This is a genomic window from Polaromonas sp. OV174 (genome assembly GCF_900112285.1).
In the GTDB taxonomy this organism is placed as follows: Bacteria; Pseudomonadota; Gammaproteobacteria; order Burkholderiales; family Burkholderiaceae_C; genus Polaromonas.
Genome location: NZ_FOKZ01000012.1, coordinates 1 through 56644 on the forward strand (window position 1 = coordinate 1; position 56644 = coordinate 56644).

The 56644-nt window shown below is 60.4% G+C and carries 55 protein-coding genes (1 of these 55 cut by a window edge); 22 read left to right on the top strand and 33 right to left on the bottom strand.

Annotation, left to right across the window (positions count from 1 at the left end; all coding sequences use genetic code 11):
* Positions 1-213, top strand: a 213-nt coding sequence (locus tag BM160_RS11940; protein ID WP_177218997.1) for a transposase, incomplete at its 5' end; no start/stop codon positions are given.
* A gap of 162 nt (positions 214-375) precedes the next feature.
* Here the strand turns inward: BM160_RS11940 and BM160_RS11945 are convergent.
* From BM160_RS11945 to BM160_RS11955, 3 genes are all read right to left on the bottom strand, one after another.
* On the bottom strand, positions 376-1062 hold the full coding sequence (locus tag BM160_RS11945) for a glutathione S-transferase (RefSeq protein WP_092005432.1): 687 nt from the start codon (positions 1060-1062) through the stop codon (positions 376-378).
* 8 nt (positions 1063-1070) lie between these two features.
* The gene (locus tag BM160_RS11950; protein ID WP_092005435.1) at positions 1071-2018 is read right to left on the bottom strand and encodes an oxygen-dependent tRNA uridine(34) hydroxylase TrhO; all 948 of its coding nucleotides are present in this window, start codon (positions 2016-2018) and stop codon (positions 1071-1073) included.
* Positions 2019-2282: 264 nt separating this feature from the next.
* Positions 2283-2792 carry a hypothetical protein gene (locus BM160_RS11955; protein ID WP_092005437.1) on the bottom strand — a complete coding sequence of 170 codons (510 nt, stop codon included), beginning with the start codon at positions 2790-2792 and terminating at the stop codon, positions 2283-2285.
* 184 nt (positions 2793-2976) lie between these two features.
* On the opposite strand from BM160_RS11955, the gene BM160_RS11960 reads away from it, so the two are divergent.
* From BM160_RS11960 to BM160_RS11970, 3 genes are all read left to right on the top strand, one after another.
* The gene (locus tag BM160_RS11960) at positions 2977-5334 is read left to right on the top strand and encodes a Tex family protein (protein WP_092005440.1); all 2358 of its coding nucleotides are present in this window, start codon (positions 2977-2979) and stop codon (positions 5332-5334) included.
* 143 nt (positions 5335-5477) lie between these two features.
* Positions 5478-6401 (top strand): alpha/beta hydrolase family protein, encoded by a 924-nt coding sequence (locus BM160_RS11965; protein ID WP_092005443.1) that lies wholly within the window; start codon positions 5478-5480, stop codon positions 6399-6401.
* Positions 6398-7525 carry a patatin-like phospholipase family protein gene (locus BM160_RS11970; protein WP_092005446.1) on the top strand — a complete coding sequence of 376 codons (1128 nt, stop codon included), beginning with the start codon at positions 6398-6400 and terminating at the stop codon, positions 7523-7525. The genes BM160_RS11965 and BM160_RS11970 overlap by 4 nt, the downstream gene beginning before the upstream one ends.
* Here BM160_RS11970 and BM160_RS11975 read toward each other — a convergent pair.
* Entirely contained in the window at positions 7512-8075 is a 564-nt protein-coding gene (locus BM160_RS11975) for a hypothetical protein (protein WP_092005449.1), read from the bottom strand. The two genes, BM160_RS11970 and BM160_RS11975, sit on opposite strands and share 14 nt — an antisense overlap.
* Positions 8072-9208 carry an iron-containing alcohol dehydrogenase gene (locus tag BM160_RS11980; protein ID WP_092005452.1) on the bottom strand — a complete coding sequence of 379 codons (1137 nt, stop codon included), beginning with the start codon at positions 9206-9208 and terminating at the stop codon, positions 8072-8074. The genes BM160_RS11975 and BM160_RS11980 overlap by 4 nt, the downstream gene beginning before the upstream one ends.
* A 168-nt stretch (positions 9209-9376) precedes the next feature.
* Here BM160_RS11980 and BM160_RS11985 point away from each other — a divergent pair, with 168 nt between their 5' ends.
* Positions 9377-10336, top strand: a complete 960-nt coding sequence (locus BM160_RS11985) for an alpha/beta hydrolase (protein ID WP_092005454.1) — start codon at positions 9377-9379, stop codon at positions 10334-10336.
* Position 10337: 1 nt separating this feature from the next.
* Positions 10338-11195: a YbgC/FadM family acyl-CoA thioesterase gene (locus tag BM160_RS11990; RefSeq protein ID WP_092005457.1), complete on the top strand. Its 858-nt coding sequence runs from the start codon at positions 10338-10340 to the stop codon at positions 11193-11195.
* Here BM160_RS11990 and BM160_RS11995 read toward each other — a convergent pair.
* A complete protein-coding gene (locus BM160_RS11995; protein ID WP_092005460.1) occupies positions 11182-12093 on the bottom strand; it encodes an NRDE family protein in 912 nt (303 codons plus the stop codon). The genes BM160_RS11990 and BM160_RS11995 overlap by 14 nt on opposite strands.
* A 24-nt stretch (positions 12094-12117) precedes the next feature.
* A complete protein-coding gene (locus BM160_RS12000; protein ID WP_092005463.1) occupies positions 12118-13050 on the bottom strand; it encodes a CAF17-like 4Fe-4S cluster assembly/insertion protein YgfZ in 933 nt (310 codons plus the stop codon).
* Between the two features lie 86 nt (positions 13051-13136).
* On the opposite strand from BM160_RS12000, the gene mltG reads away from it, so the two are divergent.
* The 6 genes from mltG (at position 13137) to BM160_RS12030 (ending at position 18068) form a co-directional block, all read left to right on the top strand.
* The gene (mltG, locus tag BM160_RS12005) at positions 13137-14144 is read left to right on the top strand and encodes an endolytic transglycosylase MltG (RefSeq protein WP_092005466.1); all 1008 of its coding nucleotides are present in this window, start codon (positions 13137-13139) and stop codon (positions 14142-14144) included.
* 112 nt (positions 14145-14256) lie between these two features.
* Positions 14257-14946 (top strand): dTMP kinase, encoded by a 690-nt coding sequence (tmk, locus tag BM160_RS12010; protein ID WP_092005469.1) that lies wholly within the window; start codon positions 14257-14259, stop codon positions 14944-14946.
* Positions 14943-16028 carry a DNA polymerase III subunit delta' gene (locus BM160_RS12015; protein WP_092005472.1) on the top strand — a complete coding sequence of 362 codons (1086 nt, stop codon included), beginning with the start codon at positions 14943-14945 and terminating at the stop codon, positions 16026-16028. Before tmk ends, BM160_RS12015 begins: the two co-directional genes overlap by 4 nt.
* 67 nt (positions 16029-16095) lie before the next feature.
* Complete coding sequence (locus BM160_RS12020) at positions 16096-16479, top strand: PilZ domain-containing protein (protein WP_092005475.1); 384 nt, start codon at positions 16096-16098, stop codon at positions 16477-16479.
* 111 nt (positions 16480-16590) lie between these two features.
* Complete coding sequence (locus BM160_RS12025; RefSeq protein WP_092005479.1) at positions 16591-17400, top strand: TatD family hydrolase; 810 nt, start codon at positions 16591-16593, stop codon at positions 17398-17400.
* Positions 17397-18068, top strand: coding sequence for an ankyrin repeat domain-containing protein (locus tag BM160_RS12030; RefSeq protein WP_092005482.1), 672 nt, complete (start codon positions 17397-17399; stop codon positions 18066-18068). Before BM160_RS12025 ends, BM160_RS12030 begins: the two co-directional genes overlap by 4 nt.
* Positions 18069-18105: 37 nt before the next feature.
* Here the strand turns inward: BM160_RS12030 and BM160_RS12035 are convergent, their stop codons facing one another.
* A complete protein-coding gene (locus BM160_RS12035) occupies positions 18106-20598 on the bottom strand; it encodes a sensor domain-containing protein (protein ID WP_092005485.1) in 2493 nt (830 codons plus the stop codon).
* 303 nt (positions 20599-20901) lie between these two features.
* On the opposite strand from BM160_RS12035, the gene BM160_RS12040 reads away from it, so the two are divergent.
* Entirely contained in the window at positions 20902-21201 is a 300-nt protein-coding gene (locus BM160_RS12040) for a hypothetical protein (RefSeq protein ID WP_092005488.1), read from the top strand.
* 18 nt (positions 21202-21219) lie between these two features.
* The gene (locus BM160_RS12045; protein WP_255368846.1) at positions 21220-22053 is read left to right on the top strand and encodes a S1 family peptidase; all 834 of its coding nucleotides are present in this window, start codon (positions 21220-21222) and stop codon (positions 22051-22053) included.
* Between the two features lie 71 nt (positions 22054-22124).
* On the opposite strand, the gene BM160_RS12050 is transcribed toward BM160_RS12045, so the two are convergent.
* The 9 genes from BM160_RS12050 to BM160_RS22610 form a co-directional block, all read right to left on the bottom strand.
* A complete protein-coding gene (locus tag BM160_RS12050) occupies positions 22125-23648 on the bottom strand; it encodes a mannose-1-phosphate guanylyltransferase/mannose-6-phosphate isomerase (RefSeq protein WP_369821782.1) in 1524 nt (507 codons plus the stop codon).
* Positions 23649-23892: 244 nt separating this feature from the next.
* Positions 23893-24912 carry a UDP-glucose 4-epimerase GalE gene (gene galE, locus BM160_RS12055; RefSeq protein WP_218156612.1) on the bottom strand — a complete coding sequence of 340 codons (1020 nt, stop codon included), beginning with the start codon at positions 24910-24912 and terminating at the stop codon, positions 23893-23895.
* Positions 24913-25326: 414 nt separating this feature from the next.
* Positions 25327-26664: a GNAT family N-acetyltransferase gene (locus BM160_RS12060; RefSeq protein ID WP_092005494.1), complete on the bottom strand. Its 1338-nt coding sequence runs from the start codon at positions 26662-26664 to the stop codon at positions 25327-25329.
* A 354-nt stretch (positions 26665-27018) separates the two neighbouring features.
* Positions 27019-27507, bottom strand: a complete 489-nt coding sequence (locus BM160_RS12065) for a low molecular weight protein-tyrosine-phosphatase (RefSeq protein ID WP_092005498.1) — start codon at positions 27505-27507, stop codon at positions 27019-27021.
* Positions 27508-27563: 56 nt separating this feature from the next.
* The gene (locus BM160_RS12070; protein ID WP_092005501.1) at positions 27564-28529 is read right to left on the bottom strand and encodes a transglycosylase SLT domain-containing protein; all 966 of its coding nucleotides are present in this window, start codon (positions 28527-28529) and stop codon (positions 27564-27566) included.
* Between the two features lie 242 nt (positions 28530-28771).
* Positions 28772-29323 (bottom strand): hypothetical protein, encoded by a 552-nt coding sequence (locus BM160_RS12075; protein WP_143093240.1) that lies wholly within the window; start codon positions 29321-29323, stop codon positions 28772-28774.
* Positions 29323-30006, bottom strand: a complete 684-nt coding sequence (locus BM160_RS12080; protein WP_092005507.1) for a C39 family peptidase — start codon at positions 30004-30006, stop codon at positions 29323-29325. The genes BM160_RS12075 and BM160_RS12080 overlap by 1 nt, the downstream gene beginning before the upstream one ends.
* A gap of 12 nt (positions 30007-30018) precedes the next feature.
* A complete protein-coding gene (locus tag BM160_RS12085) occupies positions 30019-30396 on the bottom strand; it encodes a hypothetical protein (protein WP_143093241.1) in 378 nt (125 codons plus the stop codon).
* 88 nt (positions 30397-30484) lie between these two features.
* Positions 30485-31672: a hypothetical protein gene (locus tag BM160_RS22610; RefSeq protein ID WP_369821778.1), complete on the bottom strand. Its 1188-nt coding sequence runs from the start codon at positions 31670-31672 to the stop codon at positions 30485-30487.
* 946 nt (positions 31673-32618) lie between these two features.
* Here BM160_RS22610 and BM160_RS12095 point away from each other — a divergent pair.
* Positions 32619-33938 carry an acetate kinase gene (locus BM160_RS12095; protein WP_092005516.1) on the top strand — a complete coding sequence of 440 codons (1320 nt, stop codon included), beginning with the start codon at positions 32619-32621 and terminating at the stop codon, positions 33936-33938.
* A 10-nt stretch (positions 33939-33948) separates the two neighbouring features.
* Positions 33949-35295, top strand: a complete 1347-nt coding sequence (locus BM160_RS12100) for a sigma-54 dependent transcriptional regulator (RefSeq protein ID WP_255368847.1) — start codon at positions 33949-33951, stop codon at positions 35293-35295.
* Positions 35296-35956: 661 nt separating this feature from the next.
* Here the strand turns inward: BM160_RS12100 and BM160_RS12105 are convergent.
* The 3 genes from BM160_RS12105 to BM160_RS12115 all read right to left on the bottom strand — a co-directional run bounded on the left by BM160_RS12105 (position 35957) and on the right by BM160_RS12115 (position 39192).
* Positions 35957-37216, bottom strand: coding sequence for an acyl-CoA dehydrogenase family protein (locus BM160_RS12105; protein ID WP_092005518.1), 1260 nt, complete (start codon positions 37214-37216; stop codon positions 35957-35959).
* Between the two features lie 127 nt (positions 37217-37343).
* A complete protein-coding gene (locus BM160_RS12110; RefSeq protein WP_092005521.1) occupies positions 37344-38441 on the bottom strand; it encodes a phosphotransferase family protein in 1098 nt (365 codons plus the stop codon).
* A 25-nt stretch (positions 38442-38466) separates the two neighbouring features.
* Positions 38467-39192 carry a Crp/Fnr family transcriptional regulator gene (locus BM160_RS12115; RefSeq protein ID WP_092005524.1) on the bottom strand — a complete coding sequence of 242 codons (726 nt, stop codon included), beginning with the start codon at positions 39190-39192 and terminating at the stop codon, positions 38467-38469.
* Between the two features lie 124 nt (positions 39193-39316).
* Between BM160_RS12115 and BM160_RS12120 the strand changes: the two genes are divergently transcribed.
* From BM160_RS12120 to BM160_RS12135, 4 genes are all read left to right on the top strand, one after another.
* Positions 39317-39946, top strand: coding sequence for an FMN-binding negative transcriptional regulator (locus BM160_RS12120; RefSeq protein WP_092005810.1), 630 nt, complete (start codon positions 39317-39319; stop codon positions 39944-39946).
* Positions 39947-39956: 10 nt separating this feature from the next.
* The gene (locus BM160_RS12125) at positions 39957-40169 is read left to right on the top strand and encodes a hypothetical protein (protein WP_092005527.1); all 213 of its coding nucleotides are present in this window, start codon (positions 39957-39959) and stop codon (positions 40167-40169) included.
* Between the two features lie 64 nt (positions 40170-40233).
* The gene (tadA, locus tag BM160_RS12130) at positions 40234-41622 is read left to right on the top strand and encodes a tRNA adenosine(34) deaminase TadA (protein ID WP_092005530.1); all 1389 of its coding nucleotides are present in this window, start codon (positions 40234-40236) and stop codon (positions 41620-41622) included.
* Positions 41623-41677: 55 nt separating this feature from the next.
* Positions 41678-42628 carry an LD-carboxypeptidase gene (locus BM160_RS12135; protein WP_255368848.1) on the top strand — a complete coding sequence of 317 codons (951 nt, stop codon included), beginning with the start codon at positions 41678-41680 and terminating at the stop codon, positions 42626-42628.
* Between the two features lie 70 nt (positions 42629-42698).
* Here the strand turns inward: BM160_RS12135 and BM160_RS12140 are convergent, their stop codons facing one another.
* Entirely contained in the window at positions 42699-43031 is a 333-nt protein-coding gene (locus BM160_RS12140) for a hypothetical protein (RefSeq protein WP_092005813.1), read from the bottom strand.
* 401 nt (positions 43032-43432) lie between these two features.
* Here BM160_RS12140 and BM160_RS12145 point away from each other — a divergent pair, with 401 nt between their 5' ends.
* Positions 43433-44368, top strand: coding sequence for an FHA domain-containing protein (locus tag BM160_RS12145; RefSeq protein ID WP_092005536.1), 936 nt, complete (start codon positions 43433-43435; stop codon positions 44366-44368).
* A 143-nt stretch (positions 44369-44511) separates the two neighbouring features.
* Here BM160_RS12145 and BM160_RS12150 read toward each other — a convergent pair whose 3' ends face one another.
* Complete coding sequence (locus BM160_RS12150; RefSeq protein ID WP_092005539.1) at positions 44512-45600, bottom strand: tyrosine-type recombinase/integrase; 1089 nt, start codon at positions 45598-45600, stop codon at positions 44512-44514.
* A gap of 107 nt (positions 45601-45707) precedes the next feature.
* Here BM160_RS12150 and BM160_RS12155 point away from each other — a divergent pair, with 107 nt between their 5' ends.
* Positions 45708-46673, top strand: a complete 966-nt coding sequence (locus BM160_RS12155; RefSeq protein WP_092005542.1) for a DNA-binding protein — start codon at positions 45708-45710, stop codon at positions 46671-46673.
* 199 nt (positions 46674-46872) lie between these two features.
* Here the strand turns inward: BM160_RS12155 and BM160_RS12160 are convergent, their stop codons facing one another.
* The 11 genes from BM160_RS12160 to BM160_RS12205 form a co-directional block, all read right to left on the bottom strand.
* A complete protein-coding gene (locus tag BM160_RS12160) occupies positions 46873-47730 on the bottom strand; it encodes a PEP-CTERM sorting domain-containing protein (protein ID WP_092005545.1) in 858 nt (285 codons plus the stop codon).
* A gap of 83 nt (positions 47731-47813) precedes the next feature.
* On the bottom strand, positions 47814-48086 hold the full coding sequence (locus BM160_RS22240) for a hypothetical protein (protein ID WP_143093242.1): 273 nt from the start codon (positions 48084-48086) through the stop codon (positions 47814-47816).
* A gap of 10 nt (positions 48087-48096) precedes the next feature.
* On the bottom strand, positions 48097-49716 hold the full coding sequence (locus tag BM160_RS12165; protein WP_255368850.1) for an FAD-binding oxidoreductase: 1620 nt from the start codon (positions 49714-49716) through the stop codon (positions 48097-48099).
* Positions 49717-49932: 216 nt separating this feature from the next.
* Positions 49933-50373, bottom strand: a complete 441-nt coding sequence (locus BM160_RS12170) for a GNAT family N-acetyltransferase (protein ID WP_177218998.1) — start codon at positions 50371-50373, stop codon at positions 49933-49935.
* Positions 50374-50635: 262 nt separating this feature from the next.
* A complete protein-coding gene (locus BM160_RS12175) occupies positions 50636-51898 on the bottom strand; it encodes a PP2C family protein-serine/threonine phosphatase (RefSeq protein ID WP_092005554.1) in 1263 nt (420 codons plus the stop codon).
* Entirely contained in the window at positions 51861-52748 is an 888-nt protein-coding gene (locus tag BM160_RS12180) for a patatin-like phospholipase family protein (RefSeq protein ID WP_092005557.1), read from the bottom strand. Before BM160_RS12180 ends, BM160_RS12175 begins: the two co-directional genes overlap by 38 nt.
* Positions 52745-53089 carry an STAS domain-containing protein gene (locus BM160_RS12185; RefSeq protein WP_092005559.1) on the bottom strand — a complete coding sequence of 115 codons (345 nt, stop codon included), beginning with the start codon at positions 53087-53089 and terminating at the stop codon, positions 52745-52747. Before BM160_RS12185 ends, BM160_RS12180 begins: the two co-directional genes overlap by 4 nt.
* Positions 53090-53105: 16 nt before the next feature.
* Entirely contained in the window at positions 53106-53582 is a 477-nt protein-coding gene (locus tag BM160_RS12190) for an ATP-binding protein (protein ID WP_177218999.1), read from the bottom strand.
* Positions 53579-55000 (bottom strand): ATP-binding protein, encoded by a 1422-nt coding sequence (locus BM160_RS12195; protein ID WP_092005565.1) that lies wholly within the window; start codon positions 54998-55000, stop codon positions 53579-53581. The genes BM160_RS12190 and BM160_RS12195 overlap by 4 nt, the downstream gene beginning before the upstream one ends.
* A complete protein-coding gene (locus tag BM160_RS12200) occupies positions 54997-55356 on the bottom strand; it encodes a response regulator (protein ID WP_092005568.1) in 360 nt (119 codons plus the stop codon). Before BM160_RS12200 ends, BM160_RS12195 begins: the two co-directional genes overlap by 4 nt.
* A 1-nt stretch (position 55357) precedes the next feature.
* On the bottom strand, positions 55358-56644 hold the 3' portion of the coding sequence (locus BM160_RS12205; protein ID WP_092005571.1) for an ATP-binding protein. Its footprint extends 102 nt past the window's final position; only the last 1287 of its 1389 coding nucleotides appear in the window; the start codon falls outside the window, past its right edge — the gene reads right to left on this strand; its stop codon occupies positions 55358-55360.

The following is a 56644-nucleotide window of genomic DNA, read 5'->3' on the forward strand; positions in this document are numbered from 1 at the left end:
GATGCAATCGCCCAAAGTGAGGGCTACGCCGTTTCGCAGCAAAAGAGAAAACTGATTGAGCAGGGCTTTGGCTGGGCCAAAACGGTGGGCCGGATGCGGCAGGTCATGGTGCGCGGGCTTGAGCGGGTCGATCAGATGTTTGTGCTGACGATGGCCGCGTACAACTTGACGCGTATGCGCACCTTGGGACAAATCCGTCTGCAGGCGCAGTGAGGGGTGAAAAAAACGGCAGCAGAGCTTCAAACCAATAACAAAAGCTCAAAAAAGCACTGGAATCTCAAAATATGAAACAGAACCGCAAAAATAAACCGCTTCGAGTCAGCTGCTGCGCTGGCGCAGTGAGTATTTCAGCAGCCTGCTAGAGGCCTAAATGGCTTAAAACTCTGTTGGCGGTGGCGCTATTGGAGGAAACTCGACACCCGCCAGCCCGGCCTGCCAGGGCGGGTACTTTCCCATCACCCGCACCAACAGCGGCCCGGCTTCCCAGCGCGCCAGCCAGGCCAGCAGATTGGGCCAGGGCTGGGCCGCAAACCAGGCCGCATCGGTGTGCGCAAACTGCCGCACAAAAGGCAGTATGGCCATGTCGGCCAGGCTGACAGAGGCGCCACATAGCCAGCCGTGGCCGTTGAGCCGGGCATCCAGTTCCATCAGCCAGCGGGCGGCGCTGCTGCGGTGGGCTTCAGCAAAGGCTTTATCGTCTCCCGCATGTTCGGCCGCGTAGCGATTCGGGTATTTGTAGCGGTCCAGGTCGCGTTTGAACGGGCCGTCGTTGGCGGCGATCAGGCTGTCCAGGGTGGCGCGGTCTGCCGCCAGCCAGCCTTCGGGGTCGTGCTGCTGCAGCGCCCAGCGCATGATGTCCAGGCTTTGGTCTATGACCTGGCCATCCGCCAACACCAGCACGGGAACGGTGGCCTTGGGTGAGGCGGCCAGCATCTCGGGCGGTTTGTTTCTCAGCACGATTTCGCGCAGCTCGCAGCGCTGGCCGCTGACGGCAATGGCCAGCCGCGCCCGCATGGCGTAGGGGCAGCGGCGAAAGGAATACAGGATGGGCAGGGGCGTCATGGCCGGGTTCAGGAGTCGGCCTGCCGCACGCCTATGTGTTGCCTATGGCACGTCTCGGCCAGATCGACCTGGTGCTGGCGCTCGCGATAGCCGGCTTTTTGTGCTTCGGTAGTGCGGCCATGGCAATGCGCGCAACTCACGCCCAGCTCATACAGCGGGTGCTTTCGGTCTTCCTCGCTCAAGGGATCGCGGCAGGAGCGGCACAGCGTGTGGTGGCCCACGTTCAGGCCGTGGCCGACTGACACGCGTTCATCGAAAACAAAGCACTCGCCTTGCCAGCTGCTGTGCTCTACCGGCATGGTTTCCAGATATTTGAGGATGCCGCCTTCCAGGTGGTAAACCTCCTCAAAACCCTTGGAGCGCAGAAAGGCGGTGGATTTTTCGCAGCGTATGCCGCCGGTGCAAAACATCGCCACCCGCGGTTTTTTGCCATCCACTTCGGCGAGTTTCCCGCCGGCGGCCATTTCCTTGTCCACCCAGCCCGGCAGTTCCGAAAAGCTGTGGGTGGCGGGGTTGATAGCGCCCTTGAACGTGCCTATGGAAACTTCGTAATCGTTGCGGGTATCGACCAGCACCACCGCCGGGTCGGCAATCAGCTGGTTCCAGTCCTGCGGCTTGACGTAGTGGCCGGCCATCAGCGCGGGGTGCACATCGGGCACGCCCAGAGTCACGATTTCGCGCTTGAGCCTGACCTTCATGCGGTAAAACGGCATCTGGGCGGCATGCGCTTCCTTGTGCTCCAGCGTGGCCAGGCGAGGATCGGCGCGCAAATAGGCCAGTACCGCGTGAATGCCATCGGGAGCGCCGGCAATCGTGCCGTTGATGCCTTCACTGGCCAGCAGCAAGGTGCCCTTGACGCCATGGGCTTCGCAGCAGGCGAGCAGCGGCGCCTGGAGTTCGGCAAAGTCGGGCAGTTCGACAAATTTGTACAGCGCGGCGGTCAGAAAGTCTTGCATGGTGATGAAAAAAGGGGTCGGCTTGAGGCGAGCCTGAATCGTACCGGAGTCGTCCGCGACGCGGTTTGATGCATATCAGAGCCCTTGCGGCTACTCAGGCCGCTCTTTTTGCAAGGGAAAAGTGCTTGTTACCGCCGCCAGCTGGGTGCTGGCAGCTATAAATATAGTAGCAACTGGCGGCCTGCCTGGGCGCCAAGCTGCTGCCGCAGGCTGCGCTAAAACCGACAAGGCGGCCAAGGCCTGCGCAGACTCTTGCAGTGCGCCTTAAACCTGCGGCGCCTTGACGATATCGCGGCTGACGACACCGTAGCGCTCCAGGCGGTCTTCCAGTTCGCCAAGATGGGCCGCCAGGGTGTTGTCGGTTTGCTCAATGCGGGCCAGCAGTGTCTGCTGCTGCTGGGCAAAGCGCTCATTGAGCAGGCTGCTGGCGGTGGCCTCGCGTTGCTGGGCTGCCAGCGACTGCATTTCCAGGTAGCTGCGCAATTCGGTGAAGCGCGAGGCCTCGGCCTTGTCGGCCAGCTCGCGCTGGGCGTTCAGCTCGCGGGTGTGCTTGCGCGCCTCCAGCAAGTTGGTGCTTTGCATATACAGGGTGCCGGCCAGGAAGACCGCCGTGGCCAGCACCAGCAGCAGCAGCATGATCAGACCCAGCGAAGCTTGAACGGTGGTAAAGCCCAGGCTCAGCACGCTGGCCCGCGTGAACTCATCCACATTCAGGGCGACAAACCCGGCGAGCAGCAAAATGGCCACAATGAAAAAAATGGTGCGTATGCGCATGCTGGTGCTCCCTGATTGTTTGTAAAAGTTTGCGATGCCGATTGAGGGGATTATGGGCCTCGCAGCCTGTTCCGGCTGTGGGACAATTCCGACCCTTGACCCCGCTTGACGGGGGCGAGGGCCCGTCATCAGGCCACCCCCTCATTCCTTTCATAGCCTTCCAGCCGACTCTTCTTTTTTCAATATGCAGAAAATCATTCGCCAGATCGCGGTCGAAATCAAGGCCCAGGAGCATCAGATCAAGGCCGCCGTGGAGCTGCTCGATGGCGGCGCCACCGTGCCCTTTATTGCGCGCTACCGCAAGGAAGCCACCGGCGGACTGGACGACGTCCAGCTGCGCGAACTCGAATACCGGCTGGGCTATCTGCGTGAACTCGAAGAGCGCCGCGAAGCCGTGCTCAAAAGCATTGAAGAGCAGGGCAAGCTCACGCCCGAGCTGCGCGCCGCGATTGAATTCGCCGCCACCAAGCAGGATCTGGAAGATCTCTACCTGCCTTACAAGGTCAAGCGCCGCACCAAGGGCCAGATCGCCCGCGAAGCCGGCATAGAGCCGCTGGCCGACAAGCTGTTTGCCGACCCGTCGCTGGTGCCCGCCGACGAAGCCGTGGCCTTTGTGAAGGCCGAAAAGAACGAAACCGGCGACGACTTCACCACCGTGCAGGCGGTGCTGGACGGCGTGCGCGACATCCTGAGCGAGCGCTGGGCCGAAGACGCGGCGCTGGTGCAGTCGCTGCGCGGCTGGCTCTGGAACGAAGGCCTGTTTTCCTCCAAGCTGGTCAGCGGCAAGGACGAAAACAACGCCGATCACGCCAAATTCCGCGACTATTTCGACTACGACGAGCCGATTGGCCGCGTGCCCTCGCACCGCGCGTTGGCGGTGTTTCGCGGCCGCGGCCTGGAGATTCTGGACGCCAAGCTGGTACTGCCGGTGCCGCCCGAAGCCGGCCAGCCCAGCATTGCCGAAGGCAAGATTGCCCTGCACCTGGGCTGGAGCCACAAGGCGCGGCCGGCCGACGACTTGCTGCGCAAATGCGTGGCCTGGACCTGGCGCGTCAAGCTCAGCCTGTCGCTGGAGCGCGACCTGTTCACCAAACTAAGGGAAGAGGCCGAAAAAGTCGCCATCAAGGTGTTTGCCGACAACCTGCGCGACCTGTTGCTGGCCGCGCCGGCCGGCCCGCGCGTGGTGATGGGCCTGGACCCCGGCATTCGCACCGGTGTGAAAGTGGCCGTGGTCGATGCCACCGGAAAACTGGTCGAAACCTCTACCGTCTACCCGCACGAGCCGCGCAAGGATTGGGACGGCTCGCTGCACACCCTGGCCAAGCTGTGCGAAAAGCACAAGGTCAACTTGATTGCCATTGGCAACGGCACGGCCAGCCGCGAAACCGACAAGCTGGCCGGTGACCTGATCAAGCTCATGGCCAAGATCGACCAGGCGATTGAAAAAGTCGTCGTAAGCGAAGCCGGCGCCTCGGTCTATTCGGCCAGCGAATTCGCCTCGCAAGAGATGCCCGATGTGGACGTGAGCCTGCGCGGCGCCGCCAGCATTGCGCGCCGCCTGCAGGACCCCTTGGCCGAACTGGTCAAGATAGACCCGAAATCAATCGGCGTGGGCCAGTACCAGCACGATGTGAACCAGAGCGACCTGATGCGCAGCCTGGACACCGTGGTCGAGGATTGCGTCAACAGCGTCGGCGTGGACCTGAACACCGCCAGCGTGCCTTTGCTGGCGCGAGTGTCTGGCCTGAGCAATACGGTGGCCAAATCGGTGGTGCGCTGGCGCGATGCCAACGGCGTTTTCACCTGCCGCGCAGATTTGATGAAGGTCACCGGCCTGGGCGCCAAGACCTTTGAGCAGAGCGCGGGCTTTTTGCGCCTGCGCACCAGCAGCAACCCGCTGGACATGACGGGCGTGCACCCGGAAACCTATCCGGTGGTGGAACAAATCATGGCGCACACCGGCAAGCCGGTGGCCGAGCTGATGGGCCGCGCCGAGATGCTCAAGACCCTGAAACCCGAGTTGTTCGCCAATGAAAAATTCGGCGTCATCACGGTCAAGGACATCATTGCCGAGCTGGAAAAACCCGGCCGCGACCCGCGCCCCGACTTCAAGGTGGCCCGCTTCAACGAAGGCGTGGAAGACATCAAGGACCTGAAAGAGGGCATGACGCTGGAAGGCACGGTCAGCAACGTCGCGGCCTTTGGCGCCTTCATAGATATTGGCGTGCACCAGGACGGCCTGGTGCATGTGAGCCAGCTCTCCAACAAGTTCGTCACCGACGCGCGTGAAGTGGTGAAAACCGGCGATATCGTCAAGGTGCGCGTGACCGAGGTCGACGTGGCGCGCAAGCGCATAGGCCTGACCATGAAGCTGGACGCCGCGCCGGCGCGCAAGGATGGCCCGCGCGACAATCGCTTTGAAAGCGCACGGCCGGGGCAAGGCCGCGGTGGCAATTACGGCGGCCAGAGCAGGGCGCCGCAACCGGCAGCATCCACCGCCATGGAATCGGCCTTCAGCAAGCTGGCGGCGCTGAAAAAATAAGCGCGCCAGTCGCCAGAACGACAGGGTTGGGCCGATTTTTATAGTCAAATCGCCCTCTAGCCCAAGACTGACGAGCGCCAATAGCTATTAAAACGATAGCTGTTGGCATGCTGCCGTAGCCGCCAAGCCATCAAGGAGTCCGCATGCCCGCCTTGTCATTGCCGCGATTCATCAAAGCGCCCAAGCCGCTGGCCTGCGCCGCCTTGATCGCCGGGCTGACGGCGACCGCCAGCGTGCAGGCCTGGCTGGTGGAAGAGGTGATGCGGGTTCCGGTGGCCGTCAGCAATGGCTACGGCAAGCCCGTCGCGCAAGACATCGTGGTCACGGTGTTTCATGATGACGCGGCAGCCAAGCCTTATCCGCTGCTGATCCTGGGCCACGGCCGCTCCCCCGATGCGGCGAGGCGCCAGGCCTTGGGACAGGCCAGGTACTCGGCCAATGCGCGCTGGTTTACCCGCCTGGGTTATATGGTGGCCGTGCCTACCCGCGTGGGCTATGGCGAAAGCGGTGGCGAAGATGTCGAGGACACCGGTAGCTGCAACCATAAAAACTATCCCCCCGGCTATGCCGCAGCGGCGCTGCAAACCCTCAAGGTGCTGGAAACGCTGAGGCAGCGGCCCGACGCGGCCAAGGACCGGGCCGTCATACTGGGCCAGTCTTTTGGCGGTACGACCGCCGTTGCCGTCGCCGCCATGAACCCGCCTGGCGTGCAGGCGGCCATCAACTTCGCCGGCGGCGGTGGCGGCAATCCCAAGACCATGCCGCAAAACCCCTGCGCGCCGGCGCGGCTGGAGCGCCTGTTTGCCGGCTACGGCAAAACCGCACGCCTGCCCACCCTCTGGGTCTATACCGAAAACGACATGTTCATGGGGCCAACCCACCCCCGGGAATGGTTTGATGCCTTCGAGGCCTCAGGCGGGCAGGGCGACTACACCCGCTTCCCGCCCCATGGCGAAGACGGCCACGGCCTGTTCACCCGCGCGCCCGAGGTCTGGCAGCCGCTGGTGCTGGATTTTTTCCGAGCCCATGGCTACCCCGAACTCCAGGCACCGCCGGCCAAACCATGAAAGCCCTGCGCATCTACGCCGGCCCGCTGGCGCGCCGGCACATTGAGCAACACGGCTTGCAGCCGCAAGACATTGGCGTGATTCCCGGCGCTGCGGGTGGGCCCAAGGGCTTGATGCTGGGCGCGCTGGATCGTTTAATCTTTGGCGACTGGCTGACGCAGAGCACGCAGACTGTGCATCTGGTGGGCGCTTCGATAGGCGCATGGCGCATGGCCACGGCCTGCCTGAATGATCCGGCGGCGGCTTTTCAGCAGCTGGAGGACGAGTACATCCAGCAGCACTACGCCTTGCCGCCGGGCCAGAAGCGCCCTAGCGCCGAATCCGTCAGCGAGCAGTTCAGCCAGAGCCTGCAAGACTTTTATGGCGGCCGGGTGCAGGAGGTGCTGACGCACCCGCGCTACCGGCTGCACATCGTCACCTCGCGCGGCCGCCACCTGCTGGGCCGGGAGCACAAAATCGCCACGCCCCTAGGCTATCTGGGGGCCTTTCTGACCAATGGCGTGCGCCGCAAGGCCATGGGCGCCTGGCTGGAGCGCGTGGTGTTTTCCAGCCCCAACACGGCCTTGCCCTTTGCCACCAGCGACTACCGCACGCGCCAGGTGGTGCTGAGCCAAGCCAACTTCCAACTGGCGCTGCAGGCCAGCTGCTCGATTCCCTTTATGCTCAAGGCGGTGCACAACATTCCTGGCGCACCGCCGGGAGCCTATTGGGATGGCGGCATCACCGATTACCATCTGCACCTCAAATATGCTCCCGAATTAATAGCTGCCAGCGCTGATGGTACGGGCAGTACAGCCACAAATGACTTAAGAAACCCGGGCCTGGTGCTGTACCCGCACTTCCAGCAAACCGTGGTGCCTGGCTGGCTGGACAAGGGCCTGAAGTGGCGCCACAAGGCGACTCACTTCCTCGACAACATGGTCTTGCTGGCGCCCGACCCGGACTGGGTCAAGGCCTTGCCCAACGGCAAGCTGCCGGACCGCCAGGACTTCATACGCTACGGCGCAGATTTTCAGGGCCGGGTGAAGGCCTGGACCGCTGCCGCCGCTGCAGGCCAGCAGTTGGCAGACGAGTGGCAGGCCTGGCTGGCGCGGCCGGATATGGACGTCGTCAAATCTCTCTAGAAGTTGAGTCCTGCGCGTGGGCGAGTGCGTGGTTCACCAGCACGGCAAGCTCGCTTTCATACTGCTTTCCCCAATAGATGAAATGCCTGGCAGGTATCACGACCGGATGCCAGGCAGGGGTAAGGCGTTCCCCTGCATTAAGTGCCGCAGCGCCGGCATACACAATGACACGAGGCCTGATCGCGCTTAGAAGGAATTCCATAGCGGAGCTCGTGCGATGCTGGCGCTGCAGGTCAGCAAAGCGCCTGCTTTGCCGGGCATAAGCATTGACCTCAACGACGTTCGCCTTGATTTGAGGGATAAATCTTTCGAGAGCCGCCCTTGAGCGATTAAATTTTCTGTGCTTCGTCTTGTATGCATCAATCCACGCAGTGCGGTCCATGCCCAATGAGTCAGTCCAGTAAGGCCAGAACTGCGTGGTTGTAGCGGGGTTGATTCCAACTATTGCGACGTTGCAATCGAATGGACTTCCTTCACAAAGAAGGGGGTGTGCCTCTTGCGTTTCATCCAGTAGCAGACGAAGTTGCGCAGATAACTCCGCCAGCGTCACAGCGAGGCCTCCAGCATTTCCTCATAGTCCTCGGTGCTGGCAAGGCGCGGATTGGTCTTGTGGCAGTGATCGGCCAGCGCATCCTTGATGATGTGGCCGAACTGGCTGCGCTGCACGCCCATGGCCGCCAGCCCTGCGGGCAGGCTCAGGCGGCCGCTCATATCCTTGATGGCGTGGGCGATGTCGCCGCCCGACTTCAGGCCCATGGCGCGTGCCATGCGCTCCAGCCGGTGTTCTTTTTGCACCGATTCGGCGCCGGCGTTAAAGCGCACTACCGCCGGCAAAAACATGGCGTTCAGCGTGCCGTGGTGCAGGCGCGGGTCAATACCGCCCAGGCTGTGGCTGAGCGAATGCACGCAGCCCAGGCCTTTCTGGAAAGCCATGGCGCCCTGCATGGAGGCGCTCATCATGTTCAGGCGCGCCTCGCGGTCGCTGCCGTCACGCGTGGCGCGCTCAATATACGCCCAGGCGCGCGCCAGGCCGTCCAGCGCGATGCCGTCGGCGGGCGGATTGAAGGCCGCCGACATAAAGGTTTCCATGCAATGCGCGATCGCGTCCATGCCGGTGGCGGCGGTGAGTTGAGCGGGCAGGCCCAGTGTGAGTTCGGGGTCGCAGATGGCGGTTTTGGGCACCAGATGCCAGGAGTGAAAGCCCAGCTTGCGGTGGTCGTCCACGATGAGGATGGCGCCGCGCGCCACCTCGCTGCCGGTGCCGCTGGTGGTGGGAACGGCAATGATGGGCGCCACGCGCTCGGTGATTTTGGCCGAGCCGCCCTCTATGGTGGCGTAGGTTTTTAGCGGGCCTTCGTGGGTGGCGGCAATCGCCACGCCCTTGGCGCAATCAATGGCCGAGCCGCCGCCCACGGCAATCAGGCCGTCGCAGCCGCTGGCCTTGTACCGTTCGGCGGCGGCGCGCACCGCCGCTTCGGTCGGATTGGAGGGGGTCTGGTCGAACACCGCCACCTTCATGCCGGGCAGGGCGTCCAGGGCTTTTTGCAAGAGGCCGGCCGCCTTGACGCCGGCATCGGTCACGATCAGCGGCCGGTTGATGCCCACGCGTTCGCATTCCTGCTTGAGCAACTTGAGCGCGCCATATTCAAACTGGATCTGGGTCACGTAGTAAATGAAGGCCATGTTTGCTCATCTTTCTGCGTTGTACGATGCGAGGCTGTTCAAGCCACCTTACTTTACTTTATGGCCCGAAAGAGATCGATGAATGGCAAGCAATCCCTGACCAGGGTCAGATTGGCGATGACAGTTCGATCTACCAAAGCGGCCAGCTTTCAGCCCTTTTTTCAATAAATGTCTTTCAATGCTGCCCAAGCCCTGCTGACACCCGCCACGCGGGATGTGCTCAGGCGTATGGCCAAGGCCGATCGCCCGCCCTTTCATACCCAAACCGTGGCCCAGGCCAGAGCCGCTTACGAAGCTGGTGCTGGCGTGCTGGAAATTCCCAGGCCGGCGCTGCCGCGGGTGGAGGATTTCCGCATCCCGGCGCGGGACGGCCATGACTTGGCCGCCCGCTTGTACGCGCCATCGTCTGAAAAATTGCCGGTGCTGCTGTATTTCCACGGTGGCGGCTTCACCATTGGCAGCATTGCCACCCACGACATTTTGTGTCGCCAGCTCAGTCAGCTGGCCGGTTGCGCTGTGGTGTCGCTGGACTACCGGCTGGCGCCCACGCACAAGTTCCCCACGGCCGCCAACGATGCCTGGGACGCCTTGCAATGGCTGTCGCTGCATAGCGGTGGCATGGGCCTGGACGCCACCCGGCTGGCCGTGGGCGGCGACAGTGCGGGCGGCACGCTGGCCGCGATGTGCGCCGTGCTGGCACGCGATGCCCGCCTGCCGCTGGCCTTGCAGCTGTTGTTTTATCCAGGCTGCGCGGCGCATCAAGACACGCCCTCGCACCGCCAGTTTGCGCAGGGCTTTGTTCTTGATAAAGCCAGCATCAGCTGGTTTTTCGATCTTTATCTGCGCAGCCCGGCGGACCGCGACGACTGGCGTTTTGCGCCCCTCAATGCCCCCGATGTGGACGAAGTGGCACCGGCCTGGATGGGTCTGGCCGAGTGTGACCCGCTGGTCGATGAGGGCCTGATGTATGGCGACAAGCTGCGGGCGGCCGGCGTGACTGTGGATCTGGAAATCTACCGCGGCGTGACGCACGAGTTCATCAAGATGGGGCGCGCCATTCCCGAAGCGCGGCAAGCGCATGCCGATGCGGCGCAGGCGCTGCGAGAGGCTTTCAACTTCAAGGCCTGATATGGAACGACAAGACTTTCGCTTTTTTCACCGCCTGCGCGTGCGCTGGGCCGAAGTCGACATGCAGAAGATCGTGTTTAACGCGCACTATCTGATGTATTTCGACACCGCCATCACCGACTACTGGCGCGCACTGGCCTTGCCCTATGAAGAGGCCATGCAGCAACTGGGCGGCGAGCTCTACCTCAAGAAAGCCGGCGTCGAGTACCACCGGTCGGCGCGGTTTGATGAGCAGCTGGAGGTGGCGCTCAAATACTCGCGCACAGGCAACTCGTCCATGGTCTTTGAGGGCGCCATTTTTCGGGGCGAGGAGTGGCTGGTCGGCGCCGAGCTGATTTATGTCTTTGCCAATCCGGCCACGCAAAGCCCGCTCACCGTGCCCGAGGCCTTGCGCAGCCTGTTAGCCCGGTTTGAGGCCGGCGCCGCCACGGTGACGCTCAAGACCGGCGACTGGCTCACCCTGGGCCCGGATGCCGCCAGGGTGCGGGAGGCCGTGTTTGTGCAAGAGCAGGGTATTGCGCCGGCGTTGGAATGGGACGAGGCCGACCACAGCGCCCAGCATGTCGTGGCCTATAACGGCCTGGGCCAGGCCATCGCCACCGGGCGGCTGGTCAGGCACGCCAGCGGCGTGGGCAAGATAGGCCGCGTGGCGGTTCACCACGCCCTGCGCGGCTCTGGCGTCGGGCAAAGCATCATGAGCGCGCTGGTCAATGAAGCCCGGCAGGTCGGCGAGGCCGAAGTCATGCTTTACGCTCAACGCAGCGCCCAAGGTTTTTACCTGCGCCTGGGTTTTGTGCCGCGCGGCGAACCCTTTGACGAGGCGGGCATTGCCCATATCGAGATGTTCAAGACGCTTTAACGGCTTCAGTCAGCGGCTGCCAGGAAAACCGTTCGCGGTGAATGCCTGACACTTGCGCGCCATGAACAGCGGCCGCCGCGGTTTCTGTTGTGTCCGGGCGCGGCGTTTGACCATAGCTGCGCTCCTCCACCGAGACCTCCCAGCGCCTGGCGCCTTCGCTATGGCCTGGTTCGCTGACCAGCAGCAAGGTGCTGCTGCGTGTGCCGTAGCCGTGCTCGGGATAGTCGACAAAGGCGCTGGACAAGGCCTGCTCCAGCGCCAGGGGAACACCGGTGAGTGGCAATTGTTCGGGCCGGGCCCGTTCACGATTGCCCAGTGCGGCCCACAGGGACGCCTGCAGCGCCTTTTCTTCTGGCTTGTGCAGCGCCAAGGCCAGTGCCTCTTTCAGTGCCGTGGTTTTCGGCCAGGGGGTATTCAGCGAAGCATTGGACAGACCGTAAACACCGGGCGCCAGAGGCTGACTTTGTAGCGGCGACGCGGCCGCCGTGGCTTGGCCGGCCGGCTTATTCGTCAGCCAGGTCCAGGCCTGGTGCTGGAAATCACCCACTATGAGGTTGAAGCCGCCATAGCTCGCGGCGTCTTTCGACAGGCTCTGGGCAAAGGCGTCGGCATCGCCGCTGGCTTCCAGCCAGCGCGTCACTAGTTCGCCCCGCGAGCGCGGCGCAAGCAGGGCTTGACCCTCGCGCACATTGGTGAGAAAAGCCACCCGCCCGTTCGGATTCATGCCCAGCCAGGTGCCACCGGCACGCAGGTCGCGGCCGGAAATGATGTCCTGGCGGGCCGGGCCTTGCCAGCGCGCCAGCGGCAAGGTCGGGCGGTTTAAGAACTCATCGCGATTGGCCGCAATCACCAGGGGCCAACGGGCTGAGGCGTTGATGGCAAAGGCGATCAGACACATGGGAAGTTCCTGGCTTGGCCAGGCTCAGATGTCTTCCAGCAGGGGATAGGGCAGAGGCAGCAGCGTCAAGGCGGGGCCGGTAGCGCTGCCTAGCGTCAACCGGCCTTCTTGGGCCGCGGAAGTCTGCATGGACACAATCGCATCAAAGCCGCCTGCGGGGTTGGCGGCGGCGGCGGCCACCAGCCCGCAGGGCTGTTCGGCATCAGAGGCATGAAACACTTCTTGCCCAACGGCGGGCATGCCATCGGTGTGCGCCAGATAGGCGCGGCGTTTCAGCGTGCCGCGAAACTGGCTGCGCGCCACGATTTCCTGGCCGGGATAGCAGCCCTTTTTGAAGTTCACGCCGCCCACCGATTCGTAATTCAGCATTTGCGGCACAAAGGCCTCAAAAATCGGCTGGGTGATCATGGCGATGCCAGACTGCACGCTAAGCCAGTGCCACAGGCCAATGTCCAGGGGCTGGCCCGTGGGACGCGGCGCGTCGGCAGGCGCACACCAGAGCGCACGTGGCTGCGCCGAGCCGGGGTACAGCACAATCAGGTTTGCCTCCCCAATATCGGTCTTGCCCCAAGCCAGTTGGCCATTTCCAGCGACTGATTCGATAGCATTTCCGACCAGGCCATAGAGGGAAAAATCGCCGGTGGCGTCGCTGAGCTTGGCCTTGGCACGCAGCACAAACATACTCAGGCGCTTGAGCGTGGCGGCCAGAATGTCGCGGCTGCACAGCAGCAGGATGTCTTCGTTGCTGCGCTTGAAGAGCAGAAAACTGGCCTGCATCCGGCCCTTGGCATTGCAAAAAGCGGCTAGGCGGGCCTCAGACAAACCCAGCAAGGCCACGTCCTGGGTCAGTTGACCTTGCAGGAACTTCACCGCATCTTCGCCGGCGACCCGAATCACCCCCAGGTGCGTGAGTTCGGCGATGCCGGAAATATCAGGGGCAGTGTTGAGCATGGTCATGGGCTGGTTCGCTGTCGTTGTAAAGATGGGCTGAATTATCATAGCCCTCTGATTTTGGGTTTTGCCATTGAAAAGGTAGTTGGGCTGTGCGTCGTGTCTTTACAAGTTTGCTGACTCTGCTGTTGACCGGCGCCTTGCTGCTAGGCGGCGCGGCCCTGTGGTGGCTGAACGAACCCATGGCGCTGCGCCTGCCGGCCGGCAGCCAGGTGCTGGACCTGGAGGTCGAGCCCGGCACACGTGCCAGCGGCGTGGCCGAGGCCGTGGTGACCAGCGGCGCCGAGGTGCCGGCGCTGCTGCTGCAAACCTGGTTCCGCTTGTCGGGGCAGGCCAAGCAGATCAAGGCCGGCAGCTATGAGCTGGTGCCTGGCACCACACCGCGCCAATTGTTGAGCATGCTGGTGCGCGGCGAAGAAGCGCTCAAAAGCGTCACGCTGGTAGAGGGGTGGACCTTTGCGCAAGTCCGCCAGGCGCTACTAAAAGCAGAGCAGCTCACGCCGGACACACAAGCGCTAGAGCCAAATTTGATCATGGAAAAGCTGGGCAAGCCAGGGCTGCACCCCGAAGGCCGCTTCTTCCCCGATACCTACACCTATGCCAAGGGCGCCAGCGACCTGGCGGTACTCAAGCGTGCCGCCCGCGCCATGGACAAACGCCTGGATACCGCCTGGGCGCTGCGCAGCCCGGACTCGCCGCTGAAATCGCCGGAGCAGGCCCTGATACTGGCCAGCATTGTGGAAAAGGAAACCGGCAAAGCCTCCGACAGGGCTCAAATTGGCGGTGTTTTCAGCAACCGGCTGCGCATAGGCATGCCCTTGCAAACCGACCCGACCGTGATTTATGGTCTGGGCGCGCAGTTTGACGGCAACCTGCGCAAGCGCGACCTGCAGGCTGACACGCCTTACAACACCTACACCCGTACCGGCCTGCCGCCCACGCCGATCGCCATGCCCGGCAAAGCCGCCTTGCTGGCGGCCGTGCAGCCGGCACCTACCAAGGCGCTGTATTTTGTGGCCCGCGGCGACGGCAGCAGCCAGTTCAGCGCCAATCTGGACGAGCACAACCGCGCCGTCAACAAATACATCCGAGGCAAATAATGGCCCCCACGCTCGTCGCTTCGCGTACTGCGCTGCCCCCCGAGGGGGCTGGCCTTGCTTGGGGCGGCCCGGCGCAGCGGCCAATAACCCCCACGCTTTCCAAGCTTCAAGCATGACTAAAAATTTGAGCGGCCTTTTCATCAGTTTTGAAGGCATAGACGGCGCCGGCAAGTCCACGCACATTGCGGCTCTGGCCGAGGCCTTCCGGGCCGAGGGCAGGGCGGTCACCTTGACGCGCGAACCCGGCGGCACGCCGCTGGCCGAAAAACTGCGCGCCATGGTGCTGGGTGACGCCATGGATCCGCTGACCGAGGCGCTGCTGATTTTTGCGGCGCGGCGCGACCACCTGGTCAATGTCATTGCGCCGGCGCTGCGGCGCGGCGAGGTGGTGCTGTGCGACCGATTTACCGATGCCACCTTTGCCTATCAGGGTGCGGGGCGCGGCTTTGACCTCAAGCTGCTGGCGACGTTGGAACAATGGGTGCAGGCCGATGAAGGACTGCTGGGCGACCCGGCCGGCAACCAGCCCATGAAACCCGAGGTGGAAACCGTCATAGAGCCGCACCTCACGGTCTGGTTTGACCTGCCGCCTGAAGAGGCCGCGCTGCGGCTGGCTGACGCCCGTGTGCCGGATAAATTTGAAGCCCAGCCGGTGGAGTTTTTCCGCCGGGTGGCGCAGGGCTATGCCGATCGCCAGCAGGGTCATCCCGAACGCTTTGCCCGTATTGACGCCGCCCAGGAGCGCGCCGCGGTCTGGCTGGCGGTGCGCCAGGTGTTTGTCGCCAAGGGCTGGCTGTCATGAGCGAGGCCAGCGCCGAAACTGCGGTGAATCGACAGCCGCTGGCCCCCTGGCTACAAACCCAACTGGAAGGCTTGCTGGCCCAGCGCGGCCACGCCTGGCTGCTCAGCGGACCCTCGGGTCTGGGCCAGTTCGATCTGGCGCTGGCGCTGGCGCGGGCTTGGCTGTGCGAGCAGCCTAGTGCGCAAGGCGCTTGCGGCCACTGCGGCAGCTGCCATGCGGTGGAAGTGCACACCCATGCCGATCTTTGCATGCTGATGCCGGAAACCCTGTCGCTGGCGCTGGGCTGGCCGCTGGACGAAAAAACCCAGGATGAGCTGGACAGCAAAAAACGCAAACCCAGCAAGGAAATCAAGGTCGATGCGGCGCGCGATGCCGTGTCCTTTACCCAGTTCACGCGTTCGCGCGGCAGCACCAAGGTGGTCCTGGTGTTTCCGGCCGAACGCATGAACACCATCACGGCCAACACCCTGCTCAAGACGCTGGAAGAGCCGCCCGGCCCGGTCAAATTCATTTTGGCCACCGATGCGGCGCACCAACTGCTGCCTACGATACGCAGCCGCTGTCTGGGCCACACCATGGTCTGGCCCGACTTTGAGCCGGCACTGGCCTGGCTGGGGCAGCAGGCCCAGCGCCAGGCGGCTGGCGAGGTTGGCGCCAAGAAAACGGCCAGGCCGCCTGAGGCTGCCGATCTGCAAACCCTGCTGGTGGCCGCTGGCGGCCGCCCGGCCGACGCCCTGAGCTGGGCCAACAACAGCGCGGCCGCCGACGCAGCCCAGCACTGGCAGGCCTTGCCCAAAGCCATGGCCAGGGGCGACGTCAGCGCGCTGGCCGACTGGGCGCCGGCACAGGCGGTCGATGCACTGCAAAAACTGTGTCACGACGTGCTGGCCGTTCGGGTCGGCGCGCCGCCGCGATTCTTCAGCGCCGGCGACCTGCCTGGCACCAAGCCTGGCCTTTATGCGCTGACCAACTGGGCTAAAGAGCTCAGCGCGACGGCCCGTACCGTGGAGCATCCCTATAACGCTGGCTTGATGCTCGAAGCGCTGGTCAGCCGTGCCCGGATAGCGCTCAATGCGAAATAAGGCGCCTGCTGGCCGTGACCGTTATTTTTCAATCGCCCAAGCCCAGCCAAACCGATAAACTAGCCGCATGAGTACCACGCCTCCCGCCAGTTCCCCTGCCGCCGCAGCCGCTTCCCGGCCCAGCGTTGTTCAACTGGTCATCAAGGAAAAGGCGGCGCTTTATGCGGCCTACATTCCCTTGTTCACAGAGGGCGGCCTGTTCATTCCCATGGCCCGCGAGTACAAGCTGGGCGACGATGTCTACGTTTTGCTGACGCTGCCCGAGGACCCGCAGCGTTATCCGGTCGCCGGCAAGGTCGCCTGGGTCACACCGCCGCGTGCCGCCGGGAATCGCACCCAGGGCGTGGGCGTGCGTTTTCCCGCCGACGAAAAGTCGCGCCTGCTGAAAATCAAGATTGAAGAAATCCTGGGCTCCCATCTGGCTTCAGACCGGCCGACGCAGACCATCTAGGTTGGCGCTCCCGGCTCGCCCCGGTTGGTAAAATAGCTATTGTTTATATAGCTGGCTGCGCCCTATACATATGGGCTAGCGGCCTTTTTTACTTGGAAGTGTGGTTTAAGCATGTTCACCGATTCCCATTGCCATTTGAGCTTTCCCGAGCTCCAGGCACAGTTGCCGCAGATTCGCCAGGCCATGCAGGAGGCCCAGGTAGACCGGGCGCTGTGCATTTGCACCACGCTGGAAGAGTTTGAAACGGTTCACGGTCTGGCCACCAGCTATGACAACTTCTGGTCCACCGTGGGTGTGCATCCCGACAACGAGGATGTGCAGGAACCCACATTGGACGACTTGCTGCAGCGTGCCAGCCGGCCCAAAGTGGTCGGCATCGGTGAAACCGGGCTGGACTACTACCGCCTCGGCGAGCGCAGCGTGGCCGACATGGAATGGCAGCGCGAGCGTTTCCGGGTGCATATCCGCGCCGCCCGCCAGACAGGCAAGCCACTGGTCATTCACACCCGCAGCGCCTCGGATGACACCCTGGCGATTCTGAAAGAGGAGGGCGAAGGCGCGGCGGGACAGGCGACGGCGTTCGAAAAGGCCAGGGGCGTTTTTCACTGCTTCACGGAAACCCAGGCCGTGGCCCGCGCCGCGCTGGACCTCGGGTTTTACATTTCGTTTTCCGGCATTCTGACCTTCAAGAATGCCGGCGACATCAGGGAAGTGGCCCGCTTTGTGCCGCTGGACCGCATGCTGATCGAGACCGACAGTCCATATCTGGCACCCATGCCTTACCGCGGAAAAACCAATAATCCGTCTTACGTGCCCTTTGTGGCGCAGCAGATTGCCGAGCTCAAACAGCAATCGGTGCAAGTCATCGCCGAGGCCACCAGCCGCAATTTTGAGCAGCTGTTTACCGGGGTGAAGGCATGAATCAAAAGTTCATCAATTACCTTAAGAAGTCTGTCTATCTATTTGTTTTTGTTGGGTTTGGCATGGCCACTGCCGGGTCTTATGATGATTTTTTTATGGCCATCAAACAGGACGATGCGGGCACAGTCAGGGAGCTGCTGGTTCGCGGTTTTGATGCCAACACCAGCGACCCGAAAGGACAGAACGGCTTGTATCTGGCGCTAGTGGAGCCTTCGCCAAAGGTCGCGCAGGTCTTGATCGACTGGCCCAAAACTGATGTGAACGCTGTCAATGCCAAGGACGAAAGTCCACTGATGCTGGCCGCGCTCAAAGGCAATCTGGCGCTGGCCGAAAAACTCATAGCCAAAGGGGCCGACACCAACAAGACCGGCTGGACACCATTGCATTACGCCGCCAGCGGCGGGCAACTGGCCATCATCAGCCTGCTGCTGGAACACAGCGCCTATATCGATGCCGAGTCACCCAATGGCACCACGCCCTTGATGATGGCCGCCATGTACGGCACGACCGCCGCCGTCAATCTGCTGCTGCGTGAAGGCGCGGATCCACAGCTCAAGAACCAGCAAGGCTTGAGCGCACTGCAGTTCGCCCAACGCGGTAATCGGCCAGATGCGGTGGAAGCCATTGCCGCTTCTATACGCAGCAAGCGGCCGGCCGGACAATGGTGAGGGGTTCAGTCGAGCCGCACATGCTTCTCTCCCGTCCCTAGCGCAAGCCCAAAAAGTAGGATTCCAGCTGTTCGATGGGCAGTGGCCGCGAAAACAGGTAGCCCTGAAACTGGTGGCAGCCCAGCTCGATCAGGATGTTTCGCTGGTCTTGCGTTTCCACGCCCTCGGCCACGACTTCCAGGCTGAGGGTCCGGGCCAGCGCAATGATGGCGCGCGAAATGGCGGCGTCGTTCCGGTCTGTAAGCAGGTCGGCGACAAAGCTCCCGTCAATCTTGAGCTGATCCAGCGGCAGGCGTTTGAGCACCGACAGCGACGAATACCCCATGCCAAAATCGTCGAGTGACAGTGTTACCCCCAGCGCTTTGAGCGTGCCCAGCTTGGCGATGGTGATCTCCATGCGGTCGGCCAGCAGACTCTCGGTGAGTTCGAGCTTGAGCCGGTGCGGCCGGATGCCGCTGCGCTTAATCGTGGCCATCACCATGTCGACGAAGTCCGGATGCCGGAACTGGCGCACGCTCACGTTGACCGCAATGTTCAAGTCCGCCGTTTCCGGCCGTTCGGCCCAGACAACCAGCTGCTCGCAGGCGGTCTCCAGGACCCACTGGCCCAACGGCAGGATCAGGCCCGACTCCTCGGCCACCGGAATGAAGTCTGCCGGTGCGATCAGGCCCCACGCGGGATGCTGCCAGCGCAGCAAGGCCTCGACGCCGGTGACGTGGTCATGGCGGTCCACCTGTGGCTGGTAGTACACCAGAAACTGCTGGTCCCGCAAGGCGACCCTCAGGTCTGAGCTGATGACGGCTTTGGCGCTGACGCTGGCCTGCATGTCGGGGTCGAAGAAACAGACCGTGTTGCGCCCCAGGGTCTTGGCCTGGTACATCGCCAGGTCGGCCTGCTTGAGCAACTCACTCACACTATCCTGTTGACCGTTGAGCAAGGCCACACCAACGCTGGAGGTCATGTAGTACTGGTGTCCATCCAGGTCGAAAGGCTCGCGCAAGTGGCTCAGTATTTTTTCGGCTACGTTCCCGGCTTTGGTGGCGTCCGGTTCATCACCCAGGTCTTCCAGCATGACAACGAACTCGTCACCGCCCAGGCGCGCCACGGTGTCGGTCTTGCGAACGCAATCAGATAGACGCGCAGCGACTTTTTGCAGCAGCAAGTCGCCCTTGTCGTGGCCCAAGGTGTCGTTGACGACTTTGAAGTGGTCCACGTCGATGAAGAGCAGCGCGCCTTGGCGCCGCGTGCGGGCGCTTTGGGCCAGCAGGTGCTGCAGCCGGTCCAGCAACACCTGCCGGGTGGGCAGTTCGGTCAGCGAGTCGTAAAAGGCCAGATGGTGGATTTTCTCCTCTGCCGCCTTGCGCTGGGTGATGTCGCGTCCAACGGCAACCCAGTGCGTGAGCTCGCCCAATTGCCCGAGCACCACGACGATTTCCAGTTCCACCCAGAACCAGCTGCCGTCCTTTTTGTAGATCATCAGCTCGTTGCGTACCTGCTTGTTCTGCTTTAGTGCCACCGACATGCGATGCAATCGTCCGATTTGGGGATCGGGCCCGAGCAGCATGCGGGGCGTCTGGCCAAGCACCTCGTCTCGGCCGTAGCCGGTGTGAAGCTCGAACGCATCGTTGACGAACACGATAAGTGGCTCAGATTCATCGGCTGGCGAGGCCTCGGCGATGACCACAATGTCGTTCAGGCGCGAGATGCTGGTTTCCAGCAGCATCAACTGCGCCTGCGACTTGCGCCGCTCGGTCACGTCGCGGAAGTAGACCGCAAGCCCTTCGGCGAATGGGTAGGCGCGAACATCAAGCCATTTGTCCAGGGTGGGGTAGTAGTCCTCGAATTCCACACGGCAATTGGTTTCGAGTGACTTCTCAAGCTGCTGCTTCAGGCGCTGCTCCACGCCATTGCCATAGTCCTGCCAGGCTTCCTTGCCCAGCAGCTCACCGGTCGTGCGCTGCAGCAGCCGTTCGCTTTCGCTGTTGAGGTATGTAAAGCAGCACTGGCGATCCAGCGTCACGAAAGCTTCCGTGATGCTGGCCAGCGTTGTCGTCAGGCGCATCGCCAGGCGAAGGGTTTGGCGGTGCGCCTGCTTCTGGTCGGAGATGTCCTGCAAAGCCCCCTGAATGCGGACAATCTGGCCGCTTTCTTCGTTCTGGCCGTACACGGCCTCGCCGACGGTGCGCACCCATTTGCGAGTCTTGGCCGTTGCCTCGATCTGCATTTCTTCATCAAAGGCGGTGCCACTTAGCCCGCAGTTATGGATAAAGGCGTTGATGCTGGCGCGCCACTCGGGCGTGTACTTGGCCGCCATCATTTCCAGCGTGATCGGTGTGTCTGCCGTCACGCCCAGAATGGCGGCGAACTCAGCCGAGTAGCTCAGTCGGTGGTCCGACAGGTCGATCGCCCAACTGCCGATATGTGCGGTGCGCTCGGCCACCCCGTTGCTGCAGAGGCAGGCAGGTAGACGGGCCAGCGCGTCATGATCGGGCGCGTGATCGGGTTGTGCTGGTACGTGGTAGTTATTCATGTTTCAAGTCGAATAGGAACCGATGTGAAAGTAGAAATCGCGCAGCTCACAGTTTATGGGGCCATGCGGACCTGCGGGTCCAAGGAGCACAACATGCACACCAGTGCCAATCACCCGGTTGAGAGAGATCAAGCGTCTTGCCAAGAATCTAGGCGAAGTGATGGTTGAGGATGTGAAATGGTAACGAGGCTGATACAAAAATAGGGTTGCAGGTTACTTTTAGAGTATCTTTCTACAAAGACTCCGAGGAGTCGGGCGACGATCCGGCGAGTTCAGATATCGAAAAACAGGACGGGAGCCATCGTGAACGCACTTGAGGAACTTAGTCAATGCCCGAATATTGCCACCTTGAAGCCCGCCTTGCAGAGACTTTGCGAAAAATTTGGGCGGATTGCAAGTCTGGATGTACTTACCGCCATGCATGAGGGCAGGAGGCAGGCCATCTGCTTCTTGAGGCTGGTTTCACCTGAAAAGGAAGATGCTCTCATGAAGACTCTGGGGGTGGGGCGTTTCGGGGGGGAGATCGTGTTTGTCGTGGATCTCGGGGTCAGCGAGGATGCCGGTCCGTCCTCCCAGTGGGCCCAGTTCGAGGATTACCAGTAGGCCGATCGCACTAGTGTCATGCTCGATTCGGGCTGGGCACTTTCGGAAAACATGGAGCGTATCAACATGAAATCCCGTTTACTTTCCCTTGTGCTTATCGGCCTCTTTTTTGGGGCACCTGTGCGGGCCGACATACTAAATGCCATTGCCAAGGTCAAACCATCAGTGGTCATTGTGGGCACCTTCAAGACTACAAGCAGCCCGCGTTTTGGTCTGAGGGGCACGGGCTTCGTCGTGTCCAATGGAAATCGAGGCCAGGGCAATTTGGTCCTTACCAACGCTCACGTTCTTCAGCAACCATCTGAAGAGAACCTGGACGCTGGTTTGGTGGTTCAGATCAGGGTGAGTCAAACTGAATTGCAGATGCGTCCAGTCGTTGTACTTGAAGTGGACAAGCTTCATGATCTGGCTTTGCTGCGGTTTGAAGGGCCTCCTGTACCGGCGCTCAATGTGCGTGATTCCGGCATGGTTCAAGAGGGACAAAACATTGCCTTCATGGGGTTTCCAATTGGAGGCGCGCTTGGTTTCTCACCCGTGACGCATAGGGGCATGGTTTCATCCATCGCTGCGGCGGCTTTACCTACGCCTACGGCTCAGCAGCTCAATGAAAAAACGATTCTTAGCCTGCGCGGGGGAGGGAGTTTCAATATCTTTCAACTCGATGGAACGGCTTACCCCGGGAACAGTGGCGGCCCCTTGTTTGATCCGGAAACGGGTGACGTCCTGGGCATTGTCAACATGGTGTTCATTAAAGGAACCAGAGAGTCGGCTTTGACAAACCCTTCTGGAATCACTTACGCGATTCCATCTGTGTTTATTCTGCAGTTATTGCAACGGAGCAAGCTCAACTGAGCCTGAGCTGACTGGTCGGCAGCTCCATTCAACTCAAGCCTGACATTGACTGATCTCAAGTCTGGCCCTAGCTACCCCTGCCGACCATAAGCATCGTCAAACCGGACAATATCGTCTTCACCCAGATAGGCGCCGGATTGAACCTCAATCATCTCCAGCGGGACGCGGCCGGGATTTTCAAGGCGGTGAGTCGTACCCAGCGGAATGAAGGTGGACTCGTTCTCGGACAGCAAAAACGTGTCCTCTCCCCGCGTCACTTTGGCCGTACCGCGCACCACGATCCAGTGCTCGGCGCGGTGATGGTGCATTTGCAGGGACAGCGTGCCACCGGGTTTGACCACAATGCGCTTGACCTGAAAGCGCTCACCCGCGTCCACGCTGTCATACGAACCCCAGGGGCGAAATACCTTGCGATGAACTATGCCTTCGGAGCGGCTCTGGCGTTTCAAGTTCTCGACGATCAATTTGACGTCCTGAGTCTTGTCCTTGTGCGCCACCAAAATGGCATCTGCGGTTTCGACCACCATCAAGTCATTCACGCCCACGCAGGCCACTAGCCGGCCGTCAGAAAGCGCCAGCGTGTTGTGGCAGCCCTGCAGCAGCACGTCACCCTGCGACACGTTGCCGTCAAGGTCTTTGGCAAGCACCTTCCACAGCGCATCCCAGGCACCGACGTCCGACCAGCCTGCGTTGAGTGGAATGACCAAGCCTGGCGGGAGTGCTGGAGCATCCAAGTCGCGTATCGCCGTCCCTGCGGCAAGGCGCTCCATGACGGCGTAATCGATCGAGTCACTGGGGCAGGCGGCAAAAGCCTGTTTGCCCACCCGCACAAACTCGCCATCGGCTGAGCTTTGATCCCAGGCGGACTGGCAAGCCAACAAAATGTCAGGCCGACAGGCGCTTATGGCCGCCAGCCAGATCGAGGCGCGCATCATGAACAGGCCGCTGTTCCACAGATAGCTGCCTTCATTCAGATAGGCTTGCGCCGTCAAAAGATCAGGTTTTTCGACAAATCGGGCAATCAAGCTGGCGCTCGAAGCGTCCGTCTGGCCTACCGGCCCGCTGTAGCTTGCGCCTGATTGGATATAGCCGTAGCCGGTTTCCGGTGCATCAGGCGTGATGCCAAAAGTGACCACGGCCCCGTCGGCTGCCAGCAAAGCGCCCTGGCTAACAACCCGCTGGAAGGCCGCTGTGTCGGTGATGACGTGGTCCGCCGGCATCACCAGCAGCACCGGATCCGCTCCTGTTTTTGTAGCTGCTAGCGCAGATAGGGTAAGGGCTGGGGCCGTATTTCTTCCAAAAGGTTCGAGAATGATGGTGCCGGACTTGTCCAGCAGGCGTAATTGCTCGGCAATGACAAAGCGGTACTCCTCGTTGCAGACCACCATAGGCGGCGCCAGTTCGGCGCCGGCAATGCCATCGACTCGCCTAACCGTGGCTTGCAGCAGGGAGTCATTACCCATCAGGGGCAGCAACTGCTTGGGGTATTTTTCGCGTGACAGCGGCCACAGGCGGGTGCCGGAGCCACCCGATAAAACCACGGGTTGAATCAGGATCAAGGGGGGCCTCGCACCTTCATGCCCGGGCTTGAGCAAATCAGTCGCTAGAGGCCGTATCCGCGTCCCTGGTCCGGCGGCCGGAATCAGGTCTTGGGCATGGGAGACATCATTTGCAGTCGTCACTTCGATCCCCTCCTGAGTTGTGTCCGGTCCATGCCGCCTGCTTCGCTGCAAAGTCAATCAACGTACGGGTTGGCGTGCCGAAGTTATTTCGCGCTTATTTGAATTTCAATGTTTTATTCAATGCCTGATGGGTGTAGTCGGCCAAGCTTGTTGAGCGTCAGGTTTGAGCGTAGCCATTAGGGTTGGCGCTTTGCCAGCGCCAGGCGTCCGCGCACATGGTTTCGAGCCCGCGCTGAGCACGCCAGCCCAGCAGTGTCAAGGCCTGCGCCGGATCAGCGTAACAGGAGGCGATATCGCCGGCGCGACGCGGTGCCAGTTGGTAGGGCACGGGCTTGCCGCTGGCCTGCTCGAAAGCGCGCACCATGTCCAGCACGCTGTAGCCCACGCCGGTTCCCAGGTTGACGGTCAGGCACTCTGGCTGTGCCTTTAATCGCTCCAGTGCCATGAGATGGCCCTGCGCCAAGTCCATCACGTGGATATAGTCGCGCACGCCGGTGCCGTCTGGTGTGGTGTAGTCCTTGCCCCACACATTGAGAAACTCGCGTCGCCCCACCGCCACCTGGGCCACGAAGGGCAACAGGTTGTTGGGTTCGCCCCGTGGGTCTTCGCCTATCAAGCCGCTTTCATGCGCGCCCACCGGATTGAAGTAGCGCAGGATGCCAATGCGCCAGCTTGGGTCGCTGCGGTACAGGTCGCGCAGCATGTTTTCAATGAACAGCTTGCTCTGGCCATAGGGGTTGGTGGCTGAAAGGGGATGGTCCTCGCGCAAGGGCAGGTGTTGCGGGTCGCCATACACGGTGGCCGACGAGCTGAACACCAGGGTTTTGACGCCGCATTGCGTCATGGCCTCCAGCAGCCTGACTGTGCCCACCACGTTGTTGTCGTAATAGGCCAGCGGTTTTTGCACCGACTCGCTCACCGCCTTGAGGCCGGCGAAGTGAATGACAGAGCTTGCGCCGCTCTTGCGTAAGGCGGCTAGCAGCGCTGCCGAATCGCGGATGTCGCCCTCGATCAGGCCAGGTTTCTTGCCGGTAATGCGTTCTACCCGTGCCAGCGCTTCAGGCTGGCTGTTGCTGAAGTTATCAAAAACAGTGACATCTTGACCTGTGCCCAGCAGTTCCACGCAAGTGTGGGAGCCAATATAGCCAGCACCTCCGGTTACAAGAATCATGCTCATTGGATATGCCTTCGGAATAAAAACATGATCAATTTGCCCTCAGCGCCAGAACCAGGAGCCTGCGTCGTGGCAATACTTGCCCCAGCAGCCTTGCGCGCAGACTTGGGGTGCGCGGCGCCTTCCACCCCAGCATTGCAAAGCAAGACAACTGATCAGATCGTACTCTTCACCAGGCCTTAGCGGTACAAGGTTGGTACGGTCTATGTGCTCTGCTTAAGTGCTTTAACGAGAAGGTGGCACGCTTGCACAAGGCAAGGTCAGCGCCATGTTGACCGAGTTCACGGATTAATAGGTTGCCCACATGGGTGCGAGCAAGGCATTTTCAACATGGTTTTCATTTTTTGAACCAAAGAATCTGCCTTGAAAAGGCGTTCAGGAATCAGCAAGGCTATTGAGTTTGTGTGTGCTCTTTAGCTATTGCAGCGGAGCAATATTAACTGGCACCGGCAAGAGTTGGGCGACATTATCCACGTCTTCATGAGTTGCACCAGACTGGAGCGCACCAACCAGTTTTCGCCATGACAAATCAGACTCAATCAGCTTGAAGCCATAAATCCCATGAGAATCCTTGCGCTTGCCATGTATGACCGTGGCTTTTGTGATGGATCTTTCCGTACTTCCCAATCGAACGTGAGCCTCACCCTGGACATTAATAGGTAATGGTTCTTTTGCGTGCGCCAAAAAACCTTCATCTGAAAGTTCAATCACCTGCAGCTCGTAAACATCCATTGTCTCAGTGCCCATGACAGCAAAGCTACCAGGGCATTTGAGCGAGTATCGTTGATGCATACGCTGACGTATCGGCAGGTCAGACTCACTAATATAGGGTGGTAATACCTGCTGGTACTCGGGATGGTTGTAGATGGAATGCAACAACCCCTTTTCCCTTTTTTTTAGGTGTTGAAATATTTGGGTGCGTTGATTAAAAAAATAGTCGAGCAGCTCAGGCGTCATCACCGGATCATTAGTGGTGAAGTAGCGCCGACCTGGCATCAAAATATTAAGCAACTTCATTCGCACGAAGTACAGATAAAGATTTTTGTGTGATGCTTTCTTGCCATAAACCGCCTTGAGATTTTCAGGGGCTACATGCAGGTCAAGAGAGGCGCCAATTGCAGGCGCACCATTGGCAAAATCGTAGTTTTCAACCGAATTTTCCGTCAATCTTTTAAACAGTAAAAGAGACTCATACATGTCAATCCGATTGGGATTGACGGCAATCACCAAATGCCTGGTGTCGAAGAAATTGGTGCAGTATTCATACATGAATTTCATCAACGGAAACAGGATGGAACCGCCTGTTTTCCTGAATTTTGGATGCACCGCAAGCGCTGATACTTCAGCTATTCGGCCATTTTTTTCGCGAAGTTCATGTAGGTCAAAAATACTCTGTAATGGAAAACCGAAAACACTTTCTCGAATGAGGGAAATCGTCCCCACAACTTCGCCATCAAATTTGGCGCACAGCGTTGTCGTCGTAGGTAGTGCGTGGTAAATACTAATACGCATGCCTGACGGATGGGGTTGCATGAAGCCGCTACCAACATAGGCGTCGTGAAGCAACTTAAAACACGCCTCCAACTCTTCTCTTGTCTCCGCAATCTTGAGAACCAAGCATTTATCGGGCTTGGGATCGCAGTCAACAAAAGACCGGTATACCGCAAACCGCACGACCCGAGGGAAGAAGGAGAATATTTTCCGAAGACTTTGATGCAAAACCCTTTTTACATTTGATGAATGTGAATTTTTCATTCAACTGGTGCTACGTTGCTAACTGTGGATCAAGGATGGAAAGCATAGTCGCTGCTACTCAAGAAGCAGCGGATTCTTTGTTTCCAATAGTTTTGTGACCCGCCTTACACATCAGGACATTCAGTTTATTGCACAAGGCGCCTTTGGACTGTTTGTTTCCGCTTGACCCGATTCAGTGGATGCGAAACAAAATGCTTAGAACCACCTTGTCACGGCAGACCTCTGAAAGCCCGGCCGCTTGGCGCCATCCATCACCCCGTGGCCACGCTCACTCGCCTGCTTGACTGCTACCGCCTTGAATTGAGCGTGGTATCTCACTTTCTTCGTTTGAGGCCCACCGTGGTATCGGGACTATTACGGAATCTGAGGCAGACCGTAGTGCGTCTGGTAATGCTCAACTAAACCACGTGCGCCAACTTCACATAGGTCAAGTACGCGCTCAAAACCTTCGATGTTGCCGTAATACGGATCGGGAACATCACAGTTATCTACCCCTTTCGCAAACTCGAGAAACAGGCGCAGTTTGTGTGCCTGGTCCACCGGGCATAGGCGTTGAAGATCTTTCAGATTTGCTTGATCCATCGCAAGGATCAAGTCATAGCGACTGAAGTCGCATTCGATGACTTGACGTGATCGACTCTTGCCAATCGTATATCCACGCCTGGACAACACCACTTTGGCTCGCGGGTCCGGTGGCGCTTTGCCGTTGCCGGCATGAGTGCCGGCTGAATCTATTTGAATGTTGGACGCAAGGCCGGCTTTCTTCATCAAGTGCAATGTCACGATCTGCCCCATCGGCGAACGGCACACATTGCCCATACAGACCATCAGGAGTTTCGTCATTTGGAGAGGGCCTTGGAGTGTCCATGTTGGTGCGGCGTACACCCATGACACAACGGTCACTGTTTAGGAGGCGCTGCGCTTATCGCCTTGTTCAGATTTTCCGGGACCACCTTCGATTTGCCGCGCGAGGACAAGCGAATCAAAGGAAGCGAAGGGGAGGGACGGGCCACTGTTTCGTCAAACGGGTGAGTAGCGGTGCCGACCGACTTGAGTATGCGTTGCACATAGGCCCGCGTTTCCAGATACGGCGGAACCCCCCGGTAACGCTCGACCTTGCCTTCCCCTGCGTTGTAGGCAGCAGCCACCAGCGCCACATCGCCTTCAAAATAGGCCAGTAACCAGCGCAGATAGGTCAGACCACCCCGAATATTTTGGGCTGGGTCATAGGGGTTTTTCACGTTGAAACGCAAGCTGGTTTGCGGGATGAGCTGCATCAGTCCCTGTGCATTCTTGGGTGATAGCGCCAGACTGTTGAAGTTGGATTCTGCGGCAATGATGGCCAGCACCAGCTGCGGCTCCACGTGATACTGAGGCGATATTTTCATCACCAGATCAAAAATTTTCCGCGGAGCAATGGCACTGTAATCGACGCTCGGTTGACTGGGCGTAGTGAGCTCCGGTGCAGGATCACGCATGCAGTCAGGTGATTCCCCCGTGGGAGCTCCCACTACTTTGAGCATGCGCTGGGCGGCTTCCAGCCCTTGCTCGGCGGCTGCATGGAAAAAGAATGCAGCTATCGAATCACTGCGTTCCACTCCACGACCGTTGGCGTACATCCATCCCAAGTTGTACTGCGCCTCCGCGTCGCCCTGACGCGCACCCTGGCAGTACAGGGTCGCGGCCAGAGTAGGGTTGCGCGGCACACCCTCGCCATGTTCATAGGCAAGGGCCTCCAAGCGTAGCTTGGAAACCTGAACATCATTAACGACGCTTTCCCCCTCGGAGCCATGTCCCTGCGCCGCTACGGCAGGAAAGTATGTCGTCATCAACACAGCCAGAAGGGAGGAAATACCTACGTGCATTCTGGAAAGTATGCTGGTTTTTCTAAGGTCTGTCACCAACCTGGGCTGTAGCGCCTGTTCACGATCTCTGTCCTATCCGAGAGTATTCGGATGAGAAAGAAGAGATATCCGAGCGACGTCACCAGAGCAGTTCAACCAAATCAGGCCCCTACTGGAGCAAGTGCGTAAATCGACCAAGTCAGGCACGGTAGAGTTCTATGAAGTGTCCTGCGCACTGCTGTGCGAAACCCCATACATCCGGGTCAGCGGCTTCCGATGGCGTTGGCGAGGGCTTCGTTGATCGTTGCCTGCAGATTCAGGCTTTTTACGATGCCCATACTGTTGCTGGTAGCCTGGATCACGGTCTGGTTACGTATGAGCTGATTATTGAGGGTGTTTTGAATGTAGGTGGCCAGGGGCACTTGCATTACGACGGGGTCCACCGTGTTGCCAGGACCGTTTTGCACGAGCTGGGGTTGCAATACGATCTTCTGCCCCAGCACAGCGGCCTGCGCCGCAGTGAGTGTATTGATGTCACCCAACTGGAACGAGGTGGCCGTTATCAGCTGACCATTGATATACACCGCACGGCTGATACCAAACGAAACGACAAGACCGGAGCCCAAATCAAAACCGCCGCGCAAGCGTGCCAAGGTGCGGTCGCTCACCGTGAGCCACATTGCCCCCTGTTGTGGCGACTCTGGCGGGAGGCTCTGCGCCTGGCAGGCACTGGCCACCAACAGAGTGTACAAGCCGGCGATGCGCCAAGATTTGCGGAGGTGCGCTGCGACGTGGATGCGACGTAAGTGAGACATCAGAAGTCTCCCGGACCGAGAGCGGGCATGGTGATGCCGGAAAGATCATTGCGATTGATCCCGGTCGCCAGTGGTGCCTCAGGTGCGGCACGCCAGTCGGTAGCCAGATTGAAACGTGCTGTCTCCATGCGGTTGTGAATGACAAACAGGAGGCCACTTTGCCAACTGGCCTCGAACGTCTTGCGTGAGGCGGCGCGCGTGCCGTTTGCCGGGTCGCCTATCAAAACGCGGTCGCCACGCAGGCCTTTGATCACCACAAAATGGTGATAACCCCCTTCGTTGATCAGAACAATGGCAGGAATGCGTGCCTCGGCCAGCTTGTTCAACGGCTGCTCGAATCCGTCTGCCTCAAAGCCCTGGGCTTGCAGGAAACGCTTCATGTCGAGCAGCGAAAATCCTTCACGCCGGATTTTTTGCTGGTCGCCGTGGTTGTACATATATTCAAAAACTGTACTCTCAGACACCGGATAGCCGTAATGGTGAGTCAGCAGCGTCGCCAAGGCAGCCGAGCCGCAACTGAAATCGTATTGTTGTAGCAGGGTGCCGGCCAGGCGAGCTTGTCGAATACTGGTCACGGGAATGAAGACATCACCGCCGCCCATGGAAGGTAGATAAGCTGGCTGCGCCCCGGCAGCAGTCACCATGACCGCCGTGAGCGTCAGGAGCAGGGGACGGCAACGCATGATGCCCTCCCATTAATTCATCTGCAAGTGCAGAATCACGGCATTTTGGATCAATACGTTGGCACCGGTATTCTGGATCACCACCGGTAGGCCGCTCATACTGGAGAACGCGCCGGCGCTGATGGTGTTGGTGCCCGTTGCCACATTGACGGCGGTATTGCCAGCGGTTGTGCCAGCAAGCTCCATATCATTGCGAATGAGTTCCGTACCGCCGCGATAGCTTTCCAACGCAGCTGCCGCGACCGGCTTGTCAAAGCCGACTGGCCCCGCGCTTTGCTGGGCTGTGTCTGCCGTGACCGGCAGCGCTGGTGACGTTTGTGCTGTCACCTGCATCGGTAGTGATGTGAGCAACGCGACACAACTGAACCAGAACATCTCGCTTGGTTTCATTTTGTTGCCCCTTTGATGGACGATGGCGACAAGCCGGCATTAACCTCAGCCCATTTTGGAACCGCGATCAATGCCGGCCAAGGTCGCTTTAGTGAACAGCCAGGTTGGCCTGGACATTCACGCTTTGCTGAATCAGCGAGGCAAACCCGCTGTTCTGGTTAGCCAGCATGATGCCAGCAGCCGACTGCCCAACACTGGTCATGGCATTGGACATGTTGAAGGTGCCTGCGTTGACGTTGTTGGTGCCGCCAGCGCCGCCCATGCCGCCCTGGCCGGTGCCGCCGGTGCCGCCGCTGGCGGTGTTGACACCACCATTGCCTGCACCACCCGTACCGCCGGTACCGCTACCGCCAGCCCCGCCATTGCCTGCGGTGTTGCTGCCGTTGCTGGCATTGCCATTGGTGGCACTGCCGTTCATGCTCGAGCCGCCTGCGCCGCCCGTGCCTGCACCGCCCGTGCGGGTTCCGCCGGAAGTGCTGCTGGCCATGCCGCCTGCGCCACCTGCACCGCCTGCGCCGCCTGCGCCCGTAGCGCCGCTAGCGCCGCCGGCGCCAGCCGTGCTGCTCCCGGAGCCCGCGCCGCCTGCGCCGCTAGTACCACCGGCGCCAGCCGTGCTGCTCCCGGAGCCCGCGCCGCCTGCGCCGCTAGCACCACCTGCACCTGCCGTGCCGCTGGCACCGCCACTGCCACCGTTGCCGCCGTCGCCGCCGATGCCGCCTGTGGCTCCCGAGCCACCTGCGCCGCCTGCGCCTGCCGCGGTTCCACCGGAACTGCCGCCGCCGCCGGCACCACCGCTCCTGCCGCCAAGACCTGCAGCCAGACTGCCGCTGCTGCCGCCGCGGCCGCTATCGCCGCCCTCACCAGCAGCCAGACTGCCGCTGCTGCCGCCGCGACCGCTATCGCCGCTGGAACCGCCGCGTGCACCGTCTCCTCCATTGGCGATGGCCCGGCCACTTTCGCTTGAGCCGTTAGCGCCGCCGCCCGTGCCGCGACCGCCGTTACCCGCATCGCCGGAGCTGCCATTGGTGGCACTGCCATGACTGATGGCGCCATTGGAGGCACTTCCGCCTGCTGCGCCCACTGCGCCGACGCCGCCGGCACCATTGCCGCCAGAAGCAGAACCGGATGCAGAGCCACCCCTGCCGGTGCCGCCAGTGCCGCCGTTGCCGGTGCCGCCGTTGGCATTGCCAGTGTTGTAGGCGGTGTTGCCAATGTCATGCACGCGGTTGCCGGTCACCGTGCCGCTAAGGTTGCTGGTGGCTGTGGCCGTGGTCACATTGAAAGCGTTGCTGAACGTACCCGTGGAGCCGTTATTGAGTGCGACCGACCTTGCAGCATTGGCAAGTGCCTGGCCAGAGTTCCTGTTCAGGCTGTTGTCAGAGTTGTTGTTGGTGCTCTGGTTGTTGTGTCGATTGGAGTTGTTTGAGCTGTTAGTGTTTCCTTGATTTGAGTTGTTCTGCGATGCTGTTGAATTCTCGTTAGCCTGCGGCGCATTGCCGCCTTGCGTCGAGGTGGCAGTTGCGGTTTGGTTACCGGTCGTTGCGTTAGCAGTACCGTCGGTGCCGTTATTGGTCGGATTGGCCCATGCGGAAACGCATGCAAGGGCGATGGCCGAAGCCAACAGTGTCTTTTTCATAAAGCCTCCTACGTTTGTTTAAGTTTCCGAACAACATGCCTTGGTTGAATTGCGTTTCCGCAAATCAGTGGTGGCAAAGCAACTTGAGTGCCAACTTTCACAAGAAACTGACAAAGCCTCGCCGTCTATGGAGAAAGCATTTGCTCCAGGCGAGAACAGCTCATGACGACGGGTTCGACGCAAGATCGGCAGAGCAAACTGTCACAGATGTATGACGCTTCCGTTAATCAATGTGAAGGTATCCGGGCTTCCCAGCCAGTCACACCCCTTTGTGGCCGTTGTAAAACCAGCGTGACCAGGCCACCACCAGGTGCCGGTGAGACTGTCTCGCTTTTGTGACGCTGCCTTGGTAGGGCGCCTGGCAAGCGCTCTGAAAATCTCAGACACAGCCTTAGGTGCGGCTTGGCAATACGCCAAAAGATACAGGCTGTGGCTGTCTCAGAGCTGTGACAGCGCAGCATGATTGCAACGGGGAATTACCTTTTTTTGCAACTTGTGTCTTGCAGCCACTCACAACCAAGGCCTACCCTTAAAGGAAGTAAAAGAGTCTTACATCGTGCGGCCGAATAAAAACAAGGAGGGCGTCATGAATGCATCTCGCAGTAAGGGGCGTGCAGCCGTCCTTGCCTGTTCCACCATGGTCATGACGTGCACGGCGTCTTATGCACAAGGGAGCGCCGCAGCCGGTGATGAAGGGGCTGCGCGTATCGAAGGGCTACAGCAACAGTTGTCCGAACAAGCCCGGCAGATCGAGATACTCAAAAAGGCGGTGGCGGATCAGGAGGCGCGACAGCGTGAGTTGCAGCGCTCGCTGGGCCAGCAGGATGCTCGACCCGCCACTGGGCCCACGGAAGGCGCCCAGACGGCGCCAAACCAGAACGCAGGCAGTGAGCCCGACAACACCCAACGATCGGTACGTGTGGGGGTGGCCCCCAGTGATGAGTCCCAGCAGCCTCCGGTCGTGGCACCCTTGTTTGAGCAGCCAGGCATTCTGACGCCCAAGGGCAAGTTTGTGCTGGAGCCCTCGGTCCAGTACGTGTATTCGTCAAGCAACCGGGTGGCCTTGGTGGGTTACACCATCATTCCGGCCTTGCTGATAGGCTTGATTGATGTGCGCGAAGTCAAGCGCAATACCATCACGGGAGCGCTAACGACCCGTTATGGCGTGAATAACCGGTTTGAACTGGAAGCCAGGCTGCCCTATGTGTACCGTTCTGATGCGACCATCAGCCGTGAAATTTTTACCGGATCAGCCTCTGATGCCGTTTTCAACAGCAGCGGAAAGTCTATTGGCGATATAGAGCTGGCAGCGCGCTATCAACTCACCGACGGCGGCGCCAATAAACCCTATGTCGTTGGATCGCTGCGCTTCAAGACGCGCACCGGAAAAGACCCCTTCGAGGTCGTGACCGACTGCGTCACGCGCTGCGTAGGCAACACCACGGGAACCGGCCTGCCGCTGGATCTGCCGACCGGCTCGGGCTTTTATTCGCTGCAACCGGGCGTGACCTGGCTGTTCGCCTCTGATCCTGCCGTGTTTTTTGGCGGGATCAGCTACACCTACAACTTCAAGCGAAGCGGCATTAGCCGACAGGTGCTCAATGGCGAGCAAGAATTCATAGGCGATGTGGAGCCAGGCGGCATCTTCGGCATCAATTTCGGTATGGGACTGGCGCTCAATGACAAGTCGGCGCTCAGCATAGGCGTCGATCTGAACTCGATAGGTCGCACGCGCCAGAACGGCGCACCGGTGCCAGGCTCGGTGCGCACTCAGTTGGCCACCATGCTGCTGGGCTATTCATATCGCTACAGTGACAAGACCACTTTTAGTATCACGGTCGGTGCCGGCCTAACCCGTGACACACCGGACCTGACCATGAGCATCAGAATTCCAATGACGTTCTGAAAGGGCTTGCATGGCGTTGCCAAAGATTCTTTGCCTCAGTCCGCTCGAACCCGCGGCTGAGGTGGTCGAGCAATTGAGTCTCATGGGCTGGGACGTTTTACAGGCCAGCGATCAGGCTGGCGTGAGCCGGCGCATTCAGGCGCATCAGCCGATGCAGGTTGGCGTGTTGCTGCTCAAGGACTTTGCACCCGAACAACTGGCCTGGGTCGAAGCTTGCTTGCGGCTATCGAACGGGTTGGAGTGGGTGGGTTTGTTTCATGCCCCAGCGCTCGACTCGCCGCTTCTGCGCGAATGGGTGCTGAGCTACTTCTTCGACTACCACACACTGCCGGTGGACTGGCGCGAGTTTCATCTCACCTTGGGTCACGCCTTGCGCCGCGCTCAACTGCGTGGCCGGGACGATATCTACCTGCAGGCCACCGGAAAAATGGGCATGGTCGGGCACAGCGCGGCCATTGCGAAGTTGCAGCAACAGATCCGCAAAGTGGCCTCCACCGAGGCTTCCGTGCTGATTGGCGGCGAAAGCGGTAGCGGCAAGGAGCTGGCCGCGCGCGCCATTCACCAGTGCTCCAGGCGCGCCGTCGGCCCGTTTGTTGCCGTCAATTGCGGCGCGATTGCGCCCTCGCTGATCCATTCAGAACTGTTTGGCCATGAGCGCGGTTCCTTTACCGGCGCCACGTCTAGCAAACCCGGGCTGATTGAAGCGGCCAGCGGCGGCACCATCTTTCTGGACGAAATCGCCGACCTGCCGCTTGAGCTGCAGACCAATCTGCTGCGCTTTCTGCAGGAACACACCATTCATCGCGTCGGTTCTGCACACAGCCTGCAGATCAATGTGCGCGTGGTGGCCGCATCGCATGTGGATTTGATGGAAGCGGTGGCGGCGGGGCGCTTTCGTGAGGATCTGTTTTATCGCCTCAATGTCTTACCCATAGAGGTGCCGCCCCTGCGCGACCGCATGTCCGACGTGCCGGTGCTGGCGCAGCATTTTCTGCAGCACTGCATGACTGACAAGCACCAGCGGCGCGTGGAGGGTTTTAGCCGTCAGGCCTTGTCCGCGATGATGTCGCACTGCTGGCCGGGCAATGTCCGCGAGCTGAGCAACCGGGTACAACGCGCCATGGTGATGAGTGACCAGCGGCTGATCACGCCAGCAGATCTGGGCCTGAACATGGCTCGCAGTGCGGCTGGTGTCGGGCTGGATGCCGTGCGTACCATGGCGGAGCGCGATGCGATTGCCATGACCTTGGGACGGGTAGACCGCAATATCACCCATGCGGCGCGCGAACTGGGCATCTCCCGCATGACGCTATACCGCCTGATGGACAAGCACGGCCTGGCGCAAGGCGCTGGGTGACAAGACCAGGGCGCCAAGTTGCCAAGTTGCCGCACACAAAAACTCCTTATTTGATAGCTTATCCCGCCCGTCACATAAGGGCTAGAGCCTGATTTTGCTAAAAATTCAGCTGGTTTTCAAGTCAAAGCCATCTGGCCGCCGCGTGGTGCCTGCGTCCCCAAGGCCGGGCCATCGCTGCGCTAGAGGCGACCTCCTGTGTAGAACATATCCTGTGCCCAGCCTGAAGCGCCGTTGGGGCTGCCTGTGCCCGACCCCATGGAAGAGCAGCCGGCAACCATAAGAAGCAGGACCACCAAGGCAGCCCGTACGAGTTTGCTCATAAGAATCTCCTTGCGATTCCTGCAGTCCAGAGCTTTCGAAATGCGCCGGGAATCTTGGCGGCGCATTCGTCTGCGAAGGCACACGGAAACTCGCGAAGGCTTGGCTTGGCCAAAGAAACCAGCAAAACCAATCTCTGCCGTGCGGCCGCAGCCAGTGCGATCAATGCGCCTGGCGAAAGTTGCGGCTTTTCCTGGCTCCGGTGTAAGCAATCCGTTGGATGTTTTTCCGGAAGTGACGGCCTGGATGTGCCGGCTAAGCGGGGGCTCGATGCGGGATAGCGCTGCCAGCGGCGCGCGGATAAGCCGCAGCGGCAGCGGCAGCGCTTGCCGGGTTACATGGCTTAGCCGCCGCGCGTCACCGGCATCTCGACCTCACCCGGCATTAACAGGTGCTTGGCCAGCTCCAGCTTGGCCAGGGAGGCGCGGTGCACCTCGTCCGGACCGTCGGCCAGGCGCAGGGTGCGCTGGCTGGCATAGGCGTAGGCCAGCGGGAAATCGTCCGACACACCGCCGCCGCCATGGGCCTGAATCGCCCAGTCGATGATCTGGCAGGCCATGTTGGGCGCCACCACCTTGATCATGGCAATTTCCGCCTTGGCGACCTTGTTGCCCACGGTGTCCATCATGTAGGCAGCCTTGAGGGTCAGCAGGCGCGCCTGCTCGATCATGCAGCGCGCCTCGGCAATGCGTTCATGCCAGACCGATTGGCTGGCGATGGGTTTGCCAAAGGCAACGCGGCTGTTCAGGCGTTTGCACATCAACTCGAGCGCACGCTCGGCAATGCCTATGCTGCGCATGCAGTGGTGGATGCGTCCGGGGCCAAGCCGGCCCTGGGCGATTTCAAAGCCGCGGCCTTCGCCCAGCAGCAGGTTGCTGGCGGGAACGCGCACATTGCTCAGCCGCACCTCCATGTGGCCGTGGGGGGCGTCGTCGTAGCCGAAAACAGAGAGCGGGCGAACCACGGTCACGCCAGGCGTATTGGCGGGCACCAGAATCATGGATTGCTGCTCGTGGCGGCCGGCCTCGGGATTGGTCTTGCCCATCACGATGTAAATGGCGCAGCGCGGATCCCCGGCGCCCGACGACCACCACTTCAGGCCGTTGAGCACGTAGTCGTCGCCGTCGCGTGTGATGCGGCATTGCACGTTGGTGGCGTCGGATGAGGCGACTTCCGGCTCGGTCATCAAAAAGGCCGAGCGAATCTCGCCTTTGAGCAGCGGCTCCAGCCACTCGTCCTTGTTGGCTTCCGAGCCATAACGGGCTATGGTTTCCATGTTGCCGGTGTCGGGCGCCGAGCAGTTGAAGACCTCGGCGGCAAAGGGCACGCGGCCCATGATTTCGCACAGCGGCGCGTATTCCAGATTGGACAGGCCTTCGGGGGCACGCGGCGACTGCGGCAAAAACAGGTTCCACAGGCCGGCAGCGCGGGCTTTGGGCTTGAGTTCTTCAATGAGGGTGGTGGGAATCCAGGCATTGCCCTTGGCGCGGTTTTCGGCAATTTCCCGGAAAAAACGCGCCTCGTTCGGGTAAACATGCTGGTCCATGAAGGCCAGCAGGCGAGCCTGCATGTCCTGTACCTTGGGGGTGTAGCTGAAGTCCATCTCTATCTCCTTGGGTAGCGTGGTGGTTAGGTGGATAAACAATTTTCCGCAGGGCCGCCCCAAGGAAAATTCGCCCCTTTTCGTGGTGACAGGGGCAGCGAAGTACGCGAAGCGACAAGCGTGGGGGTCATGTTTGCTTCTGGCTCTTCTGGGCAAAGTCCCAGGCCATGCGGGCCAGCACAGGCACGCCTTTGGCGGAGCTAGCCGCCTGGGCACTGGCGGCGGTACCGGCCTCAACCCGTTTGGCGATGCCTTGCAAAATCGCGGCGATACGGAACAGGTTGTAGGCCAGGTAAAAACTCCAGTCGGCCTTGATCAGCGCCGGGCTGGCAAAACCGGTGCGTTCGCAATACAGGCGGATGTAGTCGGCTTCTTCCGGAATGCCCAGGCTGGCCACATCAAGCCCGCCAATGCCGCGAAAGGCGCCGGGCGGAATATGCCAGGCCATGCAGTGGTAGCTGAAGTCGGCCAGCGGATGGCCCAGGGTCGAGAGTTCCCAGTCCAGCACGGCCAGCACACGCGGCTCGGTCGGGTGGAACAGCAGGTTGTCGAGGCGGAAGTCGCCATGCACGATGGAGACCATGGTTTCATCGCGTGCACTGGCGGGAATGTTGGCCGGCAACCAGGCCATCAAGGCGTCCATTTCGGGTATGGCTTGGGTGATGGAGGCGACGTATTGTTTGCTCCAGCGGCCGATCTGGCGCTCGAAATAGTTGCCGGGCTTGCCATAATCGGCCAGGCCGCATTCGGCAAACCTGACCTTGTGCAGGGCAGCGATGACGCCGTTCATCTCGTCATAAATCTCGCCGCGCTGGGCCGGCGTCATGTCGGGCAGGGCCTGGTCCCAGAGCACCCGGCCTTCGACAAACTCCATGACATAAAAGGCGCGGCCTATGACGGCTTCGTCTTCACACAGGCAATACATCTTGGCCACCGGCACGTCCGTGCCCTGCAGACCGGTCATGACCTTGAACTCGCGCTCTATCGCGTGCGCCGAGGGCAAGAGTTTGGCCACCGGCCCGGGCTTGGCCCGCATCACATAGGCGCGTGCCGGCGTGATCAGCTTGTAGGTCGGATTGGACTGACCGCCCTTGAAGATTTCCACCGTCAGCGGGCCCTGGAAGCCTTCCAGGTGCTGCTCCAGATAGGCGCTGAGGGCCGCCAGATCAAAGGCCTGGGAGCCGGTGACGGCCCGCGTTCCTACAAAGTGGTCAAAGTTGCTCATGACTTGTGTCCTATGCCTTGTGTAGCTATTTATCCGCCTCGGCTTCAGAAATGCGCATCAGGATGTCGCGGTTGCGCACCACCAGGCCACCCGGCTCTATGCGTATGGCCTGCTCGCGCTCCATGGACTTGAGTTCCTGGTTGACGCGCTGGCGTGAGGCGCCCAGCAACTGGGCCAGCTCCTCTTGCGCCAGCTGCAGGCCTATGCGCACCTCGCGCCCGTCGGCCAGGCTGGGTACGCCATAGCTGCGCACCAGGTGCAGCAGCTGTTTGGCCAGGCGTGCCCGCAGCGGCAGGGTGTTGAGGTCTTCCACCAGGCCGAAGAGCTGGCGTATGCGCCGGGCATGCAGGCGCAGCAAGGCCTCGTACAGCTCGGTGTGCTGGCTCAGAATCTTGCGCAGGTCGCCGCGCGCCACGCACAAAATAGTGGTGCTGCCATGCGCATAGGCATCGTGGGTGCGGCGCTCGCCGTCGAAGATCGCCACGTCGCCAAACCAGATGCCAGGCTCCACATAGGTCAGGGTGATCTGCCGGCCCGAAATCGAGGTCGAGCTGACGCGTACCGCGCCCGTGGCGCAGGCGATCCATTCTTCCGGCGGGTCGCCGCGGGCCGTAATGAGTTCGCCGTCTTTGAAGCGTTTGACGTAGGCGCATCGCAGTATGTCGTGTCTCAGGGATGGGGACAGGGATGAAAACCAGCGGCCACCGTTTATGGCTGCTCTTTCGTCTATCGTAAGAATAGGATCGTCCATGAGCTGTCTTTTGAGTGACTTACAAGCCTTCCATTGTCACTTGAGGGACGCGGCCTGTAGCGCCCGGCTGTCGCCTTGGCGTCGCGGCTTCTGGCGCTGCCTTTTTTGACCTATGCTCATGCTCATGTATTTGCCACCCCAATTCAAAGGCGACCGCACCCAGGTGGCCATGCTGATCCAGGAACACCCCTTTGCCAGCCTGATCAGCGTGGATGACTCCGGCCTGCCTTATGTGACGCATCTGCCCTTGCATCTGGAAGAGCGGGGCGACCAGATGGTGCTGCTGGGCCATGTCGCCAAACCGAATCCGCACTGGCGCTATCTGCAGGCGCGCCCGCAGGCCGTCGCCACTTTTCTGGGGCCGCATGCCTATCTGTCGCCCAAGGTTTATCCCGACCTGGCGCGGGTGCCGACCTGGAATTACCTCGCTGTGCACTGCACCGTGCAGGCCACACTCATTGAAGAGCCTGTGGCCAAGGATGGCCTGCTTAAAAAGCTGATAGGCGATCACGAGCCGCCCTATGCCGAGCAGTGGCGCGGTCTGGGTGAGGAATTCGCCCACAAGATGCTGGCCGGCATCGTCGCCTTTGAATTGCAGGTGAGCGATTGGCAGTGCAAGCTCAAAATCAACCAGCACCGGCCCGAGGCGTATGCCGCCATGAGGGCCATGTACGCCGTTGGTAATGAAGAGGAGCAAGCGCTGGCCGGCTGGATGGATCGTTTGGGCATGGGCACCGGGTCAAACAATCCCTAGGAGCCTTGAGATGCGTATTGTTTTCAGCGTATTGAGTCTGCTACTGGTGCTGGCCGTCGTCGGGGTGCTGGCAAAAAAGCAGCTGGCTGTGGCGCCTGTTCGCTTGCCGCCAGCGCAGGCGAGCAGCACGCCGCAAGTACAAAGCCAGCAAATTCAGCAGCAATTCCAGCAGACCCTGGAAAAAACGCTGCAACAGGCCAGGCCCATGCCCGAGGGTGAATAAATGAATGGAATAGCACTCTAGCCCATATAGGATGGTCGCAAGAAGCTATTAAAATCGTAGCAAAATGAGTGACGAAACTTTCATGCAAATGGCGCTGGCGCAGGCCCGCGAGGCCGCTGCCATGGGCGAGGTTCCGGTGGGTGCCGTGCTGGTCCGCGACGGCCAGGTGATTGCCACCGGCCGTAATGCGCCGATTGATGGCCATGACCCGACGGCCCACGCCGAGATCGTGGCCTTGCGCGCGGCGGCGCAGGCCTTGGGAAACTACCGGCTCGATGACTGCGAGCTGTTCGTCACGCTGGAGCCCTGCGCCATGTGCAGCGGCGCCATGTTGCAGGCGCGGCTCAAGCGCGTGGTGTTTGCCGCAGCCGAGCCCAAAACGGGCGCAGCCGGCTCGGTCATCAACTTGTTTGCCCAGACGCAGCTCAATCACCAGACCGAATGCCAGGGTGGGGTGTTGGCGGCAGAAAGCAGCGCACTGCTGCAAGATTTTTTTCGCCAGCGCCGCACCGAGCAGCGCGAAGCAGCCCGGCGACTGCATCCTCTGCGGGACCATGCCTTGCGCACGCCCGATCGCGCTTTTCAGGGCCTGCCGGGCTACCCCTGGTCGCCGCACTACATCAGTGATCTGCCGAAGCTAGGCGGTTTGCGCCTGCACTACCTGAACGAGGGTGCTAGTGAGCAAGGCCTGACCTATCTGTGCCTGCACGGCAATCCGGCCTGGAGCTATCTGTACCGCAAGATGATCCCCAGCTTACTGGAGGCCGGGCATAGAGTGGTCGCGCCCGATCTGATTGGTTTTGGCAAAAGCGACAAGCCCAAGAAAGACAGCTTTCACAGCTTTAACACGCACCGGCAGGTGCTGCTTGAGCTGGTGGAAAGGCTGGATTTAAAAAACATCGTTCTGGTGGTGCAAGACTGGGGCGGGCTGCTCGGCCTGACCTTGCCACTGGCTGCGCCACAGCGCTACCGGGGTCTGCTGGTCATGAACACGCTACTGGCTTGCGGCGATGAGTCGCTGCCTGCCGGCTTTCTGGCCTGGCGCGAGTGGTGTGCGAAACACCCGGACTTTGATGTCGCGCGCTTGCTGGCCAGGGCTAATCCACAATTGAGCGCTGAAGAATGCGCCGCCTACAGCGCCCCTTTTCCCGACAAAGGGCATCGCGCCGCCTTGCGCGCCTTTCCCGCCATGGTGCCGGAATTTCAGGATTCAGACGGCGCCGAGCTGTCGCGCCAGGCGCGTGAGTTTTGGCGTAGCCGCTGGACCGGACAGGCGCTGATGGTGCTCGGTGCGCAAGACCCGGTACTGGGCGAGCCGGTGATGCGGAGACTTCAACCGCTGATTTGCGGTTGCGGCGAAGCGGTGGTGCTAACGCAAGCCGGCCATTTTGTGCCTGAGCATGGCGAGCAGGTGGCACAGCACGCCTTGCGGTTTTTTAAGCGCCCAGACTAACCGTGGTTTTGCCGCTGGTCTGCCTTGGCGCTCCAGCAATGGGATACTTGCACCCGTGAAAAAACATATCTACATCTACTCACCCTCCAGCGCCGTGCGCGACAAAGCCAGCTTCAAGCGTGGCATCAAGCGCTTGCAAGCCCTGGGTCATGAGGTCGAAGTTGACGAAGCCGCGCTGGCCACGCACCAGCGATTTGCCGGCGACGACGAGACCCGGCTCGCGGCCATTCATCGTGCGGCGGCCAGCGGCGCCGATGTGGCGCTGATTTCCCGCGGTGGCTATGGCCTGACGCGCCTTTTGCCCGCTATCAATTACAAGGCTGTGGCCAAGGCCGTCGCCAAGGGGACGAAGTTCGTCGGCTTGAGCGACTTCACGGCGTTTCAAATGGCCTTGCTGGCGAAAACCGGCGCGGTGACCTGGGCTGGCCCGTCGCTGGGCGAAGACTTTGGCGCCGTGGCCGGACCAGACGACATCATGGAAGCCTGCTTTGATGACCTGATCACCGGGCAGGTTGAGGGCACGGGCTGGCAATTGCCTAAAATCGCTACAAATTCAATAGCTCTTACCGCAGGTGTAGCAAAGGCTAGTGAGCGATTTACCATAAATAATGCGGTTTTGTGGGGGGGCAACCTGGCGATGTTAGCTTCTCTGGTCGGTACGCCTTACCTGCCGGTCATCAAAGGCGGCATCTTGTTCATTGAGGACGTCGGCGAGCACCCCTTCCGGGTCGAGCGCATGCTGGCGCAGTTGCTGCAGGCAGGTCTGCTGGCGCAACAAAAGGCCATTATTTTTGGACAGTTCAGCAACTACAAGCTGGTTCCCCATGACAAGGGTTACAAGCTGGCCGGCGTGGTGAGTTGGCTGCAGAGTCAGGTCAAAGCGCGAGTGCTGACCGGCCTGCCGTTTGGCCATGTGCCGACCAAGGTGCTGCTACCGGTCGGTCAAGCCATCACGCTGGCGGTGGAAGACCGAGATGCCTTCTTGCTGTGGGGCCATCAGCACTGAAACTGAATCTGGCAGTGGTGGGCGACACCAAACTGAGGTCGGTCGCTGCCCTGATCCTGGTCTGATGCCCTTAGTTGGCCAGCGAACTGGGCCTGGCGCTCAGGCCGCTGGGCAGCAGGCCGGTGAATTGCTCGCTGATGCGGCTGATTTTTTCGCGGGCTATGCTTTCGCCATGCATTTCGGCCAGCGCCGCCATGACATCGCCTCTGGCATGCCACAGGCCCTGGGCATCGGTGGCATAGCGCACGCGGAGGGCGATCTTGGGAAAGTGGGATTCATCGAGTTCATCGAGAATCAACTGGCGTATGCCTTCCGTGCGGTCTTCCAACACCGAAGACGTGACCTCGCTGGTGCCCAGCAGACTCATCAGACTGCTTTTCAGGTGACTGCTAAACCAGCTCATGCGTTTTTGATTTTGTTGAACATTCATGGGTTTATGGCTTGATGGCAGGGGCTGCGCGTTTCTTTCAGCGTAAGGGTATTTGCTCGTCTCATTACCAAGTTATCGGCAAACGTTTGAGAAAAACAACAGAGCAGGGCAATAACTTGGTAAGCAAATGTCAACTTGATACTGCTATTGAAGAGGCCTTCTTTAGTTGGAGACAGCTGTTGAACTGAGTTCCGGGCCAGTAGCTCACACTGGCGATCAAGGCATTTTCAGTCCCGGGGCTTGCGCAATCTCAAGCTTTGGTCAGCGCGCTATCCATGCGCGGTGCAGGCCGTTACCGCGTCAACCTTGCGGGGTGAGGGCGGGTGCCCATGTTTTAATTGAATAAATTTTTACAGGCAGCTATAAAACTCCCCATGGCAGAAGTTACCGTCGTTTTTGCCGATCTAACGGGAAGTACAGGTGTTTTTGAGTCCCTCGGCAATGCCAAGGCGACTCAGGCCATCACCCGTCTAACGCAATGGATAGGCCGCGTCTGCGAAGCCCATTGCGGGCAGGTCATTAAATACCTCGGTGATGGGGTGCTCATCATCTTTCCCCATAACCCCGATGCGGTTGAAGCCGCGACGGAGTTGCAGCGCGTTCACCAGGAGCGCATCCGCAACTGGCCCGAAGCGCTGAAAATGCGGCTGCAGGTGGGCATGGCGCGCGGCGAAATCGTCGAACACGACGGCGATTGCTATGGCGATGCAGTCAATGTGGCCTCGCGCCTCAGCGATCTCTCCGGCCCGGAACAGATTTTGGCGACGGACCTGGTCATCCAGCAACTGCCAGGGGACAGCCTGGTGCGTTTTCGTTGCCTGGGTGCCATTGAGCTACGCGGTCGCAGTGAGTCGTGTGTGGTGCACCGAATCGAATGGCAGTCCGAAGTGATGTCGGAGCTGTTCACGCTGCCGGCAACTCTGACGCAATCTCCTTTTGCTAAGACAGCGGCCCGGCCGTCGTCTATCGAGTTGAGCTCTCTGGATGTCAGCGCCGCCTTCACCACCATGGAGCTGCCCGTGTTTTTGGGGCGCGACCCAGCTGCACAATTTGTGTTGCAGGATCCTCGGGTTTCGCGCAATCACGCCAGAATCGAGTGGCGCGCCGGCAAGTTTTATCTTGAGGACGTCAGTAGCTACGGCACCTGGGTTCGGTTTTCCGACAGCTCGGCCATCATTGCGCTGCGCCGGCAGGAATGCGTACTGCTGCAGGAAGGTGAAATTGCTTTGGGCGCACCCTTCGAGGACTTCACCGTTCCTACCGTCAGTTTCAAGTTTCATACCGTGCCTCTTGCCTGGTCGAACTCGTAACTACGCAAGCTTCTTTGCCTCACGGTCTATTACGACTGTTGCAGCGTGCTCTTTCCCAGCGCCGGGCGCTGAGCTTGGCTGTCGAGCGAAGTCGCTGGTAACGCCTCTGTGACGTGCATTCAATGCATTTGGATTGAGCGCCTTTAAGCCGGGTCTTGATCGAACAGTCGGGCAATCTGACTAGACATGGATGCGCCTGCACGGCTGTAACCCAGCACGGTAGCCACGCTCTGGTGGCCCGTCATGGCCATGGTTTCCGTCAAAGACATGTTTTGTCGTCCCGCTTCAGTGACAAAACCAGAACGAAGCGAATGCGCTGAGAAATCACCCGTGACCCCAGCCAGTGCGCAGCGCTTCTTCACGATATCGCGCACCGACGCCGGAGCCAGCGCCCCACCCAGTTGCCCGCCCTTGCGCACTTGCCTGAAAATCCGTCCCTCACTAATGCCCGAGGCCTCCAGCCAACGGCTTAAAGCCTCGGCCGCAGCGCCTAGCAGTGGCTTGTCATTTTCCGGGCGTTGCATGCCTGTCTGATTGGTCTTGGAGTAGGCGAGGGTGTAGCTAAACCCCTCGGGAACGCGCTTCAAAAACTTCATGTCCGCCCCCGTGACTTCTGATCGCCGCCGCCCGCCGCTGGCCCAGGCAAAGAGCAGCAGGGCGCGGTCGCGTTTCCCGCGCAGCGTGTCATCGCAGCTGGCCAACAAGGCTTGCAGGGGGTCTCTTGTCAGGGCGTCCTTTTTTTGCGGCAAGACGCCGCGCCTGGCGTAAGCCTTACGGGTGCGCGACAGCAGCTCCCGTACCTTGGGATCATGGCAGGGGTTCTTGAGCTCGCGGAGTTGATGTGCTTTGGACAGTACCGCGACCCGATGCACCAGCGTGTTGTGTGCCAAGGCGCCGAGCTTTCCTTTGTAGCCGGCCTGAACCAGCGCCTGGTCAATTTCGCTGGGTAACTCCCACACCAGACCGAGCTCGCTACTGCGTTCGGCATGGTCCACGATGAACTGCAGCACGCAGGGCGTAGGCAGCGGTAGCTGAATCTGGCGACCATAACGAATCCCATACCAAGCTGCCCAATACCGCAGAGCGCTGCGGTAACTGAGCATGGTGTTGGGGGACTCGCCTTCGCGCAGCAACTCATCGACCGCCTGTTGAGTGACGTCGCTGAGCGTTGCCGCTTGCAAAGCAGGTGTTTTTTGTATGGCTGGCAGGTACGTATGTGGTTCGAAAATCATATTTTTGTTAAAATAAATACATGTTATGTATGATTAATTACAAATATTTTTTATTAATCACGATAACAATCTCTTATCGTGGCTAATGTAGTTGTTGGAGAATCGTAATGCAAATAAAAAGTCCCAGAGGCGTTCAGCAAGTAGATGTATGGAGCGCGGCTGATGCCTTGGTCGCCGAAGGGCTGCGCCCCACCATTGAGCGGGTGCGTCAGAAAATGGGAAGGGGTTCACCCAATACCGTTAGCCCATTGCTGGAGGCCTGGTTTGGCACCCTGGCCGGGCGGTTGGGCGTGGGAGGCAGCAGCAAAGACGAAGCCGGGAATTGCTTGCCGGAACCGGTACAGCGGGCTGCGCTCATGCTGTGGGAGGCGGCCAGGCTATCTGCACGCGAGGAGGCTGCGCAGGAGTTTTCACAGGCAAGGCAGGCGCTGGCGGGTGATAGAGCCGAGCTGGAGCAACGGGCGGTCGATTTACAGAAACAGCAGCAGGCCCTGAGGATGCGTCAGTTGGCGGTTGACGAGGCCTTGCAGGTGGCACGCACTCAAATTAGCGATATGACTATCCGCCTGGAGCAGGCGGGTGCTCTTCAAAATCGGCGCGATCGAGAAATTGATGAACTTCGCGTCAGCCTGACGGCCCGTGAAAAAGAGCGTGATGCAGATAGGCTCCGAAATGAGGAGGAGGGCAAACGGCACTCCGAAGAGCGTGCCCGACTGGAGGCTCGCGCGACAGCCAATGAGCGGCGACTGCTCGAAGAACTGGATCGCGAAAGGCAGGAATCTAAGCAGGCAAAAGCCGCCTTGCTCGAGGCCGGAGCCCGTGCCCAAGCACTGCAAACCAAGCAGGAGGCGGCTAATACCGCCATCACCGCCAGCATGCAGACCGTCACGCTTGACCTGGCAGCCGAGCGACAAGCGCTGGCATTGGCTCAACAGCACATTGTGGAGTTGGGCATTTCGCTGGACCATCAAAAAATGGCACATGCCGTGAGCCTGAGGCAACTCAATTTGCTGCTTGCCAACTCGACTCGAAAACCACTTGTGCGACCGCCCATACTGCGGCGCCGTATCTAATCGCTCAATTGAGTACGGTGGCGTCTCGTTCTTGGGAAAAATCCAGAGATGCCACGCCAGCGGCATTTTTCTTTAAATGACCAAACACCTTAACTTACTTCTGGACAGGCTGGCCCAATAAAAAAGTCCGACAAAGCAGACTTTTAAGGTTGACACGCAAGCCCTTAGATTCAGTCAATGTGCAATAACTTCCTACTCGTCAGGATTTGCGCGAGCGTACGCTGACGCCCAAGCCGGCCAGAGCGATCGCGAACAGAGCCAACCCTCCGGGTTCCGGAACTGTGGTGGTACCGCGGAAGTTTGCGGTCCCCTGGTAGCACCAGGCGCCTACTGCTGCGGTGCCAGTTTTGCACCCATTGGCAAGGCCGCTGGTTACGTCAAACGGATTGAGTACAGCATTGTTGAACGAAGACGTGACCACCATGTCGGCTAGTCCGCCGATTGCATCCAAAATGCCATTCGAGTTGAGGAAGGCAATGGCTGCCAAATCACCGGCGCCAGCTGCGTTGACGTCAAGCAATCCAAACCCATCGCCGCTCAGGCTCGCTCCAGTCAGAGTACCGCCGCCGGTCAACACTGCGGTCGGATCCGCTGGTGGCGATATCCCGCCCAGGTTGTTATGGCCGGTGAGGGTCAGCCAGGGTGTAAGTCCGCTAATCAAAGCGAGATTGGCGGCCGAATTTTGATCAAACAAGTTAAGCGCCGACGCGACCGCTGCGTAGTAAACCGTAAACGTCGCGGAGGTAAATTCAACGTAAGAGCCGTCAGGGGCAAAGTTCTGGGAGCCAGAATAGTTCGCAACATAGAAGAGGCCGCATGTACCGTTACCGGCACAATAGGTGGTGTCGGCGTTGACGCTCGTGATAACACCATACGACGTTGCACTCTGGTCATTGCCGTTGACGAAAGTTTGTGCCAATGTGGACGTGTCTAGGTGAATATTGGTCGGAGAGCCACCGGCAGCGCCGAAATCAATCCCGCCAACGACCACTGCCGATGCCGGTGCCGCAAGGGCGAGGCCGGAAGCGGCGACTAAAGCAGCCAGAATTTTCTTCATGATCAACCTCCAGATGGATTGTTACGAGGGATTTATTTCCCACGCTTGTGTTCAAAGCAAGGTACGTGCCATGACTTTCTAGATCATTTAAGCCATTGAAAAGAAAAGAGAAAATTAATCAGCAGCGACTTTGAAGCGTTTTTGCGTCGTGCAATGTCAAAAATATCGACAGTTGCAATATCCAGGCGGAGCGCTACTTCGACCCATCGGTGGCTCACTACAGAAGGATCGGGCTGATGAACTGGACAGAATGAGATTCCGAAACGCTGGACTTCGGCGATGCCCGCCTGAATCGCCTGGACGAGCGACTGAGGCAAAAGCCTGAAGCGAGGTCTTGCGTTGTAACTTGTATGCAAGGAGATGAACTTAGCAATACCTGCCCGGCGACATCAGGTCGTGCGGATCCAGGTCTTTGCGCAGGCGTGCCTGGAATATCAGTGAGTCAGTTTGTAGATCGACCAATTTCTGCATACTGTTGATTCCCAGCCGATAGGGAAACCATCCCTGGATGCGCCCGGTCTCAAACAGGTGTTGATAGCAGGCGGCGGCGGCAGCCACAGCTTCTGGGTTCTCACGGTCAAATAGCAGAGGAACGGTACTGTCGAATAAGCGGTCGTTCAGGGATGTGAACGTTATTAATGGCTCAATGCCATGCCCGGGTGTGATTTGTTTCACCATGTTGACATAGGCCCGAACGCCGGACGGCCGCATGGGCACCAAGGGGGCGTACCAGGTCAGGCCGCAGCCATCACGTGCCGGATTCTTAAACGCCCCCTGCTGCGAGTTCGGATTACGCCAATAGGCCAGCGGCAATGCGGTCTCGTTGGGCCTTCCGGCTACCAGCCCCAGTGATTGGGCCAATGTGCCTGCCACGCTCGTCAGCCGTTGGCCGATGGCGCCAGGGATCCACTTGGACAGACCTGCCAGCGTGCGGGCGCGGTCCGGGGTCAAAAACAGGGTCCGGCTGGCCACTCCAGACAGCGCCTTTTGCATTTCTTTTTGTGCTGCGGCGACAACCCGGTGAGTCCCATAAAGGGTGGCAAAGCCGGTCCACGGCATGATCTGATATTGACGCCCCATCGCATCGATGACCGCTTGTGGAATCATGTTATCGGACCCGAGCTTGTCGATCGGGTAGGGTGCAGACATGCTCAGTACGCGATGCTGGTTCATCAGGTTGATGGCGCCCAGGGTGCCAGGCAGCTTGATGAGCAGGGAGCGGATGCGCTCCACAGCGGGTTCCAACAAGGCATCATCTTTCAGGCTAAACAAACAGACTTTGATGCACTCGGGCCGACGTGCCAGGATGATGGACATGCGGGTGACCACACCAAACCCGCCTTGTGTGAAAAGCCCGGTGGTGTACGGCCCAATCCCCCATTTGAACAAGCGTGCCAATTCTTCACCACCGGCTTCCCGCAGGGCAGAGCGGTACAAACTGCCGTCTGGCAGAACTGCCTCCAGGTCAGTCACCGCGCCAAAGTGGTCCACATGGGGCGTTACGCCATAACCGCGCTCCAATGCATTGCCAAGAAGGCTGCAGGTCGGGCCCGCGCCGGTGACCGGCACCAGGTAGGGATGCTGGCCAGCCTCCAAAAAATCGGCCAGCATGCCTTGCGTCACACCGGGCTCCAGCGTGACTACACCCAACTCTGCATCGAAATCAATGATTTTCTTAAGGGGTGACAAATCAAGGACGACGCAGCCGTCACGCGCGGGCAGGGCAGTGCCATAGCCCCAGTTCTGCCCGGTGCTGATGGGGTAAACGGGTACTTGATGCCTGCTGGCGATGCGCATGACGTCCTGCAAGCAAGCGCTGTCTTCTATTCGCAAGGCGGCCGGAATGCGTCTGTACGCGCCACTCGTATCGCTGCCATAAGCCGCCGTCGCGGCCTCACCGAGTAACACACTTGGTTCACCAATAAGGGCTTGCCACTGTTTGACCGCCAGCGATAGGTCCATAACGAACTCCTTGAGTTGCTTCAAGCTTATGCTTGCTGGCAGCTAAGAATTTTATTCTTGAATGAGCGCTTGATGGCAGATAGCGCCTCTCGACATATCTTGTTGGATTGCCTTACATCTTGAATGTCCTGATTCACGGCGGCGCGGCACCTGTCCAAGACAGTCAATATGAAGATGGCCCGCTACAAGGCATACGCTCAAGGGCGCAATCATTTTCGTGGACTGGTCGTATTGGTCACACTAGTTCAATTGGCAGCTGACACGTTCGACACCCCGGTCGGGTGACTCGTCGAAATCGGGCTCCAGTCCGTGTTTGCGCATGAAGGCCAGCATACGCAGATTAACGTCGAGCACATCGCCGTAGATGTGGCGCAAGCCCGCATCGCGTGCGGCTGTCATGAGGGTGACCATCAGCCGGCTCGCCACCCCGGAACCCTGCCATCCATCCAACACGCTCAGGGCCAACTCGGCGCTGCCGCGTTCAGGGTCGACGATGAACCAGCCCGCCTCGCCGATGATCTCCTCACCGTCGGAGCCCCAGATGCAGGCCACCCAGGCCGCATGCCGAATTCCATCGGCATTGACCAGATAGGCAATCAACTTCGGCGAGGCGCCGTTCACGCCCCCATGGAAACGATTTCGTCGCGACGATACGCTTAGCCCCAACAGAAAGCCTTGCATGGTTTGTGCATCCTCCATGCGCACTCGGCGGACGAACACGGCGGGTCTAGCTGGCTGCTGCATGGTTAAGCACCCCGGTTAAGTTCAAAACGCAGGCGCTGTTCAGCGCCGCCCTTCAGCCCGCGGGAAGAACCTAACGGGACGGTGTGTCCGTGGAGCGCGCGGAATGCGGAGCATTTCGACAACTCCCTCATCAGGACGTCCGGGCTCATGGACAATCCCAGGCTCATAAGGGGGCGAGCCGGCAATGATGGCGTCTTATTCATGACCCGGCGGATTCACGCATCAGACCGAGCAAGGTCACATCATCATGCGGCTCAAACGCGCCCACATGAGCCGTCAGCTGCGTGCGCACGCCGTCGACCATCTCCTGCGCCGAGCCGACATGACGGACAAACGCGTGCCCAAGTACCTCTTCGCCAAAAGGCCCAGACACGCCCAGTGCCTCGGTAGCCCCATCGGTGTATAGGAGCAGCCTGGAGCCTGGCAGCATGGTCAAGGTCTGCACGGAACAGCGCTTTCCGGGCAGCAGTCCCACCGCTTGCCCCGTGATGTCGAGCCGCACCGTATCACCGCCCTCTGCATGCTGGAAAAACGGCGCTTCATGGCCGGCATTGAGGTAGTACATGCGCCCGCTGTCCGGCTCCAGAAGCGCGAAGAACAAGGTGGCGAACATGTTCTCTCTTCCGTGCACGGTGGCGATGTAGTCATTGGCGAAAGCCACGCTGCGCATGAGTGTCGTGGGGGGCGGCTCTTCGAGCGTCGCCTGGCAGGCCATCGCGCGCAGCAGCGTGCGAAACAACGCCATGTAGAGCGCCGCACCCACGCCCTTGTCGCACACGTCTGCGATCACGAAGGCGAGCAAGCCTCCAGGTAACGAATAGGCATCGTAGAAGTCGCCACCGACTTGTCGGGCAGGCGTACAGCTGGCGCCCAGCGACCATCCCGCCGGGCTCGGCAGTTCCGTGGGCAAAAAGCCTTGCTGGATCCGCTGGCCAATCTGCAACTCGCGGGAAAGCGCTTGCAGCAAGTGGCTTTTGTGGTCCTGCAGGCGCTTCTTCGCCAGCGAAGATTCGATGCGCGCCTGCAGCACCACGGGATTGAAGGGTTTGGGCAGGTAGTCGTCGGCCCCCAGCTCAAGGCAACGCACCACGCTTTCGGTCTCGTCGATGGCCGAGACCATCACCACCGGCAGCTGCGCCGACAGGGGATCGGCCCGGATCCGCCTTAGGGTTTCGTAGCCGTCCATCTCTGGCATGGTGATGTCCAGCAGCACCAGATCCCAGTCCTGCTGCTGCAGCTTGTCGAGTGCATCGCGTCCGTTGACGGCGATGCCGGCCTCATGGCCCAGGCGTTGGATGCGGCGCGCCAGAAGGTCGCGATTGAGCTCGAGGTCGTCGACCACCAGGATGCGCATCGGGCGTTCCAACGACTCCGTCGGCGTCGGCTTGGACATCGCCTGGGCTCGCATGGTGTCGATCGCGCCCTCAGGCGGTGACGGATTCAAGGCGTTCGCGGTCTGCATCGAGCAAGGCGTGAAGATAGGGCAGTTGCTGCAAGGCGGCCTGCTCGCCCTCTTCGATGATGTAGGGCACCTTGTCGGTATCGAACAGCCGCACGCGTTGCTTGAACTGCGGCAGGATCAGAATCATCTCGGAGTGGTGCACCGCGCTCTGAAAGGCCAGGCGCGACTTTTGCAGATTGTTCGCAAGGATCGCGCTGAGCTGGGCCGCAAAGCGCCCCGCACTGCGGATGTTGTCCTGGTACGGACTCTCGAAGCCCACCGCGACGATCACGCGGCTACCGTTCTTCATCGCGACGCTGATCGGCAGCGGGTCGGCCATATAGCCATCGACCAGGAGCCGGCCTTCCCGCTTCACGGGCGCAAACGCCAGGGGCAGCGAAACGCTGGCGCGAATCGCATCGACGAGGTCGCCGCGGGTAATGTCGACCAGTTCGCCATTCATGAAATCGGTGGCCGTGATGTGCAGCGGAATCGGCGTGTCCTCGATGCGCTGTTGCCCGAAAACCTCGCGAAAGGCCGAGAGCATGGGGCCATCGTCACGCAAGCCGAAACTGTCTGGCTGAAAACCGAAGAGCTTGGGAGCCAGCAGGCGCAAAAAACCCATGTTGTTGCGCTTGGAGGTCATCTTGCGGGTCCAGGTCCGCACAGTGATATCCGTCATCCTGGCGGCGTCGAAGCCCAGGGCAACCCCGGCTGCGAACAAGGCGCCGCCGCTGCAGCCGACCACGCGATCTATGCCTATGCCCGCGTCGCTGAGCGCCTTGACCACGCCGATGGCGGCAGCGCACTTCACGCTGCCCGATCCGATCACCAGCGTGACCGTAGGACCCCGAACCGGTTCGCGCTTCATGCGGCCTCCGTGAAGCTCTCGACCGCGTGGTGCACGTCGGGGAAGATGCGCAGAATGCTGCTAAAGCCGGCAATATCGAGCACCCGCATGACCTGAGGCTGCACCGCAGCCATCCGCAGATCACCACCGGCGACGCGGCAACCCTTGACGGTGCCTAGCAGGGACCTAAGGCCGGCGCTACTCGTGTAGTTCACCAGCGAGAAATCGGCAACCAGGCGTACGTTTCCCTGGGAAATCGACTCCGCAAAGCGTTGGGTTAATTCGTCGGCGTTGAGGCTGTCCACGCTGCCGGTGATGGCCAGGACGGAAATTGTTTCGTGTTGTGTGATGGCGATCTGCATGAGCTTTCTCCAGAGTTCAGTGAGAGGAGGGCGGCACCGGCATCAGGTGCTTTTCGATGGTGAAGACGTTGCCGCGGACTGGGTGGCGCTGATAGTGCTGGCGGTCGGACAGTCGCCGGATCAGGTGCACGCCCAAACCGCCCAGCGCGCGTGCCTCGACCGGGCAGGAGGCATCCACCGGCGCGACCGCCAGCGGGTCGAAAGGCTGGCCCTGGTCTTCCAGCGTCACCACGATGCGGCGCGGACCGCCGTGATGCGCGATCTGAACCGCCAGCGTCAGCGGGCCGCTCTGGCCTGCGGGATAGGCGTAGTGCATGACATTCACGCAGGCCTCCTCGACGATGATCTGAAGGTCGTAGCATGTCGGCTCGTCGATCTGCTCGCGATGACACAGGGCAGCAACCACGGCCAGCAGCGCCGGCAGGTTGGCGAGCTCGGCGCCACACGCAAGACTATCGCTCGCGCCAGTGGGCAAGGTGCGGCAGCCTGTCATTTCCCGTGCTCCAACGGTGTGCCCGATGGCGGTGATTCGGCCACATTTTCTGGTGGCGTCTGGGGCCCTTGCGATGGAACCGGCTGGGGCAGCCAGACGGTGAAGCATGAGCCCGCGCCGGGTGTGCTGCTCACTTCAATGTCTCCCCCCATCAGGCGGCACAGGCGGCGGCTGATCGCCAAGCCCAGGCCGCTGCCGCCGAAGGCGCGCGTGGTTCCCTCGTCGGCCTGCAGAAATGGCTGAAACAGCTTGCCGATCTCCTCGGGGCTCAGACCAATGCCGGTGTCTTCGACATCGAACTGGACTTCCCGCACGCCGGGCTGGCGCTCACGCATGGAAGCGCGCAGCTGTACATCCCCGTTGGCTGTGAACTTGGCTGCGTTGGACAGCAGCGCGATCAGCACTTGCCGCAAGCGCAGCGCATCCACATGGATCAGCACGAGGCCCGGTTGCACGTCGACTTGCAAACGGTTTGCGTTGGCGATCAGCATCGGCTGCACGGCGGCCTCGACGGACGACAGCAGGCCGCGCAGGTCACAGTCCTCGAGGTTGAGTTGGACTTTGTTGGCATCCAGCCGGGTCAGGTCCAGCACGGCGTTGATCATGGCTAGCAAATCTTTCGCCGCATATTTGATGCGGCCAAGGTCGGCGCGGGCCGCGGGGGAGGTGCTGTCAGCCAGTTCTTCTTCGAGCAACTCGGCGTAGCCGATCACGGCATTGAGCGGTGTTCGCAGCTCATGGCTCATGTTCGCCAGAAAAGCGCTCTTGGCCTTGTTGGCCAGCACCGCCTCCTGCCGCGCTTGTTCGAGGTGCAAGGCCTGGGCTTCGATCTCGCGATTGCGCTCTTGCAATGCCGCGCGTGTCCTGGCGGTGCGCAGCGATTCGGCGTAAATCGCATGGCCGAACAACGACAAATAGAGCGCTGCTGCCACAGCCGACAAGGCAATGGTCAGCAAGGAGGTGTCTGGGCGGAACTCGAAACCAGTTGCGGCGGCGCCGGTGATGATTCCGAGCGCCAGTGCAACCAGTCCTCGTACGGCGTGGCGTCCTCCACCCGAACCGAGGTTTGATGCGTGCATGGCCCCTCCCAGGGCGACGATGATCCAGGGGTTCAGGCCCGAGAGTCCGCCGTAGACCCCGATCAGGAAAGAGTCGACCAGCAAGGCGCGCATCTCGCTGCGCTTGCCATCAATGGCGCGACAACTCAGCCAGTAGGCGAGATGCGGCCACGTCAGCATGACCAGCCCCGCCCACAACAGCGCTGTCGGCGGCTGCGTGGTGAAGACTGAGCCGAGCAACAGGCCGGCCGCCAAATGGGCACCGATGCGCACCGGGTAGTTCACGCGCACCCCGCCATACAGCCGCCGTGGCGCGGCCGACACGTCCGTCGCCGCCGGCAAGCCAGGCAGCGCCGTCATAGCAGCGCCTCGATCTTCGCCAGCAATCGTTCGAGTTCGATCGGCTTGGTGTCGAAATCGTCACAACCGGCGTCCAGCGCGCGCTGGCGGTCCCCCTCCATGGCGTGGGCGGTAAGCGCGATCACCGGGATTTCGCGCATATCGGGGTCGGCCTTCAGGCGACGCGTGGCCTCCCAGCCGTCCATCACCGGCAGGCTCATGTCCATCAGGATCAGCGCCGGCCGGGAGTTCGCCGCCATGCGCAAGGCCGTCGCGCCGTCGAAGGCCATCACCACCTCGTAACCGCGCCGCAGCAACCGCCGCGACAGCATGTCCCGATTGAGTTCGTTGTCTTCGACCAACAGAATCTTGGGCATGTCAATCCATCGCGGCGTTGTCAGCGACAGGCAGCTTGGCGAGCACGGCAGCGCGGAACTGGCTGCCCTCGCCGGGCGTGCTGATGGCGGTCACGTCGCCGCCCATCAGCCGGCACAGACGGCGGCTGATAGCCAGTCCCAGGCCGGTGCCACCGTACTTGCGTGTCGTCTCGGCGTCGGCCTGCACAAAGGGCTGGAAGAGCCGGCCCAGCTGCGAAGGCGTCATGCCTATGCCTGTGTCGCTGACCTCGAATACCACCATGCGGCGGCCGGCCGCATCCAGCCCGCTGGTGATTTCTATCAGGATACGGCCATCGTGGGTGAACTTTGCCGCGTTCGAAACCAGGTTGATCAGCACTTGCCGCAGCTTGGTCAAGTCAGACTGCAACAGGCCCAAGCCCTGTGCGCAATGCACCTGGAGGCTGTTGCGATTTGTGGCCAGCAGGGGCTGGGTGGTCGAAACCACCTGGTCCAGCAGTTCGGCCAGCTCGAAGAACTCGACATGCAATTCGATCTTGCCCGCTTCAATTTTCGAGAGATCGAGCACATCGTTGATCATTTGCAGCAGATGCCGCGCGGCACCCTTGATGCGCCCAAGGTCGGCCAGCGCGGTGCCCGCCTCGCCGCGATCCGCGAAGTCTTCTTCCAGCATCTCGGTATAGCCGATCACGGCATTGAGCGGCGTGCGCAGCTCGTGGCTCATATTCGCCAGGAAGGCGCTCTTGGTGAGGTTGGCGGCCTCTGCCTGTTCACGGGCCTGCTCTGCGATCACCCGGGATCGCTCGAGATCCGCCTTCTGTTGTTCTATGACCTGATTGCGCGCGTGAACCTCACGCTTGGCGCCAATGGCCTGGCGCGTCTGGAAATGAGACACCAGACCGAATGCTGCCGTGTAGGTAATGACAGCGAGCGCCGTCATCGCATGTGCCAACACAGGGACCGGCAACACGTCGAACCCGGCGCTGAGCCCCGCGATCAAGATCCCCAGCACGAAGCACGCGGCGCCGATCAGGCCCAGGCGCAAGCCGCCTATGCTCAGGTTGGCGGCATTGATGGCGGTGAACGACACCACGCCAATCCACAGATCAAGGCCGGTCAGCAGCGTGAACGCGCCCATCAGAAAGCTGTCGACCAGCAAATTCCGCTGCTCGGCGGCCTTGCTGTCACGCGCGCGGCTCGCCACCAGATAGGCCAGATGCGGCCACAGCAAGGCAATGCTGCAAATCAGCACCAAGGTGCCGGTGGACATGTCCCCCAGTTGCAATACCGAGACAGCCACCGCGCCAAA

Excerpts from the sequence above, each read along its gene's own strand:
- BM160_RS12095 (WP_092005516.1), top strand. The coding sequence starts at position 32,619 with ATGAATGCATCTCGCAGTAAGGGGCGTGCAGCCGTCCTTGCCTGTTCC.
- BM160_RS12150 (WP_092005539.1), bottom strand. The coding sequence starts at position 45,600 with ATGATTTTCGAACCACATACGTACCTGCCAGCCATACAAAAAACACCT.
- BM160_RS11965 (WP_092005443.1), top strand. The coding sequence starts at position 5,478 with ATGCCCGCCTTGTCATTGCCGCGATTCATCAAAGCGCCCAAGCCGCTG.
- BM160_RS11945 (WP_092005432.1), bottom strand. The coding sequence starts at position 1,062 with ATGACGCCCCTGCCCATCCTGTATTCCTTTCGCCGCTGCCCCTACGCC.
- BM160_RS12060 (WP_092005494.1), bottom strand. The coding sequence starts at position 26,664 with ATGAAAAATTCACATTCATCAAATGTAAAAAGGGTTTTGCATCAAAGT.
- BM160_RS11985 (WP_092005454.1), top strand. The coding sequence starts at position 9,377 with ATGTCTTTCAATGCTGCCCAAGCCCTGCTGACACCCGCCACGCGGGAT.
- BM160_RS12035 (WP_092005485.1), bottom strand. The coding sequence starts at position 20,598 with ATGAATAACTACCACGTACCAGCACAACCCGATCACGCGCCCGATCAT.
- BM160_RS12180 (WP_092005557.1), bottom strand. The coding sequence starts at position 52,748 with ATGAAGCGCGAACCGGTTCGGGGTCCTACGGTCACGCTGGTGATCGGA.
- BM160_RS12170 (WP_177218998.1), bottom strand. The coding sequence starts at position 50,373 with ATGCAAGGCTTTCTGTTGGGGCTAAGCGTATCGTCGCGACGAAATCGT.
- BM160_RS12000 (WP_092005463.1), bottom strand. The coding sequence starts at position 13,050 with ATGACCATGCTCAACACTGCCCCTGATATTTCCGGCATCGCCGAACTC.
- BM160_RS12185 (WP_092005559.1), bottom strand. The coding sequence starts at position 53,089 with ATGCAGATCGCCATCACACAACACGAAACAATTTCCGTCCTGGCCATC.
- BM160_RS12085 (WP_143093241.1), bottom strand. The coding sequence starts at position 30,396 with ATGAAACCAAGCGAGATGTTCTGGTTCAGTTGTGTCGCGTTGCTCACA.
- BM160_RS12125 (WP_092005527.1), top strand. The coding sequence starts at position 39,957 with ATGCGTATTGTTTTCAGCGTATTGAGTCTGCTACTGGTGCTGGCCGTC.
- BM160_RS12045 (WP_255368846.1), top strand. The coding sequence starts at position 21,220 with ATGCTCGATTCGGGCTGGGCACTTTCGGAAAACATGGAGCGTATCAAC.
- BM160_RS12160 (WP_092005545.1), bottom strand. The coding sequence starts at position 47,730 with ATGAAGAAAATTCTGGCTGCTTTAGTCGCCGCTTCCGGCCTCGCCCTT.
- BM160_RS12100 (WP_255368847.1), top strand. The coding sequence starts at position 33,949 with ATGGCGTTGCCAAAGATTCTTTGCCTCAGTCCGCTCGAACCCGCGGCT.
- BM160_RS11955 (WP_092005437.1), bottom strand. The coding sequence starts at position 2,792 with ATGCGCATACGCACCATTTTTTTCATTGTGGCCATTTTGCTGCTCGCC.
- BM160_RS12065 (WP_092005498.1), bottom strand. The coding sequence starts at position 27,507 with ATGACGAAACTCCTGATGGTCTGTATGGGCAATGTGTGCCGTTCGCCG.
- BM160_RS12120 (WP_092005810.1), top strand. The coding sequence starts at position 39,317 with ATGTATTTGCCACCCCAATTCAAAGGCGACCGCACCCAGGTGGCCATG.
- galE (WP_218156612.1), bottom strand. The coding sequence starts at position 24,912 with ATGAGCATGATTCTTGTAACCGGAGGTGCTGGCTATATTGGCTCCCAC.
- BM160_RS12080 (WP_092005507.1), bottom strand. The coding sequence starts at position 30,006 with ATGCGTTGCCGTCCCCTGCTCCTGACGCTCACGGCGGTCATGGTGACT.
- BM160_RS12200 (WP_092005568.1), bottom strand. The coding sequence starts at position 55,356 with ATGCCCAAGATTCTGTTGGTCGAAGACAACGAACTCAATCGGGACATG.
- BM160_RS12175 (WP_092005554.1), bottom strand. The coding sequence starts at position 51,898 with ATGCAGACCGCGAACGCCTTGAATCCGTCACCGCCTGAGGGCGCGATC.
- BM160_RS12070 (WP_092005501.1), bottom strand. The coding sequence starts at position 28,529 with ATGCACGTAGGTATTTCCTCCCTTCTGGCTGTGTTGATGACGACATAC.
- tadA (WP_092005530.1), top strand. The coding sequence starts at position 40,234 with ATGAGTGACGAAACTTTCATGCAAATGGCGCTGGCGCAGGCCCGCGAG.
- BM160_RS12015 (WP_092005472.1), top strand. The coding sequence starts at position 14,943 with ATGAGCGAGGCCAGCGCCGAAACTGCGGTGAATCGACAGCCGCTGGCC.
- tmk (WP_092005469.1), top strand. The coding sequence starts at position 14,257 with ATGACTAAAAATTTGAGCGGCCTTTTCATCAGTTTTGAAGGCATAGAC.
- BM160_RS12020 (WP_092005475.1), top strand. The coding sequence starts at position 16,096 with ATGAGTACCACGCCTCCCGCCAGTTCCCCTGCCGCCGCAGCCGCTTCC.
- BM160_RS12110 (WP_092005521.1), bottom strand. The coding sequence starts at position 38,441 with ATGAGCAACTTTGACCACTTTGTAGGAACGCGGGCCGTCACCGGCTCC.
- BM160_RS12105 (WP_092005518.1), bottom strand. The coding sequence starts at position 37,216 with ATGGACTTCAGCTACACCCCCAAGGTACAGGACATGCAGGCTCGCCTG.
- BM160_RS12115 (WP_092005524.1), bottom strand. The coding sequence starts at position 39,192 with ATGGACGATCCTATTCTTACGATAGACGAAAGAGCAGCCATAAACGGT.
- BM160_RS11950 (WP_092005435.1), bottom strand. The coding sequence starts at position 2,018 with ATGCAAGACTTTCTGACCGCCGCGCTGTACAAATTTGTCGAACTGCCC.
- BM160_RS12025 (WP_092005479.1), top strand. The coding sequence starts at position 16,591 with ATGTTCACCGATTCCCATTGCCATTTGAGCTTTCCCGAGCTCCAGGCA.
- BM160_RS11995 (WP_092005460.1), bottom strand. The coding sequence starts at position 12,093 with ATGTGTCTGATCGCCTTTGCCATCAACGCCTCAGCCCGTTGGCCCCTG.
- BM160_RS11990 (WP_092005457.1), top strand. The coding sequence starts at position 10,338 with ATGGAACGACAAGACTTTCGCTTTTTTCACCGCCTGCGCGTGCGCTGG.
- BM160_RS11960 (WP_092005440.1), top strand. The coding sequence starts at position 2,977 with ATGCAGAAAATCATTCGCCAGATCGCGGTCGAAATCAAGGCCCAGGAG.
- BM160_RS12190 (WP_177218999.1), bottom strand. The coding sequence starts at position 53,582 with ATGACAGGCTGCCGCACCTTGCCCACTGGCGCGAGCGATAGTCTTGCG.
- BM160_RS11980 (WP_092005452.1), bottom strand. The coding sequence starts at position 9,208 with ATGGCCTTCATTTACTACGTGACCCAGATCCAGTTTGAATATGGCGCG.
- BM160_RS11970 (WP_092005446.1), top strand. The coding sequence starts at position 6,398 with ATGAAAGCCCTGCGCATCTACGCCGGCCCGCTGGCGCGCCGGCACATT.
- BM160_RS12075 (WP_143093240.1), bottom strand. The coding sequence starts at position 29,323 with ATGTCTCACTTACGTCGCATCCACGTCGCAGCGCACCTCCGCAAATCT.
- BM160_RS12140 (WP_092005813.1), bottom strand. The coding sequence starts at position 43,031 with ATGAGCTGGTTTAGCAGTCACCTGAAAAGCAGTCTGATGAGTCTGCTG.
- BM160_RS12030 (WP_092005482.1), top strand. The coding sequence starts at position 17,397 with ATGAATCAAAAGTTCATCAATTACCTTAAGAAGTCTGTCTATCTATTT.
- BM160_RS12195 (WP_092005565.1), bottom strand. The coding sequence starts at position 55,000 with ATGACGGCGCTGCCTGGCTTGCCGGCGGCGACGGACGTGTCGGCCGCG.
- BM160_RS12145 (WP_092005536.1), top strand. The coding sequence starts at position 43,433 with ATGGCAGAAGTTACCGTCGTTTTTGCCGATCTAACGGGAAGTACAGGT.
- BM160_RS12155 (WP_092005542.1), top strand. The coding sequence starts at position 45,708 with ATGCAAATAAAAAGTCCCAGAGGCGTTCAGCAAGTAGATGTATGGAGC.